Source organism: Streptomyces sp. NPDC046716, assembly GCF_040645755.1.
Lineage (GTDB): Bacteria > Actinomycetota > Actinomycetes > Streptomycetales > Streptomycetaceae > Streptomyces.
On sequence record NZ_JBEYYU010000062.1, the window covers coordinates 1 to 51048 of the forward strand.

The 51048-nt window shown below is 72.1% G+C and carries 48 protein-coding genes; 26 read left to right on the forward strand and 22 right to left on the reverse strand.

All coding sequences use genetic code 11. The features are described 5' to 3' along the window. Positions 1–229: 229 nt before the first annotated feature. Together ABZ930_RS33485 and ABZ930_RS33490 are read left to right on the forward strand one after the other, a co-directional pair. On the forward strand, positions 230–1555 hold the full coding sequence (locus ABZ930_RS33485) for a sensor histidine kinase (protein WP_361556442.1): 1326 nt from the start codon (positions 230–232) through the stop codon (positions 1553–1555). After that, positions 1555–2268 carry a response regulator transcription factor gene (locus ABZ930_RS33490; RefSeq protein ID WP_361556445.1) on the forward strand — a complete coding sequence of 238 codons (714 nt, stop codon included), beginning with the start codon at positions 1555–1557 and terminating at the stop codon, positions 2266–2268. The genes ABZ930_RS33485 and ABZ930_RS33490 overlap by 1 nt, the downstream gene beginning before the upstream one ends. Positions 2269–2287: 19 nt before the next feature. On the opposite strand, the gene ABZ930_RS33495 is transcribed toward ABZ930_RS33490, so the two are convergent. Then, positions 2288–3631, reverse strand: a complete 1344-nt coding sequence (locus ABZ930_RS33495; protein WP_361556448.1) for a hypothetical protein — start codon at positions 3629–3631, stop codon at positions 2288–2290. 109 nt (positions 3632–3740) lie between these two features. Between ABZ930_RS33495 and ABZ930_RS33500 the strand changes: the two genes are divergently transcribed. From ABZ930_RS33500 to ABZ930_RS33510, 3 genes are all read left to right on the forward strand, one after another. Further along, positions 3741–5060: a histidine kinase gene (locus ABZ930_RS33500; RefSeq protein WP_361556451.1), complete on the forward strand. Its 1320-nt coding sequence runs from the start codon at positions 3741–3743 to the stop codon at positions 5058–5060. Next, entirely contained in the window at positions 5057–5722 is a 666-nt protein-coding gene (locus ABZ930_RS33505; protein ID WP_361556454.1) for a response regulator transcription factor, read from the forward strand. The genes ABZ930_RS33500 and ABZ930_RS33505 overlap by 4 nt, the downstream gene beginning before the upstream one ends. Before the next feature lie 277 nt (positions 5723–5999). After that, a complete protein-coding gene (locus tag ABZ930_RS33510) occupies positions 6000–7211 on the forward strand; it encodes a cytochrome P450 (protein WP_361556456.1) in 1212 nt (403 codons plus the stop codon). On the opposite strand, the gene ABZ930_RS33515 is transcribed toward ABZ930_RS33510, so the two are convergent. The 3 genes from ABZ930_RS33515 to ABZ930_RS33525 all read right to left on the reverse strand — a co-directional run bounded on the left by ABZ930_RS33515 (position 7174) and on the right by ABZ930_RS33525 (position 9979). After that, a complete protein-coding gene (locus tag ABZ930_RS33515; protein ID WP_361556459.1) occupies positions 7174–7434 on the reverse strand; it encodes a hypothetical protein in 261 nt (86 codons plus the stop codon). The genes ABZ930_RS33510 and ABZ930_RS33515 overlap by 38 nt on opposite strands. Before the next feature lie 71 nt (positions 7435–7505). Then, on the reverse strand, positions 7506–9086 hold the full coding sequence (locus ABZ930_RS33520) for an ABC transporter permease (RefSeq protein ID WP_361556462.1): 1581 nt from the start codon (positions 9084–9086) through the stop codon (positions 7506–7508). After that, a complete protein-coding gene (locus ABZ930_RS33525; RefSeq protein WP_361556465.1) occupies positions 9083–9979 on the reverse strand; it encodes an ABC transporter ATP-binding protein in 897 nt (298 codons plus the stop codon). The genes ABZ930_RS33520 and ABZ930_RS33525 overlap by 4 nt, the downstream gene beginning before the upstream one ends. 102 nt (positions 9980–10081) lie before the next feature. On the opposite strand from ABZ930_RS33525, the gene ABZ930_RS33530 reads away from it, so the two are divergent. Beyond that, positions 10082–10570, forward strand: a complete 489-nt coding sequence (locus ABZ930_RS33530) for a MarR family transcriptional regulator (RefSeq protein WP_361556468.1) — start codon at positions 10082–10084, stop codon at positions 10568–10570. Between the two features lie 10 nt (positions 10571–10580). Here ABZ930_RS33530 and ABZ930_RS33535 read toward each other — a convergent pair whose 3' ends face one another. Together ABZ930_RS33535 and ABZ930_RS33540 are read right to left on the reverse strand one after the other, a co-directional pair. After that, entirely contained in the window at positions 10581–11339 is a 759-nt protein-coding gene (locus tag ABZ930_RS33535; RefSeq protein ID WP_361556471.1) for an SDR family NAD(P)-dependent oxidoreductase, read from the reverse strand. Between the two features lie 54 nt (positions 11340–11393). Continuing rightward, positions 11394–12851: an MFS transporter gene (locus tag ABZ930_RS33540; RefSeq protein WP_361556474.1), complete on the reverse strand. Its 1458-nt coding sequence runs from the start codon at positions 12849–12851 to the stop codon at positions 11394–11396. Positions 12852–13067: 216 nt separating this feature from the next. On the opposite strand from ABZ930_RS33540, the gene ABZ930_RS33545 reads away from it, so the two are divergent. Together ABZ930_RS33545 and ABZ930_RS33550 are read left to right on the forward strand one after the other, a co-directional pair. After that, positions 13068–13487 carry a MarR family transcriptional regulator gene (locus ABZ930_RS33545; RefSeq protein ID WP_361556579.1) on the forward strand — a complete coding sequence of 140 codons (420 nt, stop codon included), beginning with the start codon at positions 13068–13070 and terminating at the stop codon, positions 13485–13487. Positions 13488–13899: 412 nt separating this feature from the next. Further along, positions 13900–16290 (forward strand): DUF5979 domain-containing protein, encoded by a 2391-nt coding sequence (locus ABZ930_RS33550; protein ID WP_361556477.1) that lies wholly within the window; start codon positions 13900–13902, stop codon positions 16288–16290. Between the two features lie 36 nt (positions 16291–16326). Here ABZ930_RS33550 and ABZ930_RS33555 read toward each other — a convergent pair whose 3' ends face one another. Next, entirely contained in the window at positions 16327–17166 is an 840-nt protein-coding gene (locus tag ABZ930_RS33555) for a diacylglycerol kinase family protein (protein WP_361556480.1), read from the reverse strand. A 181-nt stretch (positions 17167–17347) separates the two neighbouring features. On the opposite strand from ABZ930_RS33555, the gene ABZ930_RS33560 reads away from it, so the two are divergent. Further along, the gene (locus ABZ930_RS33560; protein WP_361556483.1) at positions 17348–18631 is read left to right on the forward strand and encodes an adenylosuccinate synthase; all 1284 of its coding nucleotides are present in this window, start codon (positions 17348–17350) and stop codon (positions 18629–18631) included. 60 nt (positions 18632–18691) lie between these two features. Here the strand turns inward: ABZ930_RS33560 and ABZ930_RS33565 are convergent, their stop codons facing one another. After that, entirely contained in the window at positions 18692–20527 is a 1836-nt protein-coding gene (locus ABZ930_RS33565; protein ID WP_361556486.1) for a serine/threonine-protein kinase, read from the reverse strand. 223 nt (positions 20528–20750) lie between these two features. On the opposite strand from ABZ930_RS33565, the gene ABZ930_RS33570 reads away from it, so the two are divergent. Continuing rightward, positions 20751–22106: an aspartate aminotransferase family protein gene (locus ABZ930_RS33570; protein ID WP_361556489.1), complete on the forward strand. Its 1356-nt coding sequence runs from the start codon at positions 20751–20753 to the stop codon at positions 22104–22106. A gap of 45 nt (positions 22107–22151) precedes the next feature. On the opposite strand, the gene ABZ930_RS33575 is transcribed toward ABZ930_RS33570, so the two are convergent. From ABZ930_RS33575 to ABZ930_RS33585, 3 genes are all read right to left on the reverse strand, one after another. Next, entirely contained in the window at positions 22152–22802 is a 651-nt protein-coding gene (locus tag ABZ930_RS33575; RefSeq protein WP_361556492.1) for a hypothetical protein, read from the reverse strand. An 84-nt stretch (positions 22803–22886) separates the two neighbouring features. Continuing rightward, positions 22887–23576 (reverse strand): GntR family transcriptional regulator, encoded by a 690-nt coding sequence (locus ABZ930_RS33580; RefSeq protein WP_361556495.1) that lies wholly within the window; start codon positions 23574–23576, stop codon positions 22887–22889. 121 nt (positions 23577–23697) lie between these two features. Next, positions 23698–24417 carry an SLATT domain-containing protein gene (locus ABZ930_RS33585; RefSeq protein ID WP_361556498.1) on the reverse strand — a complete coding sequence of 240 codons (720 nt, stop codon included), beginning with the start codon at positions 24415–24417 and terminating at the stop codon, positions 23698–23700. A gap of 238 nt (positions 24418–24655) precedes the next feature. Between ABZ930_RS33585 and ABZ930_RS33590 the strand changes: the two genes are divergently transcribed. The 7 genes from ABZ930_RS33590 to ABZ930_RS33620 all read left to right on the forward strand — a co-directional run bounded on the left by ABZ930_RS33590 (position 24656) and on the right by ABZ930_RS33620 (position 31081). Continuing rightward, a complete protein-coding gene (locus tag ABZ930_RS33590) occupies positions 24656–25000 on the forward strand; it encodes a YbaB/EbfC family nucleoid-associated protein (RefSeq protein WP_361556501.1) in 345 nt (114 codons plus the stop codon). Between the two features lie 56 nt (positions 25001–25056). Next, positions 25057–25656 carry a recombination mediator RecR gene (gene recR / locus ABZ930_RS33595; protein WP_018529216.1) on the forward strand — a complete coding sequence of 200 codons (600 nt, stop codon included), beginning with the start codon at positions 25057–25059 and terminating at the stop codon, positions 25654–25656. After that, positions 25649–26314 carry a DUF5063 domain-containing protein gene (locus ABZ930_RS33600; protein WP_361556504.1) on the forward strand — a complete coding sequence of 222 codons (666 nt, stop codon included), beginning with the start codon at positions 25649–25651 and terminating at the stop codon, positions 26312–26314. Before recR ends, ABZ930_RS33600 begins: the two co-directional genes overlap by 8 nt. A 243-nt stretch (positions 26315–26557) precedes the next feature. Continuing rightward, on the forward strand, positions 26558–27841 hold the full coding sequence (locus ABZ930_RS33605; RefSeq protein WP_361556507.1) for an aspartate kinase: 1284 nt from the start codon (positions 26558–26560) through the stop codon (positions 27839–27841). Beyond that, a complete protein-coding gene (locus ABZ930_RS33610; RefSeq protein WP_361556510.1) occupies positions 27841–28929 on the forward strand; it encodes an aspartate-semialdehyde dehydrogenase in 1089 nt (362 codons plus the stop codon). The genes ABZ930_RS33605 and ABZ930_RS33610 overlap by 1 nt, the downstream gene beginning before the upstream one ends. Before the next feature lie 347 nt (positions 28930–29276). Then, positions 29277–29951 (forward strand): SigE family RNA polymerase sigma factor, encoded by a 675-nt coding sequence (locus tag ABZ930_RS33615; protein WP_361556513.1) that lies wholly within the window; start codon positions 29277–29279, stop codon positions 29949–29951. 101 nt (positions 29952–30052) lie between these two features. Further along, positions 30053–31081, forward strand: coding sequence for a hypothetical protein (locus ABZ930_RS33620; protein WP_361556516.1), 1029 nt, complete (start codon positions 30053–30055; stop codon positions 31079–31081). A 4-nt stretch (positions 31082–31085) separates the two neighbouring features. Here ABZ930_RS33620 and ABZ930_RS33625 read toward each other — a convergent pair whose 3' ends face one another. Further along, positions 31086–31877, reverse strand: coding sequence for an SURF1 family protein (locus tag ABZ930_RS33625; RefSeq protein WP_361556519.1), 792 nt, complete (start codon positions 31875–31877; stop codon positions 31086–31088). A 68-nt stretch (positions 31878–31945) separates the two neighbouring features. Continuing rightward, positions 31946–33742: a prolyl oligopeptidase family serine peptidase gene (locus ABZ930_RS33630; RefSeq protein ID WP_361556522.1), complete on the reverse strand. Its 1797-nt coding sequence runs from the start codon at positions 33740–33742 to the stop codon at positions 31946–31948. Between the two features lie 463 nt (positions 33743–34205). On the opposite strand from ABZ930_RS33630, the gene ABZ930_RS33635 reads away from it, so the two are divergent. Continuing rightward, positions 34206–36311: an MMPL family transporter gene (locus ABZ930_RS33635; protein WP_361556525.1), complete on the forward strand. Its 2106-nt coding sequence runs from the start codon at positions 34206–34208 to the stop codon at positions 36309–36311. A gap of 372 nt (positions 36312–36683) precedes the next feature. On the opposite strand, the gene ABZ930_RS33640 is transcribed toward ABZ930_RS33635, so the two are convergent. Together ABZ930_RS33640 and ctaD are read right to left on the reverse strand one after the other, a co-directional pair. Beyond that, complete coding sequence (locus ABZ930_RS33640; RefSeq protein WP_361556528.1) at positions 36684–36980, reverse strand: hypothetical protein; 297 nt, start codon at positions 36978–36980, stop codon at positions 36684–36686. 23 nt (positions 36981–37003) lie between these two features. Further along, a complete protein-coding gene (gene ctaD / locus ABZ930_RS33645) occupies positions 37004–38635 on the reverse strand; it encodes a cytochrome c oxidase subunit I (RefSeq protein WP_361556531.1) in 1632 nt (543 codons plus the stop codon). Between the two features lie 135 nt (positions 38636–38770). Between ctaD and ABZ930_RS33650 the strand changes: the two genes are divergently transcribed. Both ABZ930_RS33650 and ABZ930_RS33655 read left to right on the forward strand, forming a co-directional pair. Then, a complete protein-coding gene (locus ABZ930_RS33650) occupies positions 38771–39322 on the forward strand; it encodes a sigma-70 family RNA polymerase sigma factor (protein WP_361556534.1) in 552 nt (183 codons plus the stop codon). Continuing rightward, a complete protein-coding gene (locus ABZ930_RS33655; protein WP_361556537.1) occupies positions 39312–39533 on the forward strand; it encodes a hypothetical protein in 222 nt (73 codons plus the stop codon). Before ABZ930_RS33650 ends, ABZ930_RS33655 begins: the two co-directional genes overlap by 11 nt. A gap of 204 nt (positions 39534–39737) precedes the next feature. Here the strand turns inward: ABZ930_RS33655 and ABZ930_RS33660 are convergent, their stop codons facing one another. The 5 genes from ABZ930_RS33660 to ABZ930_RS33680 all read right to left on the reverse strand — a co-directional run bounded on the left by ABZ930_RS33660 (position 39738) and on the right by ABZ930_RS33680 (position 44141). After that, a complete protein-coding gene (locus ABZ930_RS33660) occupies positions 39738–40532 on the reverse strand; it encodes an SDR family oxidoreductase (RefSeq protein ID WP_361556540.1) in 795 nt (264 codons plus the stop codon). Next, positions 40529–42202 (reverse strand): FAD-binding dehydrogenase, encoded by a 1674-nt coding sequence (locus ABZ930_RS33665; protein ID WP_361556543.1) that lies wholly within the window; start codon positions 42200–42202, stop codon positions 40529–40531. Before ABZ930_RS33665 ends, ABZ930_RS33660 begins: the two co-directional genes overlap by 4 nt. Next, positions 42199–42813 carry a TetR/AcrR family transcriptional regulator gene (locus tag ABZ930_RS33670; protein WP_361556546.1) on the reverse strand — a complete coding sequence of 205 codons (615 nt, stop codon included), beginning with the start codon at positions 42811–42813 and terminating at the stop codon, positions 42199–42201. The genes ABZ930_RS33665 and ABZ930_RS33670 overlap by 4 nt, the downstream gene beginning before the upstream one ends. A 127-nt stretch (positions 42814–42940) precedes the next feature. After that, positions 42941–43525 (reverse strand): TMEM165/GDT1 family protein, encoded by a 585-nt coding sequence (locus ABZ930_RS33675; protein ID WP_361556549.1) that lies wholly within the window; start codon positions 43523–43525, stop codon positions 42941–42943. 259 nt (positions 43526–43784) lie between these two features. Continuing rightward, a complete protein-coding gene (locus tag ABZ930_RS33680) occupies positions 43785–44141 on the reverse strand; it encodes a VOC family protein (protein ID WP_361556552.1) in 357 nt (118 codons plus the stop codon). Positions 44142–44296: 155 nt separating this feature from the next. On the opposite strand from ABZ930_RS33680, the gene ABZ930_RS33685 reads away from it, so the two are divergent. Together ABZ930_RS33685 and ABZ930_RS33690 are read left to right on the forward strand one after the other, a co-directional pair. Then, on the forward strand, positions 44297–44860 hold the full coding sequence (locus ABZ930_RS33685; protein ID WP_361556555.1) for a LemA family protein: 564 nt from the start codon (positions 44297–44299) through the stop codon (positions 44858–44860). Next, positions 44860–46455, forward strand: a complete 1596-nt coding sequence (locus ABZ930_RS33690) for a hypothetical protein (RefSeq protein WP_361556558.1) — start codon at positions 44860–44862, stop codon at positions 46453–46455. The genes ABZ930_RS33685 and ABZ930_RS33690 overlap by 1 nt, the downstream gene beginning before the upstream one ends. 66 nt (positions 46456–46521) lie before the next feature. Here the strand turns inward: ABZ930_RS33690 and rpsR are convergent, their stop codons facing one another. Together rpsR and ABZ930_RS33700 are read right to left on the reverse strand one after the other, a co-directional pair. Further along, positions 46522–46806 carry a 30S ribosomal protein S18 gene (gene rpsR / locus ABZ930_RS33695; RefSeq protein ID WP_361556561.1) on the reverse strand — a complete coding sequence of 95 codons (285 nt, stop codon included), beginning with the start codon at positions 46804–46806 and terminating at the stop codon, positions 46522–46524. Positions 46807–46850: 44 nt separating this feature from the next. Beyond that, the gene (locus ABZ930_RS33700; protein ID WP_361556564.1) at positions 46851–47999 is read right to left on the reverse strand and encodes a GTP-binding protein; all 1149 of its coding nucleotides are present in this window, start codon (positions 47997–47999) and stop codon (positions 46851–46853) included. 67 nt (positions 48000–48066) lie between these two features. On the opposite strand from ABZ930_RS33700, the gene rpmB reads away from it, so the two are divergent. From rpmB to ABZ930_RS33720, 4 genes are all read left to right on the forward strand, one after another. Next, positions 48067–48303: a 50S ribosomal protein L28 gene (gene rpmB / locus ABZ930_RS33705; RefSeq protein ID WP_361556567.1), complete on the forward strand. Its 237-nt coding sequence runs from the start codon at positions 48067–48069 to the stop codon at positions 48301–48303. Then, positions 48303–48608, forward strand: coding sequence for a 30S ribosomal protein S14 (gene rpsN / locus ABZ930_RS33710; protein WP_361556570.1), 306 nt, complete (start codon positions 48303–48305; stop codon positions 48606–48608). Before rpmB ends, rpsN begins: the two co-directional genes overlap by 1 nt. Positions 48609–48707: 99 nt before the next feature. Then, a complete protein-coding gene (locus ABZ930_RS33715; RefSeq protein ID WP_361556573.1) occupies positions 48708–49418 on the forward strand; it encodes a hypothetical protein in 711 nt (236 codons plus the stop codon). A gap of 186 nt (positions 49419–49604) precedes the next feature. Next, on the forward strand, positions 49605–51048 hold a 1444-nt coding region (locus ABZ930_RS33720; RefSeq protein WP_361556576.1), incomplete at its 3' end, for a molybdopterin-dependent oxidoreductase.

Sequence of the window (51048 nt, forward strand, 5' to 3'; positions counted from 1 at the left end):
ACGTTGCCGAACTCGTCGGACTGCTCCATGGCGCCCCTGAAGGCATGCGCTGCGCGCAGCCTTCCCCGAGGAGATGGCGCACGAAGTGCGCATCTCAGGGGCGCGGGGAACTGCGCGACCAGCCACGACGAAAGCCGCACCCGGCAGCGGAACGGATACTGCCCCGGCGAACGGCCGGATCCCGATGAAGCGCCCACGGAAGATCTCGGCCGAGCATAGGCTCGGCGCCATGAGCGGCGGCGACACGGAGGACTTCGGGGTCGCCCTGCGGGCCCTGGGCCGCACCCTGCGCCGCGATCTGGTCACCCTCGCCCCGATGCCGCTCCCGCCCCTGACCCGACCGCGCCGGCTGCGCTGGGCACCCCACCTGCTGGTCTTCTGGATCACGCTCGGCACGACGCTGTCGAACATCGACCAGATCGGCATCCGCTACGACGCGGGCGTCGCGCTCGGCACCTTCCTCGCCGTGGTGCAGGGCGCCGCGATGCTGCTCGCGCTGTGGCGGCCGGTTCCGGCGTTCTGGCTGTCGCTGCTCGACATGGTGCTCGTCGCCCGGCTCGCCGAGCACCGGCTGACCCAGCAGACGGCGTCGCCCGACACCGAGTGGCCCTGGGCCGGCCCCGCGCTCGTCGCGCACGCCACGGTGCTGATGCTCCTCGCGCTGCGCGCGCCGGCCCGGGCCGTGGTCGTCGCGGCGGGCCTGAGCGCCCTGGCCGGGCCACTGCTCCAGCGCACGGTGTCCGACGTGGCCACGTACTCCTCGACGACCTTGCTCTCGGCGGTCGTGTTCGCGGTGATCGCCCTGCTCGGCATCGCGATACGCGGCCGCAGCGAGGCCCGCACCCGGCTCGTCGCGCAGGAGGAGATCACCGCGGAGGAGCGGTCCCGGCGCACGGCGCTCGAGGAGCGCGGCCGCATCGCCCGCGAGCTGCACGACGTGGTCGCCCACCACATGTCCGTCATCTCCATCCAGGCGCAGGTCGCCCCGCACCTGGTCGAGGACCCGTCGGCCGAGCTGACGGAGAACCTGGAGAGCATCAGACAGAACGCGGTGGAGGCGCTCGCCGAGCTGCGCCGGGTCCTCGGCGTGCTCCGCGCGGACCCGGCCGAGGGCCCCGCCGACGAGACCGACCCGGGCACCGCCGCCGCGCCCCAGCTCCCGCAGCCCACCCTGGACCGCCTCGACGGCCTCGTCGCGGGCACCCGGGCCGCCGGGCTCACCGTGACCACCCTGGAGACGGGGCGGCGGCGGCCCCTGCCGCCCGGCGTCGAGCTGTCGGCGTACCGGATCGTGCAGGAGGCGTTGAGCAACGCGCTGCGGCACGCGCCCGGTTCCCGGGTGGAGGTGGCGCTCGACCACGGCCCGGACGGGCTGCGGGTCCGCGTCACGAACACGGCGCCCGAGGGCCCGGTGCCGGACTCGCCCGGCGCGGGCCACGGCCTGCTCGGCATGCGGGAGCGCGCCGCGATGCTCGGCGGCACCCTGGAGTCGGGCCCGGTGCCGGAGACCGGCGGCTTCGAGATCCGCGTCTTTCTTCCCGCAGGAGGCAGCTGATGGCCACCCCGCCCACCCCGCTCACCCAGTCCACCGCACCACCGATCCGGGTGCTGATCGCCGACGACCAGATGATGGTCCGCCAGGGCTTCTCGGTGCTGCTGAACACCCAGCCCGACATCGAGGTCGTCGGGCAGGCCGTCGACGGACTCGACGCCCTCTCCCAGATCGCCGAACTCCGCCCCGACGTGGTCCTGATGGACATCCGCATGCCGGAGCTGAGCGGCATCGAGGCCACCCGGCGGGCCACGGCGTCCGACGCGGCGGTGCGGGTGCTCGTCCTGACCACGTTCGACCTCGACGAGTACGTGTACGAGGCGCTGCGCGCGGGCGCGTCCGGGTTCCTGCTCAAGGACGCCTCGGCCGACCAACTGGCCGAGGCGGTACGGGTCGTGGCGTCCGGCGAGGCCCTCCTCGCGCCGACCGTCACCCGCCGCCTGATCGCCGAGTACGCGCGCCTTGCGGACGGCTCTGGCGGGCCGGCCCCGACCGGAGCGCGGCCCCCGGAGCTGACCGAGCGGGAGACGGAGGTGCTGATCCTCATCGCCCAGGGCCGGTCGAACGCGGAGATCGCGGGGGAGTTGGTGGTGGCCGAGCAGACGGTGAAGACCCATGTGGGCCGGATCCTGGTGAAGCTGGGCCTGCGCGACCGCACGCAGGCGGCGGTGTTCGCGTACGAATCGGGACTGGTCCGGCCCAGATCCGCTTCCTAGCGGGGCCGGATCCGCGACCTCACAGGACGAACACGAACGTCGTCACCGCGAACAGCAGCAGACAGGTCACCGGCCAGTACAGCAGCCGGGCCGCGCTGTTCCCGCGCCAGTCGACGAGCCGGATCCGCTTGTCCGACGTGTGCTCGACCGCGTTCAGCGCCACCAGGCCGATGACCAGGTACAGGATGAAGTAGAAGTACTCGGCGTAGACGATGCCGCCGGAGCCGGTGTCGGACCGCAGCGAACTGTGCTGCACCGACACCACCAGCATCATCGATCCGCAGAAGCCGATCACGGCCCAGGTGCTGAACCCGGACAGCGAGCGCCGGTCGGAGTCCTTCGTGACCACGAACAGCGACGCGAACACCAGCATCGCGATCACGACCAGCGGCACGAGCCGGTTCAGCAGCGGGCTGAGGAAGGCCCGGTTCAGGCCGATCGAGTACGTGAGCTGGGGGATCTGGTTGCCGACGGAGAGGCCGGGGCGCCCGTAGTTGGTGTGGGCGGTGCCGTGGCCGACGCTGAAGGTCGAGAACTGCCGCGACCAGTCGCCGCTGACCAGATCGTGGTAGACGCCGTACCCGTCGTGCGTCTTCCACGGCGGGTACGCGGCGAAGTCCGGCACCAGCGTGTTCTCGGCGGAGTGCTTGGGCCACAGGGTCAGCCACACGACCTGCCGGTCGAGCGGGTAGTGGCTGTAGTCGAAGTACTCGCGGACCGTGGTGTTCAGCTTCCAGCCGACGACCTCCCGGCCGCCCGGCGCCGGGTCCCGGTAGATCTCGTCGCCGATGCCGCCCTCGACGGCGTTCGGGAGATCGATCTCGGCGGTCTCGGTGCCCTTGGGCAGCCGCTGCCAGAGGTAGCCGGTGAGCTTCACGTTGTTGCTGCTGGTGTACTGCATCGTCTCGATCATCACGCCCGTGGGGATCGCCGCGCGGCCGCTCGCGAGGCCCTGCTTCTCCAGGGCCTGCCGGGCCTGTGCCGGAGTGGAGACGGCGGAGCCGGGGATCGAGTGCAGCTGGTCGTCGACGGACACGCACACCCAGATGAACACGGTGGCCGCCACGCACAGCACGCTCACGGCGCCGCTGAACAGGGCCAGCGAGCGGGGTTTCGCGGTCGAGGGCCACAGCAGCGCGGCGGCCAGCAGCGACAGACCGAGGACGCCGCACACGAGGGTGAGCGTGGAGCGCAGGCCGGGACCTTGCAGGTCCTGCACCGGATCGTCCATGGTGACGGCCGCGACGAGAGCGACCGCGAGGAGGACGACCGCGAGCACCGCCACGCCGATCCGGGTCCGCCCCCAGCCGGTCCGGGCTGGGGTCTCGGGGTCCTTCGCCGACGTGTTCACCTCGACCAGCATCCGACGGTCCCGGGAGGCCCGCATGTCGGCGGGTAGTACTCAAGGCGGACCACAGTGACCCGTCTCCCTGGGGACGACCGGCGCCCCGGCCGCCCCGTACGGTCGTGGCATGACCGAGACGACCACCTCCACGGCTCCCCGCGAGCACAGCCCGGAGTTCGCTTCCGCGCAGGCGGCGCTGCGGGGGCTGCGCACGGACCTGTTCCAGAATGTGCGGGACTACCGCCCGCTGCCGCGGATGGCCACGGACGGGCCGATCGCCCAGCTGTTCGGGGAGCGGACCCGGCGGCAGCTGGAGCTCCTGCCGCACGCCGTCGTCCTGAGCCTGGCGCTGATCAGCCTGGCGATCGGCGTGATGTCCCCCGTCGGCGAGTTCACCGCGCTGCTGACGGGGCCGCTCGCCGCGATCTCCGTGGCGCTCACGCTGGTGCGCCCGGTGCTCGCCTGGTGGGTCTCGCTCGCCGCGGCCCCCATACTCGCCGCGGCGAGCGGCGACCTCTACCCGTGGGCGGGCGCGAGCATCGTGGCGCACACGGCGGTGATGGCGGTCGTCGCGGCCCGCACCCGGCCGCGTACGGCGGCGTGGATGTGGGCGATCAGCGGGGTGTACGGGGTGTTGGGCGGCGGGGTGCTCGGCGGCTGGTACGACAGCGACGCGGTGCCGATGGCGCTGTTCTCCGGCATCGTGCTGGCCCTCGTCGTCCTGATCCAGGCCAACCGCACCAGCAGGCGCCAGGTCGTCGCCGAGCGCACCGTCACCGCCGTCGAGCGCGACAAGCGGACCCTCCTCGAAGAGCGCACGACCATCGCCCGCGAACTGCACGACGTCGTCGCCCACCACATGTCGGTGGTGGCGATCCAGGCGGAGGCGGCGCCCTACCGCGTGGAGAACCCGCCGCCCGAGCTGGAGCAGGCCTTCGTCACCATCCGGGAGAACGCGGTGGCGGCCCTCACCGAGCTGCGCCGGGTCCTGGGCGTCGTACGGGTGGACTCCGCCGCGTACCCGACCGCGCCGGACGCGCCGCAGCCCACGCTCGCCGACCTCGACCGGCTCCTGGAGAACGTGCGGGAGGCGGGCCTGACCGTCACCAGGACCGTCACCGGCGCCGTCCGCGACCTGCCGCCCGGCGTCGAGCTGTCGGCGTACCGGATCGTGCAGGAGGCGCTGAGCAACGCCCTGCGCCACGCGCCCGGCGCCGAGGCCGCCGTCGAGGTCAGCTACGTCCTGGGCGGGCTCGGCCTGCGCGTCGTCAACGGCCCGGCCACCGGCCTGCTCAAGCCCTCGCCCGGCGCCGGCCACGGCATCACCGGGATGCGCGAGCGGGTCTCCATGCTCAGCGGCGAGATGACGGCGGGCGGAACCGCCGACGGCGGCTACGAGATCACGGTCTTCGTGCCCGTCGCCTCCGCGCCGGAGGCCGACGCATGATCAAGGTACTGATCGCCGACGACCAGATGATGGTCCGCGAGGGTTTCTCGGTGCTGCTGGGCGCGATGCCCGACATCGAGGTCGTCGGCGAGGCGGTCAACGGCATCGAGGCGGTAGCCCGGGTCCGCGACCTGAGCCCCGACGTGGTCCTGATGGACATCCGCATGCCCGAGATGAACGGCATCGACGCCACCCGCGAGATCGTCGCCGCCTCGACGGCGACGAAGGTGCTCGTCCTGACCACCTTCGATCTCGACGAGTACGTGTACGAGGCGCTGCGGGCCGGGGCCTCCGGGTTCCTCCTCAAGGACGCCTCCGCGCGCCAACTCGCCGACGGTGTACGGGTGGTGGCGTCCGGCGAGGCGCTGCTCGCGCCGTCCGTGACCCGCCGTCTGATCACCGAGTTCTCGAAGCTGTCCGACACCCCGAAGCTGCCGGCGGCGCAGAACCCGGGCGCGTACGGCGAACTCACCGACCGCGAGACCGAGGTCCTGGTCCTCATCGCGCAGGGCCTGTCGAACGCGGAGATCGCCGAGCGGCTGGTCGTCGCCGAGTCGACGATCAAGACCCACGTCAGCCGCATCCTGGTGAAACTGGGCCTGCGCGACCGCACCCAGGCAGCGGTCTTCGCCTACGAGGCCCGCCTGGTCACCCCGGGCTGACCGGACGGCCCGTGCGGCTTTCGTCGTGGCTGGTCGCGCAGTTCCCCGCGCCCCTGGGTTGTACGTCGTCCGCGGGCCGGTGGCCGCTTCTCGCGCAGTTCCCCGCGCCCCTGAGGCATGCGCTTCGCGCAGCCTCCCCTGGGCGAGCGGAGCTCGCTTCAGGGGCGCGGGGAACTGCGCGACCGGCCACGACGAAAGCCGCACCCGCCCACCCCCGGAAACCCGGCAGACGAACAGCCCCTACCCGCACCCCGCCCCCCGGCACTAACGTCACGCCATGAACGACACCGCCCCCTTCGACCCCTGGTCCCCGGCCTTCCTGACCGACCCGTACCCCGCATACGCGGAACTCCGCGCAAAGGGCCGCGTCCACCGGTTCGAGCCCACGAACCAGTACCTGATCCCGCACCACGCCGACGTCTCGGCGCTGCTCAGAGACCGCAGGCTCGGCCGCACCTACCAGCACCGCTTCGCCCACGAGGAGTTCGGCCGGACGGCACCCCCGCCGGAGCACGAGCCGTTCCACACCCTCAACGACCACGGCATGCTCGACCTGGAGCCGCCGGACCACACCCGGATCCGCCGCCTGGTCTCGAAGGCGTTCACCCCGCGCACGGTCCAGCGGCTCCAGCCGTACGTGGAGAAGCTGGCGTCCGAGCTGGTGGCCGGGCTCGTCGCGGACGGCGGCGGCGATCTGCTCACGCAGGTCGCCGAGCCGCTCCCCGTCGCGGTCATCGCCGAGATGCTCGGCGTCCCCGAGGCCGACCGGGCCCCGCTGCGGCCCTGGTCGGCGGCGATCTGCGGCATGTACGAGCTGAACCCGCCGGAGGAGGTCGCCCGGGCCGCGGTGACGGCGTCGGTCGAATTCACGGAGTATCTGCGGGAGTTGATCGCACAGCGGCGCACGGACCCGGGCGACGACCTCGTCTCCGGACTGATCGCCGCCCACGACGACGGCGACCGGCTCACCGAGCAGGAGATGATCTCGACCTGCGTGCTGCTCCTCAACGCGGGCCACGAGGCCACGGTCAACTCGACGGTGAACGGCTGGGCGGCCCTCTTCCGCCACCCCGCGCAGCTCGCCGCCCTGCGCGCCGACCACGCGCTCGTGCCGTCCGCCGTCGAGGAGCTGATGCGCTACGACACCCCGCTCCAGCTCTTCGAGCGCTGGGTCCTGGAGGACATCGAGATCGCGGGAACCACCATCCCGCGCGGCTCGGAGGTGGCCCTCCTCTTCGGCTCGGCCAACCACGACCCGGCGGTCTTCGCCGACCCGGACCGGCTCGACCTGACGCGCGCCGACAACCCGCACATCTCCTTCTCGGCGGGCATCCACTACTGCATCGGCGCCCCGCTGGCCCGGCTCGAACTCGCCGCCTCCATGCGGGCGTTGCTCACCCAGGCGCCCGCGCTGCGGCTCGCCGCCGAACCGGTGCGCAAGCCGAACTTCGTCATCCGGGGTCTTGCGGGCCTTGCCGTCGCGATCTGAGGCGAGGCCCGAGCAGCCGGTGCAGGAGGAGCCCGGCGAAGGTGCCGACGAGGACGCCCCCGGCGAGGCAGGCGGGCAGCGCGAGATACACGAGCCGCCAGTCGGGGCCCGTCTCGAACCGGTGGACCCGTCCCTCGGTCAGCTCGATCCACACGGCGAGTCCGAGACCGAGCCCGGCGAGCGCGGAGAGGCAGCCGGCGGTGGCTTGTGTGCGTTGGCCCATGCCCCTCACGGACGCTGAAACCTTTCTGCAAGGTTCCCGGGGCAGGACCTCCGGGGTGGGCTCCGCCGGGCTCAGGCGGACAGATCGCGCCGCCCGAGCCCGGTGAGCCCGGCCGCGACCAGCGCCACCGCGAGCGCGCTCAGCACCAGCACCGGACCCCACGCCATCTCCCCGCCCGGCAGCTTCGGCAGATGCCCGAAGGGGGACAGGTTCAGCACGGTCCGCGGCAGGTCGAGCGCCGGGCCGATCCAGCCGAGCAGCAGCGCCGCGCCCGCGACGCCCCAGCCGCCGCCGACGGCGGCCCGCGGGGCGAGGCCGTAGAGGAGGACCGCCACCGCGCCGAGCGTCCAGATCGCGGGGAGCTGGACCAGGCAGGCACCCAGGATCGGCCCGAGATCCCGCCCGTACCCGGCCGCCAGACCGAGCCCGCCGAGCAGCATGACGAGCACCGCCCCGCCGAACGCGACGGTCAGATGGCCCGCGGCCCAGCGCAGCCGGCCCACCGCGCCGGAGAGCACCGGCTCGGCGCGCTGCGAGGTCTCCTCGGCGTGCATCCGCAGGACCGCCTGGACGACGTAGAGCGCGGCGACCATCCCGAGCAGGCCGGTCATCCCGGCGAGGAACGCGTCGGTGAGCCCGGTCTGCCCGCCCATCCGCTCGATGATCTCGCGGGTGTTCGCGCTGCCGCCGACCAGATCCGCCGCCCCGTCGGTGACCCCGCCGAGCACCGCGCCCGACGCGAGGAAGGCCAGCGACCAGCCGAGGACGCTGCCGCGCTGGAGGCGCCAGGAGAGCGCGCCCGCCGAGCCGAGGCGCCCCTGGGCGGGCCCCGGCCGCGAGGGCCAGAAGCTCATGCCGAGGTCGCGCCGCCCGGCCAGTACGTACGCGACCGCGCCCTGGGCGAGCACGGCGGCGGCGAAGAGCAGCAGCACCCACCAGCGTTCCCCGGCGTAGGCGCGGGTGTTCTCCAGCCAGCCGATGGGGGAGAGCCAGGTCAGCGCGGACGAGCCGGTCGCGCTGCCCGCGTCCCCGGCCGCCCGCAGCACGAACGCGGCGCCCAGCAGGCCCGCGCTCAGCCCCCGGGCGAGCCGCGCGCTCTCGGTGAACTGGGCGACGATCGCCGCCAGCGTCGCGAACACCATCCCCGTGCCGCCGGTCGCGAGGCCGAGGGCGAGCGCGCCCGCGAGCCCCGAACCGGCGGTCAGCGCCAGGCCCGCCGCGATCAGCACGGCCACCGCGCCATTGGCGACGAGCGCGGTGAGCAGCGCGGAGGTGAGCGGCGCCCGGCGGCCCACCGCGGCGGCGGACACCATCTCCTGCCGCCCGCTCTCCTCCTCGTCCCGCGTGTGCCGTACGACGATCAGCAGGCTCATCGCCGCCGCGAACAGCCCCGCGTACGCGCCGACCCGCCAGACGGTCAGCCCGCCGAGGGAGTCGTCGAGCGCCGGGCCGTACAGGGCGCGCAGCGAGCCGTCGGCCCGCATCGTCGTCAGCACTCCGGCGCGCTCGGCGGCCGTGCCGTACAGGCCGTTCAGCGTCCTCGGCATGGAGATCACGGTCAGCGCGACGACGTAGACCCACAGCGGGAGCATCAGCCGGTCGCGGCGCAGCGCGAGCCTCAGCAGCGTCCCGGTGCCCGCCACGGCGGTCATCGCGCGGCCTCCTGGTAGTGCCGCAGGAACAGCTCCTCCAGGGTCGGCGGGGTGCTGGTCAGCGACCGGACGCCGGCCCCGGTGAGCGAGCGCAGTACGGCGTCGAGCTTGTCGGTGTCGACCTGGAGCCTGACCCGCCGGCCCTGCACGTCGAGATCGTGGACACCCGGGAGCGAGGCCAACTCCGTTGGTGCGCCCGCCAGTTCCGCGGTGATGCTGGTCCGGGTCAGATGCCGCAGCTCGGCGAGGGTGCCGCTCTCGACGGTCTGCCCGTTCCTGATGATCGAGACCCGGTCGCACAACTCCTCGACCTCGCTGAGGATGTGGGACGACAGCAGCACCGTCCGGCCGTGCTCGCGGGCGGCCTCCTCCACGTACGACTGGAAGACCTCCTCCATCAGCGGGTCGAGCCCGGAGGTGGGTTCGTCGAGGATCAGCAGGTCGGCGCCGGCCGCGGCGAAGGCGGCGACGAGCGCGACCTTCTGCCGGTTCCCCTTGGAGTACGTGCGGCCCTTCTTGGTGGGGTCCAGCTCGAACCGCTCGATGAGCTCGGCCCGGCGCTTCTGGTCGAGCCCGCCCCTCAACCGCCCGTACAGGTCGATGACTTCACCGCCGCTGAGGTTGCGCCACAGCGTCACGTCGCCGGGGACGTACGCGACCTTGCGGTGCAGTTCGACGGCGTCCGCCCACGGGTCGCGGCCGAGCAGCTGCACGGCTCCGGAGTCGGCGCGCAGCAGGCCGAGCAGGACGCGCAGGGTGGTCGACTTCCCCGCCCCGTTCGGCCCGAGGAAGCCGTGCACCTCGCCGGCCTCGACGTCCAGGTCGAGTCCGTCGAGCGCGCGCGTCCTGCCGAACGACTTGTGCAGCCCGGAGACCGTGATTGCCTTCGTCATGATTCTGAAATTACGCGCACTTCACAAATTTGTGAAGTTAAGGAAGCGTATAAACTCAGGGGCGCGGAACAGGACACGTCGGACAGGGGAGATGATCGGGACATGGACGCGGCAGAGGTGGCGGCGCAGGCACGGGCCCGCTTCGTCGAGAGCTTCGCGGCACAGCTCACCGAGGCCGGCATGACCCGGATGCCCGCGCGGATCTTCGCGGCGCTGCTCGCCTCCGACTCCGGCGCGCTGACCTCGGCCGAGCTGGGGGAGCGGCTCCGGGTGAGCCCGGCCGCCGTCTCGGGGGCCGTGCGCTATCTGACCCAGCAGCACATGGTCACCCGGGAGCGCGAGCCGGGGACGCGGCGGGACCTGTTCCGGGTGCACGGCAACCAGTGGTACGAGGCGCTCACCAACCGCGACAGCGTGCTCAAGCGCTGGGAGGACGCCCTGCGCGAAGGAGTCGACGCCATCGGCGCCGACTCCCCGGCGGGCCGGCGGCTCTCCGAGACGCTGGCCTTCTTCGAGTTCGTCCAGGCCGAGCTGACCGGAATGACGGAGCGCTGGCGGGAGCACCGCAAGACGCTCGGCCTGGACGGGTAGCGCGCCGTGGTCAGACGGCGGACCAGCCGCCGTCCACCGGGAGGACGGCCCCGCTGATGTTGCTCGCCGCGTCCGAGGCCAGGAACACGATGGCCGCGGCCTGGGTCTCGGCCCCGGCCGGGGTGCCGACGTTGCCCATGTAGGCGCCGAGCGCCTGCGGTCCCGCGGCCTCCGGGTCGACGGTCAGCCGGATGTTGGTGATCGTGCCGCCGGGCGCGATGGCGTTGGCCCGGATCCCCCGGCCCCGGTACATCACGGCTATCGACTTGGTCAGGCCCACGATGCCGTGCTTGGCGGCGGTGTAGGCGGCCCCGGCGGCCGATCCGCGCAGCGCGGCCTCCGACGCCGTGAAGACGATCGAACCCCGCCCGGCGTCGAGCATGTGCGGCACCACGGCCCGGGACAGCAGGAACGGCGCCGTCAGATTGATCCGCAGCAGCCGCTCCCACTCGGCGTCGGTGACATCGGCGACGGCCGACATCGAGTCCATGATCCCGGCGTTGTTGACGAGCACGTCGATCGCGCCGAACCGGGCCAGCGCCGTCGCGACGACCTCGTCGACGACCTTCTGGTCGCTCAGGTCGCCGACGACGGCGACGGCGGCGCCGCCCGCGCCCTCGATCTCGGCGACGACCGCGGTGGCCGCCTCCGCGTTCAGATCGGCGACGACCACCCGGTCGCCCTGCCCGGCGAAGGCGAGCGCGGCGGCCCGCCCGATGCCGGAACCGGCTCCGGTGACGACGACGGCGCGGTGGTTCTCGGTGCTCACGTGGTGCTCCTCGGTGGTGCTCGGTGCTCGGTGTTTCTGGGTGCGGGCGGTCGGTCAGGACTGCGGGGAGGGCGCGAGGCCGGCCGGGGCCGGCTCGGCCGCGGTGACGGCCTGCGCCTTGCGGTACGGGATCGTCAGCGTGATCAGGGCGGCGACGACCGCGACACCGCAGCCGAGGAGCATTCCGGTGCGGAACGCGTTCTCCGACGGCAGGGTGACGGGGCCGAGCTGCGTGGTCATGTGGGCGAGGACGAGACCGATCACGGCCGCCGACACGGAGGTGCCGATGGAGCGCATCAGCGTGTTGAAGCTGTTGGCCGCCGCGGTCTCCGACTGCGGCACACCGCCCATGATCAGCGCGGGCATGGCCCCGTACGCGAGCCCGACCCCCGCGGTGATGACGCACATCGCGACCATCAACTGCCAGGCGGCGCCCATCAGGAAGACCGAGATGCCGTAGCCGGCCGCGATCACGATCGTGCCGAGCAGCAGCGTCAGCTTCGGCCCGTGCTTGCCGGTGAGCTTTCCGCCCAGCGGTGCGACGACCATCATCATCAGGCCGCCCGGCATCATCCACAGGCCCATCGCCATCATCGACTGGCCGAGTCCGTAGCCGGTCGCCTTCGGCAGCTGGAGCAGCTGCGGCACGAGCAGCGACGAGGCGTACATCGCGAAGCCGACGACGACCGAGGCCGCGTTGGTCAGCAGCACCTGCGGGCGGGCCGTGGTGCGCAGGTCCACCATCGGCTCGGCGGTGCGCAGCTCCCACAGGCCCCAGCCGCCGAGGACGACGACCGCGACGGCGAAGAGGCCCAGCGTGGTTCCGCTGCCCCAGCCCCAGTCGGCGCCCTTGGACACGGCGAGCAGCAGGGCCACGAGTCCGGCGCCCAGGCCGGCGGCGCCCGCGTAGTCGAAGCCGCCCGCGGTCTCCCGGCGCTGTTCGTTGTCGGGCACGACGACCTTGTAGAGCACGGCGATGACCGCGCTGAGCGCGGCCGACACCCAGAACAGCACCCGCCAGCTGCCGTAGTCCGCGATGGCGGAGGCGAAGGGCAGACCGAGGGCGCCGCCGATGCCGAGCGAGGCGCTCATCAGGGCGATGGAGGTGCCGAGCTTCTCCGGCGGTACGAGGTCGCGCAGGAGGCTGATGCCGAGCGGGACCAGGCCGACGCCGAGGCCCTGGAGGGCGCGACCGGCGATCATCGTCGCCAGGTTCGTGGAGAGCGCCGCGACGACCGAGCCCAGGATCAGCGGCACGGTCGAGACGAGCAGCATCCGTCGCTTGCCGTAGAGGTCGCCGAGGCGGCCCATGATGGGCGTGGCCACGGCGGCGGCGAGCAGGGTGACGGTGGCCACCCAGGTCGCGTTCGACGCGGAGGTGTCGAGGATCGTCGGCAGTTCGCCGAGCAGTGGCACGACCAGCGTCTGCATGATCGAGGCCACGATGCCGCCGAACGCGAGGACGGCGACGATGCGCCCGGAGCCCTCGGCCTCGGGCTTGCTTGCTTCCATGACTGACGGTGCTCCTTGTCGGTGGGTCCCCTCCGCGTTCCTGCGTGCGGGGCATGTGCACCGTACAGCCAATATGCATGATGCACAACGTATGTATGACACACATCTCGCGTGATATACCTGCTGAGCAGGGGCAGTGCGAGAAAGGTGAAGGTGGACGCGGTGGGCAAGGGCACGGGCAAGGACAAGACCACGCGCCAGGTCGAGTTCGAGACCATGCTGCTCGGTCGGCACGGCTACCTGTTCGGTCCGCGCGCCAGGGGTGCCGACTGGCATCTCGACCGCAGTGCCTACATCCTGCTCACCCGGATCCAGATGGTCGGGCCGATGTCGATCGGTCAGCTCAGCGAGGCGACGGGGCTCGACGCGTCCACGCTCAACCGGCAGACGGCGGCGATGATGCGGGCCGGGCTCGTCGAGCGCATCCCGGATCCGGACGGGGGGATCGCCCGCAAGTTCCGGATCACCGTGGAGGGCGCGAAGTTCCTCGATGACGACCGGGCGCGGTATCTCGGGGTGCTCGAGGGGCTCATGGAGGACTGGAGCGAGGACGAGGTCGCCGATTTCGCCGCCAGCCTGCAGCGGTTGAACCGGGCGATCGAGCGGCTGGACGGGCGGCCTTGGCCCCGGCCGTGAGTTGTCCCCCGACTGCGGGCCGGTGGGACTTCTCGCGCAGTTCCCCGCGCCCCTGAAGCGTGCGCTGCGCGCTGCTTTTCCGTTGTCGTGTGCGGCTCTCGTCGTGGCTGGTCGCGCAGTTCCCCGCGCCCCTGAGGCATGCGCTCCGCGCAGCCTCCCACCTGGGGCGGGCGCCCGATGAGATGCCGCACGAAGTGCGCATCTCAGGGGCGCGGGGAACTGCGCGACCAGCCACGGCGCGACCCGCGCTCGGATGACGACCCCCGCCCGCCTCCGTCCGGGCGAACCTCGCCCCCCGTCACGGCCCGGCCCCTAGGTGCCACCCCCGGTCAACCGCTATGCCCTATATGTCGGTAGTCATAGGAACGTACTGCTAGGGCGGTGGATCCGGATGCGTGGGGCGACCCGGTCAGTGATCGTGCGATGGGCGGGCCCCGCGCTGGGGACGCTGATGGCCCTGGCCTGCGTCCTCGCGGGCCTGGGCCACACAGGAGCCCAGGCGGCCGCGGCAGCGGCGGCGCAGAACCCGCTGTCGGTCACCTTCGTGGCCCGCAAGTGCCCCCAGTACACCGACGTGATGGCCAACAAGGCCCGCAACAACATCCAGGAGTCGCTGCGCGACCTCGGCCCCGACTCCAACTACTCGTCCGGAGAGGCGGTCTCGGCCGCCAAGGAGGCGTCCGGCACCCCGCTGCCGCCGTGCGAGGCCCTGCCGGACTGGACGTTCTCCACCGGCACCGGCATCACCGGCAAGACCTCCGCCTCGCTCAACCTGTCGACCGTCACCAGCCCGGTCCGGCAGAACCTCACCACCAGGGCGAGCACCCCCGAGCTCGACGCCCAGGGCAACGACACCGGCCGCACCCTCGACGGCGCCGTCACCGTCGACCTCAACAGCCGGGAACTCGCGGCCGGTTCGGGCCTGGTCGTGCAGGGCGGCACCAAGTCCCAGCCGCTCAACGGCCTCCAGGAACAGTACGGATTCGCCGCGCTGCGCTGCGCGCAGGACTCCGTCAACGGCGACAACGTCGAGTACGTGACGTTCCCCTCCGGCACCCGGCACGTCTTCTGCTACTACTACGCGATCACGCCTCCGCCGGACGCCGGCACCATCAAGGTGATCAAGAAGGCCGTCCCGGAGACGGCGGGCGAGGGCGACTTCCGCTTCGACGGCAACGTCTCCTACGCCGACACCAACGGCGACGGCACCAACGACTTCGTCCTGCACGCCTCGGCCCAGAAGCAGGACGAGATCACGTTCATCCGCGGCGCGGGCGGCGCCCCGTGGACGTTCAAGGAGGTCGTGCCCGCCGACAGCGGCTGGACCCCGCCGACCCAGCCCAGTTGCACCGTCGTCGCCGCCGACGGCAGTCCGGGCACGAGCGCGGTGCGGACGGACTCCGCCGGCGCCACCTCCGTGGAACTGGCCGCGGGCGACACCGTCACCTGCACGTACACCAACACCAGAGCCAGCGGTAAGGCCCTGCTGGAGAAGGAGTCGATCGGCGGCACCGGCACCTTCGACATCGACCTCGGGACGCCGCCCGGCGCACCGCCCGTGAACGTCGCCCCGGTGACCACCCGCCGCGAGGGCGTGCCCGTCACCGTGGCGGAGGCCCCGGCGGGAGCGACCCCCGGCACGTACACGATCGACGAGGCGATCCCGGCCCCCGACGGCACCGGCACCTGGGAGCTGACCGGCCTGAACTGCGACGGCACGGACGTGCCGATCACCAAGGGGCCCGCGACGGACGACGCCCCGCGCGGCACCTGGCACGCCACCTACGACCTGGCCTCCGTCGACGACGCGAACTGCCTGCTCACCAACAAGTTCACGCCCGGCGGCGCCATCAACATCGAGAAGGTCACCGAGGGCGGCACCGGCTCCTTCGCCTACGACGTCATCGCCCACCCGCTCGCCCGGCTCAGGGACGCCACGACCTACCGCTCCACCGCCACCACCGAGACCGAGGGCGTCCCCGTCACCGCCCACCCGGAGGACGGCACCGGCCCCGCCGCCGACGAGCTGGCCGTGAACGACAGCACTCACTACACCGTCCAGGAGTACCTGCCGCCGCCCACGGCCGAGGGGCACTGGGAGATGACCGACGCCGACTGCGGCACGGCCGGGTCGGGGCTGAACACCGCGCAGGGCACGGTGCAGGTCCGGCTCACCTCCGACAACCCGCGCCCCACCTGCCGGTTCACCAACCGCTTCGTCAAGGTGGGCACCCTCGACGTCACCAAGCGCACCAGCGGCGACACCGGCCTGCGTCCCGGCACCGCGCACCTCACCCTCAGCTGCGCCGACGGCACCGAGGACGCCCTGGACGTCGAGGCCGGCGCCACCTCGGGCGCCCTCACCCGGCACCGGTTCCCGAACGACACGACCTGCACCCTGGAGGAGACCGCCACCGGCGCCGCCGACCAGGCCGACGTCGACACCTCGGCCGTGCTCACCGTGACGGGCGAGGAGCCGAGGACGATCACGCTGGGCCAGAGCTTCCCGGTGCGGACGAACGAGGAGGCGACCGTCGTCGTGACCAACACGTTCAAGACGTCCCCGCCGCCGACGTCCCCGCCGCCCACCTCGCCCACGCCCACCCCGTCGACGACTTCCCCCTCGACACCCTCGACACCCTCGACGCCGAGCGTCCCGGGCACGCCGTCCCCCGGCCCCTCGCACCCCGGCCACCACCTGGCCGAGACCGGCACCTCCACGACGGCCCTGTGGCTGGCCTTCGCCGCCTCCCTGGCGGTGGCCCTCGGCACCCTCACGGTGACCGCGGTCAGGCGCCGCTAGGCCGTTCCCGCACCGGGACACGGGGGCCGGTACCGCTCACGGCAGTGCCAGCCCCCACGCCCCCACCCGGACCGTCCAGGTCCGGCGGCGCACCGGCCCGCCGATGGACACGGAGTCCGACCGGTAGCGGAAGTCCTCGCCGGACACCGTGACCGTGTGCGCCCGGGTCGTCAGGCCCGGCGTCCGCGCGCACCGCACCTCCACCCGCGCGAGCCCCGTCCCGGTCGCGGGCCCCACGCGGACGCCCTCCACCGGCTGGTCCAGGTCGACCAGGGTCACCCCGTCCGCCTCCACCCGCAGCCGCGCGGGCGCACCGGAGTCCGCCGGAAGCGGCCGGACGGGCCGCGCGGCCAGCGAGCGCACCAGCGAACGGCACGTCCGCAGCCACGGCCGCCCGGCACCGGGGCCCGCCGGGGCCTCGGCCAGCGGCGGGATGCGCAGATCGCCGAGCACCACCCCGTCGCTGTCGTCGACCAGCAGATCGAGCCGCCGCTCCGTGCCGTAGAGCGCGGCCCGCGCCGCGGCGACCGCCCCGGAGGGCACCCCCAGCGAGCGCGCCAGCGAGACGCCGGCCCCCACCGGCACCATCGAGAGCACCGCGCCGGACAGCTCGCGCTCCCGGTGCAGCAGCGACACCGCGCGCAGCAGCGCGCGGTCGTCACCGACCACCACGGGCCGCCGCGCACCCCGCTTGGCCAGCGCTTTCGCGAAATCCTCCGGGCCCTCGGGGAGACACACCTTGGCCGTCGCGCCCGCGCACAGCACATCCTTGGCGATCCGCACGGACTCCCCGTCCGTGCGCCGGGCGAACGGGTCGACGATCACCAGCAACTGCCGGGACAGCTCCTCGCCCGTACGGTCAGATGGAAGGTCCAACGCCGCCACCTCGGCCTTGCCTCGCTTCCTCGGGTAGCATCTTTGTGCAAGAGCCCCTTGCGCTATTGCGCCAGGGGCTTGGTCTATTCCGGGGCACCCCAAGGCTCACGCAGGCCCGCCGCACCGACGCGGCGCCGGCCCCTGACCTTGGACATGCCCCGCCCGGAAGGGGTGTACGCCTGTGCCCGCACTTGTGCTGCTCGGTGCTCAGTGGGGTGACGAAGGCAAGGGAAAGGCCACCGACCTGCTCGGTGGATCCGTGGACTATGTGGTGCGCTACCAGGGCGGCAACAACGCCGGTCACACGGTCGTCGTAGGCGACCAGAAGTATGCGCTCCACCTCCTCCCTTCCGGGATCCTCTCGCCGGAGTGCACACCGGTCATCGGAAACGGTGTCGTCGTCGACCCGTCGGTCCTGCTCTCCGAGCTGAGCGGTCTGAACGAGCGCGGCGTCGACACCTCCAAACTGCTGCTCAGCGGCAACGCGCACATCATCACGCCGTACAACGTGACGGTCGACAAGGTGACGGAGCGCTTCCTCGGCAAGCGGAAGATCGGCACCACCGGCCGCGGTATCGGCCCGACCTACGCGGACAAGATCAACCGCGTCGGCATCCGCGTCCAGGACCTCTACGACGAGTCGATCCTCACCCAGAAGGTCGAAGCGGCCCTCGAGGTCAAGAACCAGCTGCTCACCAAGCTCTACAACCGCCGCGCCATCGAGGCGCAGCAGGTCGTCGAGGAGCTGCTCGGCTACGCGGACCAGATCAAGGGCTACGTCGCCGACACCACCCTGATCCTCAACAACGCGCTGGACGAGGACAAGGTCGTGCTCTTCGAGGGCGGCCAGGGCACGCTCCTCGACATCGACCACGGCACGTACCCCTTCGTCACCTCGTCGAACCCGACCGCGGGCGGCGCCTGCACGGGTACGGGCGTCGGCCCGACGAAGATCAGCCGCGTCATCGGCATCCTGAAGGCGTACACCACGCGTGTCGGCGCGGGCCCGTTCCCGACCGAGCTCTTCGACCAGGACGGCGAGGACCTGCGCCGCATCGGCGGCGAGCGCGGCGTCACCACCGGCCGTGACCGCCGCTGCGGCTGGTTCGACGCCCCGATCGCCCGCTACGCGACCCGGGTGAACGGCCTGACGGACTTCTTCCTCACGAAGCTGGACGTCCTGACGGGCTGGGAGCAGATCCCGGTCTGCGTGGCGTACGAGATCGACGGCGAGCGCGTCGAGGAACTCCCGTACAACCAGACCGACTTCCACCACGCGAAGCCGGTGTACGAGAACCTGCCCGGCTGGTCGGAGGACATCACGAAGGCCAAGACCTTCGCGGACCTCCCGAAGAACGCGCAGGCGTACGTGAAGGCGCTGGAGGACATGTCCGGCGCCCCGATCTCGGCCATCGGCGTCGGCCCCGGCCGCGACGAGACGATCGAGATCAACTCGTTCCTCTAGGCACCCCGCGCGGTGTCCTCCGTGCCCCGGTCCGCTGCGGCGGGCCGGGGCACGGGCCGTTCAGCCCTTCGAGTACGTCAGGTCCTGCCGGTTGCCCGTCGCGTCGATCAGGACACGGCGCAGCTCGCCCGACGACGTCATCGTCACCGTGCTCGGCGTGCCCGCCCTGCAGTAGCCGGCCGGGCCCCCCGACACCACCTGCGTGCCGGCGAAGTGCAGCTCGGAGCCGCTCGCGGACGCCAGCCGGCCCTGGAAGACGCACTCGTAGGCGACGCCCTTGATCGTGCCCTCCTGGGTCATCTGCAGGGTCGTGTCGCCCGGATCGCCCTGCTGGATGACGAGGGTGCGGGTGTGGTGCCCGTTCGCGTTGTCCTGTTCGTTCGACCAGGTGCCGATGAAGCCCTCCGGGATCGCTCCCGCTCCGGCCCCCGACTGCGGAGCCGTCGACTCGGGCAGCGTCGACTGCGGCGACGTCGGCGTGTCCTGTCCGCCCTCGCCGGAGGGCGCGGTGGAGGCCGGGGCCGACGCGGAGGACTGCGTGGCGTCCGCCCGCGTCGACGGGTCCTTGCCGTCGCCCGTCATCAACGCGTACACCGAGCCGCCCGCGCCGAGCGCCACGATCAGGGCCACCGCGACCAGCGCCGCCGTGGAGCGGCGGCGCTGCGGCTCGTGCGGCAGCGGAGCCGGTCCGTAGGGCGGGGTCTGACCGTACGGCGGGGTCTGGCCGTAGGGCGAGGGCCCGTGCCAGGCGTGCGGCTGCGGGTAGCCGTAGCCGGGCTGCTGGTGCGGATAGCCGTACGCGGGCGGGTTCGGCGTCTGCGCGGGGGCGGCCGGCGGGGCCGGGGCGTCCGCGCCCACCACCACGGTCGGCAGGTGGTTCACCGGAGCGCTCGCGCCGGGCTTGCCGGGCGGCGGCGGCGCGCCTGCCGGACCGGCCGCCGGGGCGGCGGCGTCCGCCGCGCCCTCGGGATCCTCCGAGTCGAGCAACTGCACGGCGTGCCGCCCCAGTTGGGCCACCAGCGCGCCGGGCAGCCACGGGTCGCGGGTGCGGCCGCCGTCGCCCAGGGTGTCCTCGGCGCCGGTGCGCTCCAGGATCTCGTCGGGCGTCGGACGCCGGCCGGGCTCCTTGTGCAGGCAGTCCCGGACCAGCTCGTGCAGCCCCTCCGGGAGGTTCGCCAGATCCGGCTCCTCCTGGGCTATTCGGAACATCAGGGCGTGCACCCCGCTGTTGGACGTGCCGAACGGCAGCGCGCCGGTCGCCGCGTACGCCAGCACCGAACCCAGGCAGAACACGTCGCAGGCCGGGGTGATCCGGTCGCCGCGCACCTGCTCGGGCGCCATGAAGCCGGGCGAGCCGACCAGCGCGCCGGTCCGCGTCAGCCCGCCGTCGGTGATCGTCTCCAGCGCACGGGCGATGCCGAAGTCGATGACGCGCGGGCCGTCGATCGTCACCAGCACGTTCGACGGCTTCAGGTCGCGGTGGACGATCCCCGCCGCGTGCACGTCCTTGATCGCGTGCGCGAGGCCGGCCGCCAGGATGCGTACCGAACGCTCCGGCAGCGCGCCGTAGTCGTGCGAGACGACCTGCTGGAGCGAGGGCCCCGCCACATACGCGGTCGCCACCCACGGGACCTGCGCCCCGGTGTCCGCGTCGAGCACGCTCGCCGTCCAGGCGCCGCCGACCTGCCGGGCCGCCTGCACCTCCTGCCGGAACCGGTTCCGGAACTCCTCCTGCTCCGCCAGCTCCTCGCGCACCAGCTTCACGGCGACCGTGCGCCCGCGCTCCGAGCGCGCCAGATACACCTGCCCCATGCCGCCCGCGCCGAGCCGGCCGAGCAGCCGGTACGCCCCGATGCGCTGCGGGTCCCCCGGCCCCAGAGCCTCAAGTCTGTCCATGTCGCGCCACCCTCCCCCGGTATGTGTGCAACAAACCGAGAATAGTGCCGACCTACGACAGAGGGACCCTTAGTGGCTTCTACGGTTCCGTAACGGACCTGTCCTGATAAGGGACCCGCTCAGGGACCTACCGGCGCCGGGCGACAGACTGTCGTGTTCCCCGGCGTCCCGCAGACAGGACGCCGATGGCACCCGGGGGCAGCGCCCCTTTACCCTCGGCCCCATGACCCCTCAGCCGAATCCCCAGGTCGGCGCCGCCGTCAAGGCCGCGGACCGCGCACACGTGTTCCACTCCTGGTCCGCGCAGGAGCTCATCGACCCGCTCGCCGTCGCCGGTGCCGAAGGCTCGTACTTCTGGGACTACGACGGCAACCGCTACCTCGACTTCACCTCCGGGCTCGTCTACACGAACATCGGGTACCAGCACCCGAAGGTCGTCGCCGCGATCCAGGAGCAGGCGGCGACGATGACGACCTTCGCGCCCGCGTTCGCCATCGAGTCGCGCTCCGAGGCCGCACGCCTCATCGCCGAGCGCACCCCCGGCGACCTGGACAAGATCTTCTTCACCAACGGCGGCGCGGACGCCGTCGAGCACGCCCTGCGGATGGCCCGCCTGCACACGGGCCGCCCGAAGGTGCTCTCCGCCTACCGCTCGTACCACGGCGGCACCCAGCAGGCGATCAACGTCACGGGGGACCCGCGACGCTGGGCCAACGACAGCGGCTCGGCCGGTGTTGTCCGCTTCTGGGCGCCGTTCCTGTACCGCTCGCGCTTCTACGCCGAGACGGAGGAGCAGGAGTGCGCCCGCGCCCTGGAGCACCTGGAGTCGACGATCCAGTTCGAGGGTCCGGCCACCATCGCCGCGATCATCCTGGAGACCGTCCCGGGCACGGCCGGCATCATGCTGCCGCCCGCCGGTTACCTGGCCGGTGTCCGTGAGCTGTGCGACCGGTACGGCATCGTCTTCGTCCTCGACGAGGTCATGGCGGGCTTCGGCCGCACCGGCGAGTGGTTCGCCGCCGACCTGTACGACGTCGTGCCGGACCTGATGACCTTCGCCAAGGGCGTGAACTCCGGGTACGTGCCGCTGGGCGGTGTCGCGATCTCCGGCGCGATCGCGGAGACCTTCGCCAAGCGCCCGTACCCCGGCGGTCTCACCTACTCGGGGCACCCGCTGGCCTGCGCCGCCGCCGTCGCCACCCTCAACGTGATGGCGGAGGAGGGCATCGTCGAGCAGGCCGCGAGGACCGGCGCGGAGATCATCGAGCCGGCCCTGCGCGAGCTCGCCGAGCGGCACCCGTCGGTCGGCGAGGTGCGCGGCACCGGCATGTTCTGGGCGCTCGACCTCGTACGGGACAAGGAGACGCGCGAGCCGCTGGTGCCGTACAACGCGACCGGCGCGGACAACGCGCCGATGGCCGCGTTCGGCGCCGCCGCCAAGAAGAACGGCCTGTGGCCCTTCATCAACATGAACCGTACGCACGTCGTGCCGCCGCTGAACATCACCGAGGCGGAGGCCAAGGAGGGCCTCGCCGCCCTGGACGCGGCACTGTCCGTCGCGGACGAGCACACGGCCTAGAGCCGCCTGTTCCGGTGGGCCGGAGGACCGGCCCACCGGAACGGTTCAGCTGAAGATGATCATCGAGCCCTGGGCCAGGCTGCGGGTCGCCGCCTGGTGCAGGCCCAGCCACACATGGCGCTCCCGCGCGAACGGGCTGTCGTCGAGCGGCACCGCGGCCGCCGGCTCCTCGAGCGCGGTGGGACCGGCGGGCGGCGCGGGCGCCACCGGCGGGTTCGACGGGTCGATGCCGATCGCCTGGGCCACGTACTCCAGTTCGCGCAGCAGTGCGTGCGACGAGCCGAGCGGGCCGCCCCCGGCGAGCAGTTCGTCGTTGGACAGCGGGGTCGGGAAGTCCACGGGCACGTACGCGCCCGCGTGGTCGTAGTGCCACACCAGGTGCGAGCTCTGCGCCGTCGACTCGAACATCTCCAGCAACTGCTCGTAGTCCCCGCCGAGTTCGTCGACCGGCGTCACCGCGAGTCCGCACAGCTGGAGCAGGTACGCGCGGCGCAGGAAGTGCAGCGCGTCGTAGTCGAACCCCGCGACCGGGGCCACGTCGCCCGAGAGGCCCGGCATGTACGCGTAGACCGGCACCGGCGGCAGTCCTGCCTCGTGCAACGCCTTGTCGTAGAGCGCGAGTTCGTCGGCGAAGGGATTGTCGGGGCTGTGGCACAGCACGTCGACGAGGGGGACGAGCCACAGGTCACAGGCCAAGGGGGCTCCTTAGAGTCGGACGTCCTGCGTAGCGCAAGGGTAGTGCGCGGCGGGCTGCGGCAGACCTGTCTTGCAGGTAAGCGTTCAGCGGGGCCGCTCGCCGGTGAGGCGCTCGACCAGCGCGAGTGAGTCGGCGTTGTACGCGGCGATGATCGCGTGCGCGCTCCGGGCGTCCCGGTCGGCGAGGGCGTCGACCAGCTCGCAGTGCCCGGCCCACAGCCTGCCCCGCAGATCCCCGGCCCGGCGCAGGTGCGGCACCGTGTACATCCAGGACTGGACGCGCAGCCGGTGGAAGAAGTCGGAGAGGTAGGGGTTGCCGAACAGCGCCGAGAGCTCCCGCCAGAACCGCAGGTCGTAGCCGATCAGCACGTTCAGGTCGCCGGCGCTCGCGGCGCGGGCCGCCTCCTCGCCGCGGCGGCGCACTCCGGCCAGGGCCTCGGCGGCGGCCGGGCCCTGCGGGGCGTTCTCCGCGAGCCCGCGGAAGATGCCGTCGGCGACCAGGCTGCGGGCCTCGATCATGGCGCGGTGGTCGGCCAGGGAGTACTCGTGGACGCGGAAGCCGCGGTGCTGGGCGGAGTCGAGGAGGCCCTGGGCCGTGAGGTCGACCAGGGCCTCGCGCACCGGGGTCGCCGAGACGCCGTAGCCGTCGGCGATCTCCTTGACGGTGAATTCCTGGCCGGGGGTGAGCCGTCCGCTCAGGATCTCGTCACGCAGGGCGTCCGCGATCTGCTGGCGCAGGGTGGAGCGGGTGACGGTGGGGCCGTCGGGTGCCACGGGTCCCCTCCGGGGGCAGCTGGGTGTTGTGTTCCGGTCAGCCTAGTCGCGGAGGGGTCGTTCCTCGGGTGCCGGTCCCGTCGTGGCCGGTCGCACAGTTCCCCGCGCCCCTGGCGGGGCGCTACCTCGGCTCCGGGGGGCGTTGGCGGGGCATGTTGGGGCGGGTGCCCGGGGGGAGGGGGAAGCGGGGGATGCCGTTCGTCTCCGGGGAGCGGGGGGTCGCGCTCGGGATCGAGGACTGCATCACCAGCGGCGCGGGCCCCGACCGGAACTCGACCATCCAGTCCGCCGTCTCGGCCCGCATCAGCTCCGTCACGTCGTCGGAGAACCGCCGCAGCACCCCCAGACACCGCTCGGCGGCCTCGCTCGCCGTCCCCTCGGCGGGACCCAGCACCTCACGCACGCTCTCCGACGCCCAGTCGAACTGCAGCGCCAGCAGTCGCCGCTGCACCGCCTGTGCCGTGGCGACATCCCTTATCCAGCCCGAGGTCAGCCCGAAGTACCGGTCGCCCCCGACGCACGCCACGGCCAGCAGCAGGGCGACGTACCCCCACGGCGCCGCGCCCGACACGGCGGCCGTCAGCTCGAGCAGCGGCAGCGCCCCGGCGCACACGGCCCCGAGCACGGCCCCCGCCCGCAGCGCCCGCGCGCCCCGGCGCTTCCAGACCCGGTCGGCGAGATAGCGGTCCGCGGTCCGCAGGGCGCCCCGCTCGACCCACCGGTACAGCTCGTCGAGCCGCTCGGCGGGCTCGCCCCAGTCGCCGAGCGGGAACGCCCGCCCGGTGAGGTCGCCGGTGCCCTCCTGGGGCGGTCCTTCGGGCTGCATCTCCGGCTGACTCACCCGGCACTCCCTCGACTGGTCACGGCTGGGGCTCGATGTGCAGCATCTTCCTACCGCCCAATGGGTGGCCAAGGTCCCGTTTTCGCGGGTTTTACGCCTAGAAGTGGGCCTTCATCAGGTATAGGGCCGCAGGCGTTCTCACCCGAAAGAGTGCAGTCAAAGGTGCCAGGGCGGTGGCCCCCGGGACCACGTAGGCTCGGTACCCAGACCGCACGCACCCGGACCCCAGGAGCTGATCGTGATCCCCGGTGGTGGCCAGCCCAACATGCAGCAGCTGCTTCAGCAGGCCCAGAAGATGCAGCAGGACCTCGCGAAGGCGCAGGAAGAGCTGGCGCAGACAGAGGTCGAGGGCCAGGCGGGCGGCGGCCTCGTCAAGGCGAAGGTGACGGGCTCGGGCGAGCTGCGGGCCTTGACGATCGACCCGAAGGCGGTCGACCCCGAGGACACCGAGACCCTCGCCGACCTCGTCATCGCGGCGGTCGCGGCGGCCAACGAGAACGCGCAGACGCTGCAGCAGCAGAAGCTGGGCCCGCTGGCCCAGGGCCTCGGCGGCGGCAGCGGCATCCCGGGCCTCCCCTTCTAGGCCCGGCGCCGACTACCGTACGTACCGAGCGACACCCACCGGAAGGCGACTGATCCGTGTACGAAGGCGTGGTCCAGGACCTCATCGACGAGTTGGGCAGGCTGCCCGGCGTCGGTCCCAAGAGCGCGCAGCGGATCGCCTTCCACATCCTCCAGGCGGAGCCCACCGACGTACGACGGCTCGCGCAGGCGCTGATGGAGGTCAAGGCGAAGGTCCGCTTCTGCGCCACGTGCGGAAACGTGGCGCAGGAGGAGCTGTGCAACATCTGCCGGGACCCGCGCCGCGACCTTTCCGTCATCTGCGTGGTCGAGGAGCCCAAGGACGTCGTCGCGATCGAGCGGACCCGTGAGTTCCGCGGGAAGTACCACGTCCTCGGCGGCGCCATCAGCCCGATCGAAGGCGTGGGCCCCGACGATCTGCGTATACGAGAACTTCTCGCGCGGTTGGCCGACGGGACGGTCACGGAGCTGATCCTGGCCACTGATCCCAACCTGGAGGGCGAGGCCACGGCGACGTACCTCGCCCGCATGATCAAGCCCATGGGCCTGAAGGTCACCCGCCTGGCCAGCGGCCTCCCCGTCGGGGGCGACCTGGAGTATGCGGACGAGGTCACCCTCGGCCGTGCCTTCGAGGGGAGACGACTCCTAGATGTCTGATGCCAGCCTGCACGCCACCAGCCAGGACCCGAACGACTTCGCGGTCCAGATCTCCGACCAGATCGAGTCGTTCATCGTCGCGGTCACCGAGATCGCCAAGGGCGACGAGCCGGACTCCGCCGTGCCGTTCCTCCTCCTGGAGGTCTCCCAGCTGATGCTGGCGGGCGGCCGGCTCGGCGCGCACGAGGACATCGTCCCGGACGAGCGCTACGAGCCGGACCTCGGCCCGGAGGCCGATGTCGACGAGCTGCGCGAGCGGCTGGCCAGAATGCTCGACCCGATCGACGTCTACTCCGAGGTCTTCGACCCGTACGAGCCCCGCAAGGCGCCCGTCGCGGCCCGGATCTCCGACGACCTGGCCGATGTCGTCACCGATCTGCGGCACGGCATGGCCCACTACCGCGCGGGCCGGGTCACCGAAGCCCTGTGGTGGTGGCAGTTCTCGTACTTCTCCAACTGGGGCTCGACCGCCTCGGCCACCCTGCGCGCCCTGCAGTCCCTGGTCGCGCACGTCCGGCTGAACCAGCCGCTGGCCGAGCTCGACGGCCTCGACACCGACGAGGACCTCTCCAGCGCCGAGGACGCCCTGGAGGAGGAGGCGGGCCGCGTCATGGCCGAGGAGATCGCCGCCCCCCTGGGTCTTCGCACGGTCAAGTAGAAGGCTCTGCGAGCAGGCGCCCCGATGTGACCCGTCCCACGATTCCGGTTGACCCCGGAGGGCCTGGGCATGTGCTTGTCCGGAGCGGCCGGACGCCGGTGGCCAGTTGGCCCGGTGATCACTTCGTGGGCGGGACATCTCACGATGCGATATAGCCGGGGCGGAATTCGGCCGCTCGTTAAACTGAGCCGACCGCCATGCACGCGCATGCGCGGTGACAGACGGACTGAGCGAGGAGCGCACGTGGGCCTTGTCGTGCAGAAGTACGGAGGCTCCTCCGTAGCCGATGCCGAGGGCATCAAGCGGGTCGCCAAGCGCATTGTGGACGCCAAGAAGAACGGCAACCAGGTGGTTGTCGTGGTGTCCGCGATGGGCGACACGACGGATGAGTTGATCGATCTCGCCGAGCAGGTATCCCCGATCCCTGCCGGACGAGAGTTCGACATGCTGCTGACCGCCGGGGAGCGGATCTCCATGGCCCTGCTGGCCATGGCGATCAAAAACCTGGGCCACGAGGCCCAGTCGTTCACGGGCAGTCAGGCCGGTGTCATCACCGACTCGGTCCACAACAAAGCCCGGATCATCGACGTCACGCCGGGCCGCATCAAGGAGTCCCTGGACGACGGCAACATCGCCATCGTCGCGGGCTTCCAGGGTGTCTCGCAGGACAAGAAGGACATCACCACGCTGGGCCGCGGTGGCTCCGACACGACCGCGGTCGCCCTTGCCGCCGCGCTCGACGCGGAGGTCTGCGAGATCTACACGGACGTCGACGGTGTGTTCACCGCCGACCCGCGCGTCGTGAAGAAGGCGCGGAAGATCGACTGGATCTCCTTCGAGGACATGCTGGAGCTCGCCAGCTCCGGCTCGAAGGTGCTGCTCCACCGCTGCGTGGAGTACGCCCGGCGCTACAACATCCCGATCCACGTGCGGTCCAGCTTCAGCGGACTGCAGGGCACGTGGGTCAGCAACGAACCGCTCGTGAAGAAGCAAGGGGCAGAGGCCGTGGAGCAGGCGATCATCTCCGGTGTCGCGCACGACACCTCCGAGGCGAAGGTCACCGTCGTCGGCGTTCCGGACAAGCCGGGCGAGGCCGCGAAGATCTTCCGGGCCATCGCGAACGCCGAGATCAACCTGGACATGATCGTCCAGAACGTCTCGGCGGCGTCGACCGGTCTGACCGACATCTCCTTCACGCTGCCCAAGACCGAGGGCCGCAAGGCCATCGACGCCCTGGAGAAGCAGCGGGCCACCGTCGGCTTCGACTCCCTGCGCTACGACGACCAGATCGCCAAGATCTCCCTCGTGGGCGCCGGCATGAAGACGAACCCGGGTGTCACGGCCGGCTTCTTCGAGGCGCTGACCGACGCGGGCGTCAACATCGAGCTGATCTCGACCTCCGAGATCCGCATCTCGGTGGTGACGCGGGCCGACGACGTGAACGAGGCCGTGCGCGCCGTGCACTCCGCCTTCGGGCTCGACTCGGACTCCGACGAGGCCGTGGTCTACGGAGGCACCGGCCGCTGATGGCCGAAAACGCCGGGAACACCGGTAAAGCGGTGCGGCGTCCGACGCTCGCGGTCGTGGGTGCGACCGGGAGCGTCGGCGCCGTTCTGCTGCAGATCCTGTCGCAGCACGCGGACATCTGGGGCGAGATCCGGCTCGTCGCCTCTCCCCGCTCGGCCGGGCGCAAGCTCACCGTGCGCGGCGAGGAGGTCGAGGTCGTCGCCCTGGAGGAGTCGGTCTTCGACGGGATCGACGTCGCCATGTTCGACGTACCCGACGACGTGGCCGCGCAGTGGGCGCCGATCGCCGCCGCCAAGGGCGTGGTCGTCGTCGACAACTCCGCCGCCTTCCGGATGGACGCCGACGTGCCGCTCGTCGTCCCCGAGGTCAATCCGCACGCCGCGCGCGTGCGGCCGCGCGGCATCATCGCCAACCCGAACTGCACGACCCTGTCGATGATCGTCGCCGTCGGCGCGCTGCACGCCGAGTTCGGCCTGCGCGAGCTGGTCGTCTCCTCGTACCAGGCGGTGAGCGGTGCCGGGCGCTCCGGCGTCGAGACGCTGCGCGCCCAGCTGTCGCTCGTCGCCGGCACGGAGCTGGGGACCAGCCCGGGCGACGTGCGCCGGGCCGTCGGCGACGCCACGGGCCCCTTCCCGGAGCCGGTCGCGCTGAACGTCGTGCCGTGGGCGGGCTCGCTCGCCGAGGACGGCTTCTCCTCCGAGGAGATGAAGGTGCGGGACGAGTCCCGCAAGATCCTCGGCCTGCCGGAGCTGAAGGTCGCCGTGACGTGCGTACGGGTGCCGGTCGTCACGACGCACTCCCTCACCGTCCACGCCCGCTTCCAGAGCGAGGTCACCGCCGGCAAGGCGCGCGAGATCATCGCGACCGCGCCCGGTGTCGTGCTCTTCGACAACCCGGCCGCGGGCGAGTTCCCCACGCCCGCCGACGCGGTGGGCACCGACCCGACCTGGGTGGGCCGCGTGCGGCGCTCGCTCGACGATCCGACCGGGCTCGAACTCTTCGTGTGCGGGGACAATCTGCGCAAGGGCGCCGCGCTGAACACCGCACAGATCGCCGAACTGGTGGCGGCGGAAATCAGCCTCGCCTGATCCCCGCCCCTATGTCGGGATATAGGGGCCCGCACGCTGTCCGACCTGCGGGCCGCCCCTTCCCATATGCGGATTCGAACATAAAATCTGTGTAGGTTCTGTGTGTGAGATTGGTCCATACCACTTGCAGCGGGACTGTTGACCGTTCGAAGATTTCCTCCCCACCCCGCAACCGCACGCGGGGTGGGGAGCGTCTTTAGCGGGCGCCCTCGGAGGTGTCGTCCCCGAGGCGTAACAGGGGCATAGGGGAAGAGCAGGTAGGTACGCATGCTGACGGTGGCGAAGTCTGTCGCAAATGGGGCGCCGTACGCGTACAACCCTGACGGGGGGAAGCGTGTCCAACAGGCGTGGCAGAGGTTCTCGACTTCACAGCGGTACAGGCGAGAGGCGCGGCGGTGCTCCGTCCGCCCCTCGCACCCATCGGCGTGCGCAAGGCCCGGGGGCGGGCGCCCGGCGGCATGCCGGTGATCGCGCCCATGCCCGCGCGCATTCCGACGCAACTGCAGGGCGCTGACGAGACGATGGCGGCCGGCACCACAGTCGATCACCTCACCGAGACCTACCGCGCCCACTACCGCTCCCTGCTCGGGCTCGCGGCGCTGCTCCTCGACGACACCGCCTCCTGCGAGGACGTCGTCCAGGAGGCGTTCATCCGGGTCCACTCGGCGCGCAAGCGGGTGCGCGACCCCGAGAAGACGCTCGCGTACCTGCGCCAGACCGTGGTCAACCTGTCGCGGTCCACGCTGCGCCGGCGCATCCTCGGCCTGAAGCTGCTCACCAAGCCGATGCCCGACATGGCGAGCGCGGAGGAGGGGGCGTACGACCTCCTGGAGCGCGACGCGCTGAAGAAGGCGCTCAAGGGGCTGCAGCGGCGCCAGCGCGAGGTCCTCGTGCTGCGCTACTTCGCGGACATGACCGAGGCGCAGGTCGCCGAGGCGCTCGGGATATCCCTGGGCTCGGTGAAGGCCTACGGCTCCCGGGGCATCGCGGCCCTGCGCGTCGCCATGGAGGCGCCGGTATGAGCACCCCGGGACGAGGCCCCGAGGACGCGTCCGGGGAGCACGACGAGCATGACGAGCACGACAAGCGCGACCAGCACGACCGACACCCTGGGAACTCAACTGTGAACGACGCACCCCGTCGTCCGGCCGATGCGGCGGCCGACGACGAGCTGGCGCTGCGGCGCATGATGCGACAGGTCGTCGAGGACATCGAGCCGTCGGACGCGGCTCTGGAGAAGCTGCGCCGCGCGGTGCCGGCGCGCCGGGCCCGCAAGCGGCAGGCCACGGTCGGCGCGGTCGCCGCCGGGGTCTTCGTCGCGATGGCGATCCCCGCGGTGCTGCACGTGACCAACACGGGCTCGACCGACCACCCCTCCATCGCGGGCAACAGCACGGCCACGCACAAGGGAAAATCCGAGGGCGCCGGCGACAAGGAGTCGGGCGGCTCGGCCGGCCGCTCCGAGGAGCGCGGCGCGGGCGGGAAGAAGGGCGAGAAGGGCGACGGTGACAAGAGCTCGGGCGGCGGTGCCACCGCCGGTACCGATCCCGCGTCGACGGCCGCCGCGTCCTCCCCGGCCTGCGACGCGACGGAGCTGAGCACTCCGGTGCCGACGGTCGGCCAGCCCGACGCCGGCGGCGCGGTCTACGGCTCCTTCCGTGTCACCAACACCTCCGCCGCGAACTGCACGGTCGACAGCCCCGGCAGCATCGTCACCATCGCGCAGGGCGCGGCCAACCCCTCCGCGGTGAACGTGGTGGACCACACCACGGGCGACCGGGCGTCCGGCCTGCCCGACCCGGCGAGCCAGCCGGCCCAGCTGGTCCTGGAGCCCGGCAAGGCGTACGAGGTGCGGTTCGCCTGGGTGCCGTCCACGCCGTGCTCCCCCGGGGGCGACGGGGGCGGGACCGGCGGCACCGGCGGGGGCGGGGAGCCTTCCCCGTCGCCGTCGACGAGCGGGGACACGACGCCCACCACGGGTGACAGCTCCGCCTCCGCGCAGCTCGCCCCCCAGCTGGGCTCGGACGGCTCGGGCGACGGGAGCGTGGTCGTGTCGCACACCGCGGAGCCCGGGGCGCCCACGGCCGCCACGACGATCCCGGACGCCTGCGCCGGGACGGTGTACAAGACCGGGCTGCTGCCCGCGTCCTAGCCGCCTACGAAGCCTGAGCGGCGCCCTGCTCCTCGGGGGCGCCCAGGCCCAGCTCCGCGTCCCTGATGGTCTCGGCCTCGCGGCGGACCAGGCGGAACCACATGAAGACGACGAAGCCCGCGAAGACGAACCACTCGCCGGTGTAGCCCAGGTTCTGGAACGCCTTCAGGTCCAGGCCGCTGCCCTGCGGGGCGGTGGCCGGAACCGCCGTCATCGACCCGTCGGCCTTGTCGAGCGTGACCCAGGCGTCGTACACGTCGTACGGCACCAGGTTCACCAGCGACGCGGCGCTGATCATGCCGAGCTGACCGGTGGGCAGACCGCCGGCGGCCGTCACCCCGTTCGACCCCTGGGACTCGGAGGCCTGGAGCGCGCCGGTCACCGTGACCTCGCCGGTGGGCGGGGCGGGGGCCTTGGCGGCGGAGGCCGTGCCGGGCAGCCAGCCGCGGACCACCGGGAGCGCCTTGCCGGTGCCGTCGACCTCGAGCAGCGTCACGACGTAGAAGCCGTCCCGCCCGTCGAGGTCGCGGTTCGGCACGAGCAGCTGCTTGCCGTAGCGGCCGGTCGCGGTGGCCCGCTCGCCGGAGGTGTCGGTGGAGACCGGCAGCAGCGAGGCGAGCGGCCGGGCCGCCGCCGTCCTGTTCGTCTCGGTCCGCTCCGTGGCCGTCCGGTGGTTGTCCATCCGGCCCTCGAAGCGGCCGAGCTGCCACGAGCCCATGTACAGGCAGAACGGGATGGCGAGCAGCACGAAGAGGTGGATGCCCAGCCAGCGGGGGGTCAGCAGGAACCGGTACACGCCTTCTACGGTACGGGTCCGATATAAAGCCACATCCCGCGCCCCCCGCTCCCGCCCCGCCGGGCGGCTCAGGCCGGCAAGTGGCGCCTCGCGAAGTCCAGTTCGAGCGCGACCTGCTTGATGCGCTCGTCGACGACGAGGGAGCCGTGCCCGGCCTCGTACCGGTACACCTCGTGCACCGCGTCGCGCGCGGCGAGCCGGTCCACGTAGTTGTCGATCTGGCGGATGGGGCAGCGCGGGTCGTTGAGCCCCGCCGAGACGTAGACCGGGGCCTTCACGTCGTCGACGTACGTGATCGGGGACGACGCCGTGAACCGGTCCGGGACCTCGTCGGGCGCCCCGCCGAAGAGGGTCCGGTCGAGGGCCTTGAGGGCCTCCATCTCGTCCTCGTACGCCGTGACGTAGTCGGCGACCGGGACGGCGGCGAGGCCGACCGCCCAGGCGCCGGGCCGGGTGCCGATGCCGAGCAGGGTGAGATAGCCGCCCCAGGAGCCGCCGGCCAGGACGAGCCGGTCGGGGTCGGCGAGCCCGGAGTCGACCGCCCACTCGCGGACCGCCGCGATGTCCTCCAGCTCGATCAGGCCGACCCGGTGCTTGAGGGCGTCGGTCCACTCCCGGCCGTAGCCGGTCGAGCCCCGGTAGTTGACCCGGACCACAGCGTACCCGTGGTCGACCCAGGCCGCCGGGCCCGCCGCGAAGGAGTCCGAGTCGTGCCAGGTGGGGCCGCCGTGGATCTCGAAGACGGTGGGCAGCGGACCGCTCGCCCCGGCCGGCTTCTGCACGAGGGCGTGGATGCGGCCCGCGGGCCCCTCCACCCAGACGTCCTCGACGGGGACGGACCGGGGGGCCTTCATGCCGGGCGGGTCGAGGACCACGCCGCCCGTCGTCGAGCGCACCACGGGCGGCTCGGCGGCCGACGACCACAGGTACTCGACGCTGCCGTCGGGGCGGACGGTGGCGCCGGAGACGGTGCCGGGCGGGGTGTCGACCTTCGTCAGCGCGCCCGTGCCGAACTCGTACCGCCACAGGTCGCCGCGGGCCTCGAATTCATGGGCGATCAGCAGCGCCGAGCCGTCCGGGTACCACTCCGCCGAGACGTCGCCCGGCAGGTCGAGGGCGAGGTCGGTCTGGGTGCCGGAGGCGATGTCCCACACCATCGGCTCCCAGCGGCCGCGCCGCTGATGGCCGACGAGCAGCCGGGTGTCGCCCGCCACGGGCGCGAAGCCGAGCACTTCGAGGCCCAGCTCCTTCTCGCCGCCCTCGGTGTCGTCCAGCTCGGTGACCGTCGAGCCGTCGAGCCGGACCACGCGCAGCGCCGAGTGCATCGCGTCGCCGTGCTCGGTGTGCTCGATCGCGATCAGGGTGCCGTCGTGGCTCAGGTCGCCGACGCCCGCCGACTCGCGGTGCCGGTAGATCTCGGCCGGGGCGTGGGCGCCCGGCCGGACGACGTGGATCGTCGTGCCGTCCTCGTCCGTGGAGCGGCCGACCACCGCGGTGCCGCCGTCCCGGCCGATCGCGAGGCCCGCCGGATAGGAGGGGGCGAGGCCCGGTACGGCCTCGATGTCCGTGCCGCCGCCGAAGGGCTGGCGCAGCCAGACGCCGAACTCGTCGCCGTCCTTGTCGCTGAACCACCAGATCCACGCGCCGTCGGGGGAGAGCACCCCGTCCGTCGTCCCGTTCGCCCGGTCCGTCGCCTGGCGCTGGGTGCCCGTGGCTCTGTCCCAGGCGTACAGCTCGTACGTCCCCGTCGCGTTCGACACGAACAAGGAGCGGTGCGGGGCGTCCTCGGCCCAGTCGGGCAGGGACACGCGCGGCGCCCGGAAGCGCTTCTCCCAGTCGGGCATGGACCCGTTGCTGTCACTCATGGCCCCATAGTGCCCGCCCCCGCCGACACTTCGCCGGTGAGCCCCCACAGCCTGTGGACAACTTTTGTCGGTACGCACTCAGAGACGGGCGATGACCACCGGCTCGGTGGAGCGTCTTCGCGCGACGCGCGACGCGCGACAGGGGCGGCGAGACCCGGCCGGATGGTGCGTCCGAGGGGAGCGGCCGGGTCCGCCTCGCAGGTGGCCCCCTGTGCTGCACGCCTGCCGTCCGTCGGCCGTGACACAGGAGGGGGGAGAGGATGAACAGCGCCGACGCAGTTCATCCGCATGTCCCATGTACAGCGACGGTGAGGGGAATCTACGCCTTTGCGCCGCGTCCCGGAATACCTCGCGCATATATCTGTTCGGCGACGCCTGATCCACGGTCCCGAGTGGCAGGCCGGGCCGGTCCGGGTGAGGCTGGCGGGGAACCCGGGGGCGGCGTGACGGGAGACGGTGAGCGATGTTCGCAGCTCTGGGACGGTTCGTCGTCCGCAGGCCCTGGTGGGTGATCCTCGGCTGGGTGGTGGTCGCGGTGGCGGTGATCTCGCTGGCGCCGAAACTGACCTCCAGCTCGGACGAGGCGAGCTTCCTGCCCGACAACTACGAGTCGATCAAGGCGGCCGACGTCCAGGAGACGGAGTTCCCGAAACAGCAGAACATCGGCGCCGTCATCGTCTTCCAGCGCTCCGACGGCGAGAAGCTGACCGCCGCCGACTCCGCCGAGATCGTCCGCGTATCCAGGGACCTCACCGCCAAGGACATTCCGAAGGTCGACGCGGTCGTCCCCGGGAAGGCCTCCCCGAACGGGCTCGTGCAGACCTCCATGGTCGCCATGCCGAAGATCACCGACCCGTCGGACACCTCCGAGCAGGACGCGGTGAAGACCCTGCGCGGCGACCTCCAGCAGGAGATCGAGGGCACCGATCTGCACGCCGGGATCACCGGATCCGCCGCCACCGCCCTCGACGAGTCCGAGGCGTCCGAGCGCGCGGGCCTGCTGGTCGGCGTCGGCACGATCGTCATCATCGTCGTGCTGCTCCTGCTGATCTTCCGCAGCCCGATCATCGCGCTGCTCCCGGTCGTCCTGATCGGTCTCATCTCGCCGCTCGCGACCGGCCTGATCGCCTCCGCCAACAAGGCGTTCGACATGAAGGCCGACTCCTCGATCCAGGAGCTGCTCACCGTCGTCCTGTTCGGCGTCGGCACCGACTACATCCTGTTCCTGCTGTTCCGCTACCGCGAGGCGCTGCGCGACGGGGAGGATCCGAAGTCCGGCATGGTGCACGCCGTGGAGCGGGTCGGCGAGGCCATCACCTCGGCGGCCGGCGCGGTCATCGTCGCGTTCGCGGCCCTCGCGCTCTCCACCCTCGGCATGCTCAAGTCGATGGGCCCCGCGCTCGCCATCGCCGTCTTCGTGACGCTGTGCGCGGGCCTGACGCTGGTCCCGGCCGTCGTCTCGCTGCTCGGTACGAAGGTGTTCTGGCCGTCCAAGTCCTGGCAGCGGGAGCCGACCGGTACGGGCTTCGCCAAGCTGGGCGGGGCGATCGGGCGCCGGCCCGCCGTGTGGGCGCTGGTCTCCGCGCTCGTCATGGGTGTCCTGGCGCTGGGCGCCCTCGGCTACAAGGCCAACTTCGACCTCTCCACGTCGTCGCTGCCCAAGACCAAGGAGTCCATGGTCGCGCTGGACGACCTGGAGAAGGGCTTCCCGGCGGGCACCACCGACCCGACCAGCGTGTATCTGACGTCGGACTCGGACGCCCCGCTCACCGTGGCGCAGACCGCCGCGTTCCGGAAGTCGCTGTCCGAGGTCGACGGGGTCGGCACGGTCGGCGCCGCCACCCGCAGCACCGACGGCACCGCCGCGGCCTACAGCGTGATCCTGGACGATCCGCCGGCCTCGGACGCCGCCATGTCCACCGTCCGGGACGAGCTGCGGCCCGCCGCGCGGGCCGATGCGCCGGACGGCACCCGGGCGCTGGTCGGCGGCATCACCGCCGTCTACGTCGACATCAACAAGGCCGTCGACCGGGACTACTCCGTGGTCTTCCCCGTCGCCGCGCTCTGCATCATGGTCATCCTCGGACTGCTGCTGCGCAGTCTGGTCGCGCCCTGGTACCTGATGGCGTCGGTGGCGCTCGGGTTCGGCGCGACGCTGGGGGCCACGTCGTTCCTGTTCACGCAGATCGGCAGTCAGCCCGGGCTGATGTTCATGCTCCCCGTGATCATGTACTTGTTCGTGGTCGCGCTCGGCACCGACTACAACATCCTGATGGTGTCGCGGCTGCGCGAGGAGGCCCGGGCCGGGCGCAGTCCGCACGACGCGGCCGGGACCGCCGTGCGGCATTCCGGGCCGACGATCGCTTCGGCGGGCGTGATCCTCGCCGGTACCTTCGCGACCCTGATGCTCGCCGGGAACTCGACGCTCTCCCAGATGGGGTTCGCGCTGTCGTTCGGGATCGTGATCGCGGCGTTCGTGATGGCGATGGTGTTCACACCGGCTCTGACGGCGCTGATCGGCCACGCGGCGTGGTGGCCGGGGCACGGGGACCGTCGCCGGGGCGAGTAGGCGGGCCTGTCGGTCGAGCGCGGCTCACGTCGTGGCTGGTCGCGCAGTTCCCCGCGCCCCTGAGGCATGCGCTGCGCGCAGCCTCCCCTGAGTCTGCGGCTCCGCCGCGCCTCTCCGACGAGGACGGCACGGGGCGCCCCTCTTCGGCAAGGTGCGGTACGGGGGCGCCTCTCTTGATGAGATGGCGCACGAAGTGCGCATCTCAGGGGCGCGGGGAACTGCGCGAGAAGCGGCCGCCGGGCCGCGCGTGAGAGACGGCCCAGGGGCGCGGGGAACTGCGCGACCGGCCACGATGAGAGCCGCGCACGGAGAACTACCTAGGGGCGCGGGGAACTGCGCGACCGGCCACGACGGGAGTCGCGCGCGACCGGGCTACCCGGTGCTGCCCAGCATCTTCACCACGATCCCCGTCACCCCGGCGACCCCGACCCCGATGAACCACGCCCCGGCCAGAACCCGCCCCCGCACCACCCGATACCGCTCCTCGTACTCGTCCCGCAAAACCCCGGCCCGCCCCACGGCATCCCGCCACAGCTCCCGCCGCAACCCCAAGTACGCCTCGACATAAGCCCGCTGGACATCCTCGGCCTGCGTCTCCGTCAACCACGGCACCCGGTCCACGAAGCGCCGCGCGGCGACCCGTCCCTCGGCCCGCGCGGCCTCCACCATCAAGAACCCCTCGATCTCCCGGATCACACTCCACCCCGCACCAACTCGGCCCGCGCACCACCGGCCGCGTCGAACGCCGGCGACTCCGAGCGGATCCGGGGCAGCGCCACGAAGTTGTGCCGCGGCGGCGGACACGACGTGGCCCACTCCAGCGAACGCCCGTACCCCCACGGATCGTCGACCCCGACCGGCTCCCCGTACTGCGCGGTCCGCCACACGTTGTAGAGGAACGGCAGGAACGACATGCCCAGCACGAACGAGAAGATCGTCGAGACGGTGTTCAGCCCGGTCAGCCCCTCCACCGCCAGATAGTCCGCCACCCGCCGCAGCATGCCCTCCGTCCCCAGCCAGTGCTGCACGAGGAACGTGCCGTGGAAGCCGATGAACAGCGTCCAGAAGGTCACCTTCCCGAGCCGTTCGTCGAGCATCTTCCCCGTGAACTTCGGCCACCAGAAGTGGAATCCGGCGAACATCGCGAAGACGACGGTGCCGAAGATGACGTAGTGGAAGTGGGCGACGACGAAGTACGTCTCGCCGACGTGGAAGTCGAGCGGCGGCGCCGCCAGGATCACCCCGGTCAGGCCGCCGAACGCGAAGGTGATCAGGAACCCGACCGCGTAGAGCATCGGCGTCTCGAACGACAGCGAGCCCTGCCACATCGTGCCGATCCAGTTGAAGAACTTCACGCCCGTCGGCACGGCGATCAGGAACGTCATGAAGGAGAAGAAGGGGAGCAGCACCCCGCCCGTGACGTACATGTGGTGCGCCCACACCGTCACCGACAGGCCCGCGATCGCGATGGTGGCGCCCACCAGCCCCTGGTAGCCGAACATCGGCTTGCGGCTGAACACCGGGATCACCTCCGAGATGATCCCGAAGAACGGCAGCGCGATGATGTAGACCTCCGGATGCCCGAAGAACCAGAACAGGTGCTGCCAGAGCAGCGCGCCGCCGTTCGCCGCGTCGAAGACGTGCCCGCCGAACTTCCGGTCGGCCTCCAGGGCGAACAGCGCGGCCGCGAGGACCGGGAAGGCCAGCAGGACCAGGACGCCGGTCAGCAGCACGTTCCACGTGAAGATCGGCAGCCGGAACATCGTCATGCCGGGCGCGCGCATGCACACGATCGTCGTGATGAAGTTGACCGAGCCGAGGATCGTGCCGAACCCGGAGAAGGCGAGCCCCATGATCCACATGTCGGCGCCGACGCCCGGCGAATGCACCGCGTCGGACAGCGGCGCGTACGCGAACCACCCGAAGTCCGCCGCCCCCTGAGGCGTCAGGAACCCGCCCACCGCGATCAGCGACCCCAGCAGGTACAGCCAGTACGCGAACATGTTCAGCCGGGGGAACGCCACATCGGGCGCCCCGATCTGCAACGGCATGATCCAGTTCGCGAACCCGGCGAACAGCGGCGTCGCGAACATCAGCAGCATGATCGTGCCGTGCATCGTGAACGCCTGGTTGAACTGCTCGTTCGACATGATCTGGGTCCCGGGCCGGGCCAGTTCCGCCCGCATGAACAGCGCGAGCACCCCGGCCAGGCAGAAGAACCCGAACGACGTGACGAGATACAGCGTGCCGATGGTCTTGTGATCGGTGGTGGTCAGCCACCGCACGGCCTTGAAGCCCCTCTTGAAGTCCTTCGTTCCTCTCATGCCCGGTACGTGTCCGGGCCCGGCCCGCACGTCACCGCGCACCCCCGCCCGAAAGATCACACACCGCGCCTGTGAACATCGGGGCGGAGCCGGACACCTACGGTTCATGAGCACGGACGCACCACGGGCACAGGCATGAGCGACAGCACGACGGACGACGCCTTCGCGGCGGCCTACCGCGCCCACTACTGGGCGGTCAGCCGCTTCGTCGCGCGCCGCCTGGACCCCGGGGCCGCCCACGACGTCGAGGAGGTCGTCGCCGACGTCTTCTCCATAGCGTGGCGGCGCCGTGCGGAACTCCCGCCCGGGACGCCGCTGCCCTGGCTGTACGCCGTCGCCCGCAACTGCCTCGCCAACACCGTGCGGGGCCTGGGCCGCAGACGCCGTCTCCTCGACCGCATCGGCCACCACGAACGGGCCCACCGCCGGCAGATCGTGGCCGGCCCCGACGCCGACGAGCCCGGCGCCTGGATCCACGAGGCGCTGGCCCGGCTCAACCCCGCCGACCAGGAGGCCCTGCGCCTGACGACCTGGGAGGAACTGGGCGTCGACGAGCTGGCCGTCGCCCTGGAGTGCAGCCGGAGCGCCGCCGCGATGCGGTTGCACCGGGCCCGGCGCCGGCTGCGCGCCGAGATCGACCGGATGAACATGACCGTGACCGCAGGAGACCACGACCGTGACCGATGACCTGGCCCTGCTCCGCGCCGCCAACCCGGTGCCGGCCGACGACCCGCGCTACGCCGACGAGCGCCCGCTGCACCACGGCGCCGAACGCGCCCTGAACCAACTGCTGCACCATCGCGGCCGACGCGCCCTCGTACTGCGCGCCGAGGCCGCCGTCTGCGCGGTCGCCGCGCTGCTGGCCCTGGCCTGCGCAGGCCTGCCCGGCGCGGGTTGATTCCGGCCGGTCGAGCAGTTCCCCGCGCCTCTGGGCTTGTCCGTCACGTGCGGCTCTCGTCGTGGTTGCTCGCGCAGTTCCCCGCGCCCCTGAGATGCGCACTTCGTGCGCCATCTCATCGGGGAGGCTGCGCGCAGCGCATGCCTCAGGGGCGCGGGGAACTGCGCGACCGGCCACGACGCGAGCCGCACCCGGCCGACGACGTCACCGCAACCCGTGTCTCCGGGCCACCATCCGCTCGGAAACCCCCCGCGGCAGCACCCGCCGCAGAGCGAAAGCGACCGGCGCGTTGCTCCCCACCGCGTACAACGGCCGAGGCCGCCCGGCCTCCACGGCGGTGACGACCTTGGCCGCGACCTTCTCGGCCGAGATCCCGTTCGCCTCATTGCGGTTGAGCGCGGCGAGCATGGTGTCGTAGGCGGCGCGGAACGGCGAGTCCTCCGCCACGTACTGGGTGCGCCGCTCGCTGATCCCGGTGGCGATCGCCCCGGGCTCGACGGCCGTGACCCCGACCCCGTACGGCGCGTACTCCCGCCGCGCGGCCAGCGCGAACCCCTTGATCGCGGCCTTCGACGCGACGTACGACGACCGGTACGCGAGCGGGAAGCTGGCCAGCATCGAACCGACCATCACCACCCGCCCGTACCCCCGCTCCCGCATCCCGGGCAGCAGCAGCTGACTGAGCCGCACGGCCCCGAACACGTTCAGCTGGAACAGCCGCCGCACGGCGTCCATCGGCAGCTCCTCGAAGGGGCCGCTCTGCGATTCACCGGCGTTGTTGACGAGGACGTCCACCTCCCCGGCGGCGGCCGCGCACGCCTCGACGCTCGCCTCGTCGGAGAGGTCGAGCGGAAGATAAGTCACCCCGGCCAGCGGAGAGTTGACCTTCTCGGGGTTCCGGCTCGTGCCGTACACCCGGTACCCGCGCGCGACCAGCGCCGCCGCGACGGCCGCCCCGATCCCCGACGAAGCGCCCGTCACGAGCGCCGTGCGCGTCACGCCAGGCTCCGGGCCAGCGCCCGCCCGGCGGCCCGCCCGGAGAAGATGCAGCCGCCGAGGAAGGTGCCCTCCAGGGCGTTGTAGCCGTGCACGCCGCCGCCGCCGAACCCGGCGACCTCCCCGGCCGCGTACAGCCCCTCGAAGACGGAGCCGTCCCCGCGCACGACCTGCGAGTCGAGGTTGGTCTCCAGGCCGCCCAGCGTCTTGCGGGTCAGCACGTGCAGGCGTACGGCGATCAGCGGGCCCTGCGCCGGGTCGAGCAGCCGGTGCGGCTTGGCGACGCGCGTGATGCGGTCGGGCAGGTACGAGCGGGCGTTGCGGACGGCCATGAGCTGGAGGTCCTTGCTGTACCCGTTCTGGATCTCGCGGTCGCGGGCGACGATCTCCCGCTCGACCTGCTCGTAGTCGACGGGGGTGTCCGGCGTCAGCTCGTTCATGCCCGCGACCAGGTCCTTCAGGTTCCTGCGGACGACGAAGTCCTCGCCCTTGTCCAGGAACGCCTGGACCGGGCCCGGCGCGCCCTTCTTCACCCGCTGGAGCACCAGCTTCATGTCCTTGCCGGTGATGTCGGGGTTCTGCTCGCTGCCGGAGAGCGCGAACTCCTTCTCGACGATGGCCCGGGTGAGGACGAACCACGTGTGGTCGTGGCCGCTCGCGGTGATGTGCTTCAGCGTGGCGAGCGTGTCGTGCCCGGGGAACAGCGGTGCGGGCAGCCGCTTGCCGGTGGCGTCCAGCCACAGCGACGACGGGCCCGGAATGATCCGGATGCCGTGGCCGGGCCAGATCGGGTCCCAGTTCTTCAGGCCCTCGGTGTAGTGCCACATGCGGTCACGGTTGACGACGGAGGCCCCGGCGTCCTCGGTGATCCCGATCATCCGCCCGTCGACGTACGCGGGTACGCCCGTCACCATCGACGCGGGCGCCGGGCCGACCCGGTCGGACGGCCAGTTCTTGCGGACCAGGTCGTGGTTGCCGCCGATGCCGCCGGAGGTGACGACGACCGCCTTGGCGCGCAGTTCGAAGTCGCCGACGGTCTCGCGGGACGAGGCGACGCCGCGCGGCTCGTCCGAGGGGGCGAGCAGGGAACCGCGGACGCCGACGGCCGCGCCGTCCTCGACGATCAACTCGTCCACCCGGTGGCGGTAGTTGAAGGTGACGAGGCCGCGCTCGGCCGCCTCCAGGACCGGCTCCCGGAACACCCGCACCACCTCGGGGCCCGTGCCCCAGGTGAGGTGGAAGCGGGGCACCGAGTTGCCGTGCCCGGTCGCGGTGCCGGAGCCGCGCTCGGCCCAGCCGACGTTCGGGGTGACCTTCAGGCCGAGCCCGTAGAGGTAGTCGCGCTTCTCCCCGGCCGCGAACCGCACGTACGCCTCGGCCCACTTGCGCGGCCACCGGTCCTCGGTCTCCCGGTCGAAGCCGGCCGATCCCATCCAGTCGGCGAGGGCCAGTTCGTAGGAGTCCTTGATGCCCATCCGCCGCTGCTCGGGGCTGTCGACGAGGAAGAGACCGCCGAGCGACCAGAAGGCCTGGCCGCCCAGATTGGCGGCGTTCTCCTGGTCGACGAGCACGACGCGCTTGCCGGCGCGGGTCAGTTCGTACGTGGCGACGAGCCCGGCGAGCCCGGCTCCCACCACGATGACGTCGGCGACATCGGCGTTGGTGTCACTCATGCGCTCTCCAAGGGGGTGCTGTAGGCGGTCAGTACGTTCATGAACAGGGCGTGCCTGCGGTCCCGTACGGCTGCGTCGTCGGGCTGCAGCAGCACCTGCACGGCGGTTCCGTCGTGCACGGCGACCAGCGCGTCCCCCAGGGCCCGCCGGTCGGTGACCCGCCGTCCCAGCTGCTCCAGGGCGGCCACGAGCACCGGCAGCACGGCCTCCCGGATGGCCTCCTCGCGGGCGGCCATCACGCGCCGCAGGCCGGGATTGCGCAGCGCGTGCGCCGTGAACTCGGCGGTGATCCGGTACCAGGCGTCGTCCACGGGGGTCGCGTCGACGGCCGCGCGGACGGCCGCCTCGGGGTCGTCCGGGTCGGTCTCCAGGCGGCCGAGCGCGGCCCGCACATCGTCGAGCATCCGCGCCGACCGCTCCTCCCACAAGGCGAGGAACAGCTCATCGAGGGACGAGAAATTGGAGTAGAACGCGCCGCGTGTGAACCCGGCCCGCTCACAGACCTGTTCGACCGTGGAGCGGCCGAAGCCCTCTTCGGCGAACACGTCGAACGCGGCCTCCAGCAGCCGCTGCCGCGTGCGCGCACGCCGCTTCGTCACTGTGCCGGGCACGGGCACCTCGCCACCTCGCTCGGAGCGCTCGACCCGTGGACGGGTCGCGAACCACAAATGGATACAGGAACGTATTCGATACGTTCCTGTATCCACAAGGGTCGGCCGCCCGCGAGGGCCGTCACCGTCAGGCGAAGATCTCCACGAACGACCACACGGCGAGCCCGAGCATGCAGATGCCGCCCACGCGCTGCACGGTCTTCAGCGGCACGCGCTTGGCGATGAACCGGCCCGCGATCAGCGCGAGTCCGGAGACCGAGATCAGCGCGACGAACGAGCCGATGGCGGTCGACCACGTGCCGTTGGTGGCGGCCAGGTTGGCGGTGGTGATCTGGGTCAGGTCGCCCCACTCACCGATGAACACGGCCATGAAGGCGGTGCCGAACACCGGCCAGAACCCGGTGACGGTCTTCGGGCCGGTCTCGTCGCCGTCCTCTTCGTCGTCCCCGCCGCGCAGCAGCATGAAGGCGCCGAACAGGAACATCAGGCCGGAGACCAGCTTCACGATCCAGCCGGGGAGCAGACCGAGCAGCGAACCGGCGCCGACCGCGATGGCGACGTGCACGGCGAACGCCGCGGAGGTGCCGAACCACACGTAGATCGGCTTCATCCGGGTGCCCATGGCCAGGGAGGCGAACATGGTCTTGTCCGGGAGTTCGGCGAGGAAGATCAGACCGAAGGCGGTGATGATCGCCACGGGATCGAGATGCATCGGGGGTCTCTCTGTACGAGCCGCAGCCGGACCCGTGAACCCACCCGCTGCGGGGGACCACTCGACCCGGCGACGGCGTAAACGGATTCGGATACGCGTCAGCCTGGTCGAAGGTCTCGCCCACCCGGCCGTGTCGGCGCGGGCCCGGCCACCGGGAACCCGGGGGTTCCAGTGTGTCGACGACCGGTTCGCGGGGCTACTCCCCTTCGCTTGCTCCCACCAGGGTACATGCGGCCGCAGGGCCTCGCAGTGCCCCGGATCACTCCCCGCCGCGCGCGGCCAGCACGCAGAACTCGTTGCCGTCGGGGTCGGCGAGCACCACCCAGGGCTGCTCGCCCTGCCCGATGTCGACCCGCCGCGCGCCGAGCGCCTCCAGGCGGGCCACCTCGGCGGCCTGGTCCACGGGCCGGAAGTCGAGGTGCAGCCGGCCCCGGTGCCGGGTGACCTCGTCGGCGCGGACGAAGTCGATGCCCGGGGTCCGGTCCGCCTCCGGACGGATCTCGAACTCGTCGTCGGACGTGTACGCCACGACCCAGCCGAGCGCCTCGGCCCACCACCGGCCCAGCGTCGCCGGGTCCGCCGCGTGCACGACCACTTGTTCCCAGTTCAAGGTCATTCGCGGAGTGTAGGACCGGCCCGCTCGACCGGCCCGGCGAACCGGCCCGTCGGACCGCCCCATTAAAAGGAACTGGCATTCGGGCTTTCGGTCTAGGATCTCGTCGGTCGGCCAGGGGGGCCGAATTCTTTCAGGGGCTTTGGGGGGACACACCCATGGGTGTCATCGCAGGTGCTGTCGTGGTGGTGCTGGTCGTGGTGCTGGTGTGGTGGGTCGTACGGACCTACAACCGGCTCGTCCGGCTGCGCAACCAGACACAGGCGTCGTGGGCGCAGATCGATGTGCAGCTGAAGCGGCGGCACGAGCTGATCCCGAATCTGGTCGAGGGCGCGCGTGGGTACGCCGCCCACGAGAAGGCCACCTTCGAGGCGGTCACCGCCGCGCGCGGGGCGGCCGTCAGCGGTGACCTCGGGGTCACCGACAAGGCCGCCGCCGAGGACGCGCTCACCGCGACGCTCGGCAGGCTCTTCGCGCTCGGCGAGAGCTACCCCGAGCTGAAGGCGGACCACCACTTCGCCACCGTGCAGGCCGAGTTGAGGTCGGCGGAGGACAAGATCGCGTACGCGCGGCAGTTCTACAACAGCGCCGTGCAGAGCTACCACACCGCCCTGGAGAGCTTCCCGGGCAACGTCGTGTCGGGCTTCGGCGGCGGGCACACGCGCCGTGAGTACTTCGAGGCCGCGGGGGCGCCGCAGGACGTGGTCCAGGTGCGCTTCTGATGAGTCACCTGAGTCACATGGAACAGCTCTACTGGGGCGGCGCCGCCCTGATCGTGCTCTGGCTGGCCCTCTTCGGCCTCTCGCTGTTCGCCACCCGCAACGGCACGGTCGTCCCGGGCCCCGCGACCCAGGAGTTCGGGCCCGACCCGGAGCCCCCGGCCGTGGTCAGCTTCCTCGGCGACAACTGGCGCGGCGTCGGGTCCGCCGCCGCGGCCACCCTGCTCGACCTGGCCGCCCGCGGCCTCATCGAGCTGCGCCAGCCCGGCGACGACCCGGTCGCCAGCACCGTGCACGTCACCGACGAGGGCCGGGCCGCGCAGGACCTGCTGCCCTACGAGCGGCGCGTCCTGGAGCGCGTGATCAGCCGCACCACCGAGGGCGGCGCCCCCATCGGGGCGATCGCCTTCCGCGACGCCAAGCGCGCCGCCGCCTTCAACGCCGAACTGCGCAAGGACATCGTCGCCGAGGCCCGGCTGCGCGGCCTGTCCCGCTCCCGGTTCGCGTCGTGGCTGGCCGGCGGGCTGATGCTGCTCGCCTGCGTGCCCGGCGTGCTGTTCGGCCTGGCCGCGCTGATGGGCCACCACGGCGTCCGCGCCGCGTTCGTCGTCTGCGTGCTCCCGGCGTCCGCGATGTTCTGGCTGCTCGCCAAGGTGCTGGGCGAGCGCGCGACCCCGCGCGGCCTGGAGCGCGCCGGACACTGGGCCGGGCTGCGCTCCTGGCTGGCCGCGCACGAGGACTTCGCCCGGCTGCCGCCCGCCGCCGTCGCCGTCTGGGACCGCTATCTCGCGTACGGGACCGCGCTCGGCGTCACCAGTCTGGCCGGCCGCCTCCTCGGCTTCGACGCCGGTGACCGGCGCCGCGTCTGGTCCAGTTACGGCGGCACCTGGCGCGCGGTGCGGATCCGCTACCCCCGGCTGCTGCCCGGCTTCGGCGCCTCGAAGGGCCGACTCCTCCAGCTGGCCGGCGCCGCCGCGCTGGTCGCCGCGGCCCTGATCGCCTTCGGAGTGCTCCGCCAGCCCGACTGGACGATCGCGGCCGACGCGCACGACGGCGGCACCCTGCGCCGCCCCGGCCTGATCCTCAGCGCGGGCTGGGTGGTCAGCCTGCTGCTCGGCGTCATCGCGGCCGGGAAGTTCAGCCGTTGGACGCTGCTCCTGGCGTTCCTCGCGACGATGCCCGGCAACTTCGCGAGCGGCACCCACGGCTGGTTCCACGACGCGGCGGCCCAGGACGGGCCGGTCGGCGTCGAGTGGGCGGCGATCGTGGTCTTCGGCGCGCTGGCCGCGTATTTCGTGGTCCTGGCCTGCCTGGAACTGCGCGCGCCCGACACGATCACCGGCGAGGTGCTGCGGGTCGAGTGGCGCAAGGACCGCAAGGCCGCGCGCTTCCTCGCGCTGGACGAGGGCACCACGGCCCTCACCACGGCCTGGGCCCTGCCCGCGACGTCCCGCGGCATCGCGACCGGCGCCCAGGTCCGCCTGACGGTCTCCCGCGGCACCCGGACCATCCGCTCGGCGGAACTGATCCGGGCCGCGCTGTGGGAGGGCGACCGGGCGGAGTCGTCCGCGCCTTCCCCTGCGCCGGCCGACTCCTAGCAGCCCGCCGACCGCCGCCCCCCAGGGCAGGCTGATGCCGGGCGGCCCGGCGGTCTGCGCCAGGGCTCAGCCGGCGGGACTCGACCTGACGGACTGACCGGCCGTCTGACCCGGCCGGCTGGAGTAGGGCAGGAGCGCCATCTCGCGGGCGTTCTTGACGGCGGCGGCGATCAGGCGCTGCTGCTGCGCGGTGACCCGGGTGATGCGGCGGCTGCGGATCTTGCCCCGGTCGGAGAGGAACCGCCGGAGCAGATCGGTGTCCTTGTAGTCGACGTACGTGACGTCGGGGGCGAGCAGCGGACGGGAGCGGGGCTTCGGGGACTTGCGGGCGGTGGCGGTCCGTCGGGACATGGGGCTTCCTTACGAGATGGGGGCGGGCGGCCGGGCGGTACGCCTCAGGCGTCGAGGAACGGCGCGAAGGACGCCGGGAGGTGCCGCCAGCCCTCCGGTCCCGCCGCGTACTCGGCGTCGGTGAGCAGGCAGGAGTCGAGGAGCCGCTCGATGCCGCCGGGGTCGAGGCCGGGGGAGGTGAAGACGAGGTGCTGGCAGCGGTCCCCGTGCTCGGGGTGCCAGTCGAGGGCGGCGGCCGCGCGCCGCACCGGCGGCATCAGCTCCCAGCCCGCGTCGGGCAGCGCGGCCATCCACGGTCCCGCGTTCTCCACGCACAGCGCGCCGCCCGCGCAGTCCCAGGCGAGCAGGCTGTCGGTCCGGTCGGCGAGCCAGAACCGGCCCCGGCTGCGCGCGGCGGCGCAGCAGAGGTCCTCGAGCGCCTCGAAGAGCCGTTCGGGATGGAAGGGCCGGGTCTGGTGCCAGACCAGCGTGGTCACGCCCGACTCGTCCGCCTCCTGGGGCAGCAGCGCGGAGGCCGGATGCTGGGCCGAGGCGGCCGCCTCCACGTCGAACCCGGCGAAGGCCAGCGCCGCGAGTTCGCCCGACGCCGCGTCGACCCGGCGGGCGGTGGGGTGCAGCTGGGTGAGCAGCGCGTGGTCCTGCTCGTCCGCCTCCGGGTCGTCGACCAGGGCGAGCACGGGCGCGTACTCCAGCTGCCGGGCGAAGGTGTCGGCGACCGTGCGCCGGTCCGTCGCGGCGGCGGCGAGTCCGGCCTCGGCGAGGTCGTCGCCGTTGCCGAGATAGGGCAGGACGAGGGCCGGGGAGACCGCGGTGATCACGTTGGTGAGCACCAGTTCGTCGCCGCTGTGGGCCGCGAGGATCTCGGCCATGGCCTTCGGTTCGACCGAGTCCCACAGCTCGACGACCGCGAGCCGGGTCGTGCCGTCGCCGGCCAGCCGGTCCAGCTCCGGTACGAGGTCCTCGCGCAGGGCGCAGCAGGCGCAGTCGTTGACGAGGGGCGCGTCACCCGTGGTCAGGACGCCGGAGGCGTCGGTGATGCGCCGGCGCACGGTCCCCTCCGCGGCGGTGGCGAGGTCGTGGTGCAGCGCGACGCTCCCGGGAACCGCCCTCAGCAGACGCCCGACGACGGATCGGCGGGCGTCGGCGTGCAGTCCGCCGACGATGACGACCGGCAGTGCTTCGTTGCGAGTCATGGGGCTACTATATGGGAATGGTTTCCATTATCAATAAGGGTGCGTCCCGAGAGAGGCAGGTCACTCCGTGTCCGCTCACTGCCAACTGACCGGCGCCCGGCCGGGATTCGGCAACAACATCTCCCACTCCCACCGGCGCACCTCCCGCCGCTTCGACCCGAACATCCAGCGCAAGCGCTACTGGCTGCCCGGTGAAGGGCGTTACGTACGCCTGACGTTGAGCGCCCGCGGCATCAAGACCGTCGACGTCATCGGTGTGGAGGCCGCCGTCGCCCGCATCCGCGCCCGGGGAGGAAAGGTCTGATGGCCAAGCAGAGCAAGATCGCGAAGAACGAGAAGCGCAAGGCCGTCGTCGCGCGGTACGCGTCCCGGCGCGCGGAGCTGAAGGAGATCGTCCGCCGCCCGTCCTCGACGCCCGCCGAACGCGCCGCGGCCCAGGCCGAACTGAGCCGCCAGCCCCGCGACGCGAGCCCCACCCGCGTCCGCAACCGCGACAGCGTGGACGGCCGCCCCCGAGGGCATCTGCGCAAGTTCGGGCTGTCCCGGGTGCGCGTGCGCGAACAGGCGCACGCGGGATTCCTGCCCGGGGTCACCAAGTCGTCCTGGTAGCAGGGGAGCGGGCGGCCCCTGCCTTCCCGCCACGGTGCGGAGACGGCCCGGCCGCGACCGCCCGCCGCCGGGGTCCTCGGGGGCGGGCATACTGCCGCTATGGGCACTGACTCCGTGGACGGACCGTCCGCTTCCGGCGACGGCGCACCGTCCGAGGACTCGCGCGGGCAGGCTGCCGACGCACGCGATCGGGCCGCCGACGAGCGGGAGCGCATCGCCGATGCCCGTGAGGCGGCGGCCGATGAGCGGGAGGCCGTCGCGGATGCCCGTGAAGCGGCGGCCGATGAGCGGGAGGCCGTCGCGAACGAGTGGCAGGACCGGCTCGCCGCCTGGGAGAAGCACTTGGACCTCCGGCGCCGACGAGCGGGAGAGCCGGCTCCGACCATGCGGGAGCGGGCCGACGAACAGATCGCCCGGTCCCACCGGCTGCTGGCCTCCAGCCAGGAGCGGCTGGAACGCAGCGAAGCGGCACTGCGCCGCTCGGAGCGGCTGGACCTGGGGGAGCAGGAGGCGATCAGCCGGGAGATCCGCGCCACCCTCGCACAGTCGGTGACGCGGGCCCCGGCGGCCCTCCAGGTCCTGCGCACACGCGCCGACCGGCTCCGGAAGCAGGCCACCCTGGCGGCCGAGGCGCTGGCACAGTCCGAGGACGCCCTGGCCCGCGAGCTCGAACGACGGGGCCGGGTCCAGCAGGCCACCACGCATCAGCACCGCGCCGACCGGGCCCGCGCCGCGGCCGTCGAGGTACGCGGCCCCGAGAAGGCCGAGAGTTCCGAGAACGGCAACGGGAACTCCGCGCGTTCCCACTGACCCGTACGGCATCGGCCGCCGACGCCCGACGTGCGGGTCGTACGTCCGATCGGCGGAATCCGTGCGGCCCGGCGGGGGAGTCGCGGCGGATCCACGTGCCGGATTGCTACTGCTTCAGCACCGCGTTCCCTGCCTCGTTGGCGTGAACGGACCAATCCGAACGGGTCGGCAGGACGGATTCACGGCATGGACCACGACGCACCACACCAGCCGCCGCGCGGCATCAAGCGCCTGTCGCTCGGCGCGCTGAGCGGACTGCTCGCCGGATATGCGGCGATCGCCGTGGCGGAACTGGTCTCGGCCGCGGTGCGGCCCGAGTCCGGTCCCGTCATCGCGGTCGGCGGCGCGGCGATCGACCGCACCCCGCCGGCCGTCAAGGACTGGGCGATCCGGAACTTCGGCACCAACGACAAACTCGTCCTGCAACTCGGCATCCTGGCCGTCCTCACCGTGCTCGCCCTCGTGCTCGGGGCGCTGGCCACGCGCTGGCGGCTGCCCGGTTCGCTGGGTGTGCTCGCGTTCGGCGTGGTCGGGGCGCTGGCCGCCACCGGCCGACCGGACTCCACCAGCGTCGCCGACGCCCTGCCCTCGGTGGCCGGCGCGGTCGTGGGCGCCGGGCTGCTGTACTGGCTGACCGGACGGCTCGGGCACCCGGAGCGGTCCCGGGAACCGGACGCCGCGCCCGCGGAGGCCGACCGTGCGGACACCGGGTGGGACCGGCGCGGGTTCATCCTCGCCGCGACCGCGGCGGCCGCCGCCTCCACCGGCGCCGGGCTCGCGGGCCGGGCGCTGAACAGCTCCCAGGGACAGGGCGCCGTCGCCTCCCGCAAGGGCATCGTGATCCCCGCCCCGTCGTCGGCCGCGGCCCCCGTGCCGAAGGGCGCCGCCCTGCGGATCAAGGGCATCAGCCCCTACATGACGCCCAACGGCGACTTCTACCGCGTCGACACCGCCCTGGTCGTGCCCAAGGTCGACGCCACCACCTGGAAGCTGCGCATCCACGGCAAGGGCGTCGACCGCGAACTGACCCTGTCCTTCGCCGACTTGCTGAAGATGCCGCTGATCGAGCGGAACATCACCCTCACCTGTGTCTCCAACGAGGTCGGCGGCCCCTACGTCGGCAACGCCCGCTGGATCGGCGTCCGCCTCGCCGACGTACTGAAGCGGTGCGGCGTGAAGCCCCCGTCGAAGGGCGGCCCCGCCGACCAGCTCGTAGCCCGTTCCGTCGACGGCATGACCATCGGCAGCCCGGTCGAGGACGTCATGGACGGCCGCGACGCGCTGCTCGCCCTCGGCATGAACGGCCAGCCCCTGCCCTTCGAGCACGGCTTCCCCGTCCGCATGGTCGTGCCCGGCCTCTACGGCTACGTATCGGCCTGCAAATGGATCCAGGACATCGAGCTGACCACCTTCGACTCCTACGACTCCTACTGGGTCAAGCGCGACTGGGCCCAGCAGGCCCCCATCAAGACCGAGTCGCGCATCGACACCCCCAAACCCTTCGGCCGCCCGAAATCCGGCACGGTCATGGTCGGCGGGGTGGCCTGGGCCCAGCACCGCGGCATCGACAAGGTCGAGATCCGCGTCGACGACGGCCCCTGGGAAGAAGCCCGGCTCGCCACCGAGGACA

Coding starts and splice junctions, on each gene's coding strand:
- ABZ930_RS33505 (WP_361556454.1), top strand. CDS start 5,057: ATGATCAAGGTACTGATCGCCGACGACCAGATGATGGTCCGCGAGGGT.
- ABZ930_RS33520 (WP_361556462.1), bottom strand. CDS start 9,086: ATGACCGCCGTGGCGGGCACCGGGACGCTGCTGAGGCTCGCGCTGCGC.
- ABZ930_RS33565 (WP_361556486.1), bottom strand. CDS start 20,527: ATGGACAGACTTGAGGCTCTGGGGCCGGGGGACCCGCAGCGCATCGGG.
- ctaD (WP_361556531.1), bottom strand. CDS start 38,635: ATGAGAGGAACGAAGGACTTCAAGAGGGGCTTCAAGGCCGTGCGGTGG.
- ABZ930_RS33485 (WP_361556442.1), top strand. CDS start 230: ATGAGCGGCGGCGACACGGAGGACTTCGGGGTCGCCCTGCGGGCCCTG.
- rpsN (WP_361556570.1), top strand. CDS start 48,303: ATGGCCAAGCAGAGCAAGATCGCGAAGAACGAGAAGCGCAAGGCCGTC.
- ABZ930_RS33495 (WP_361556448.1), bottom strand. CDS start 3,631: ATGCTGGTCGAGGTGAACACGTCGGCGAAGGACCCCGAGACCCCAGCC.
- ABZ930_RS33570 (WP_361556489.1), top strand. CDS start 20,751: ATGACCCCTCAGCCGAATCCCCAGGTCGGCGCCGCCGTCAAGGCCGCG.
- ABZ930_RS33540 (WP_361556474.1), bottom strand. CDS start 12,851: ATGGAAGCAAGCAAGCCCGAGGCCGAGGGCTCCGGGCGCATCGTCGCC.
- ABZ930_RS33635 (WP_361556525.1), top strand. CDS start 34,206: ATGTTCGCAGCTCTGGGACGGTTCGTCGTCCGCAGGCCCTGGTGGGTG.
- ABZ930_RS33665 (WP_361556543.1), bottom strand. CDS start 42,202: ATGAGTGACACCAACGCCGATGTCGCCGACGTCATCGTGGTGGGAGCC.
- ABZ930_RS33545 (WP_361556579.1), top strand. CDS start 13,068: ATGCTGCTCGGTCGGCACGGCTACCTGTTCGGTCCGCGCGCCAGGGGT.
- ABZ930_RS33525 (WP_361556465.1), bottom strand. CDS start 9,979: ATGACGAAGGCAATCACGGTCTCCGGGCTGCACAAGTCGTTCGGCAGG.
- ABZ930_RS33715 (WP_361556573.1), top strand. CDS start 48,708: ATGGGCACTGACTCCGTGGACGGACCGTCCGCTTCCGGCGACGGCGCA.
- ABZ930_RS33510 (WP_361556456.1), top strand. CDS start 6,000: ATGAACGACACCGCCCCCTTCGACCCCTGGTCCCCGGCCTTCCTGACC.
- ABZ930_RS33630 (WP_361556522.1), bottom strand. CDS start 33,742: ATGAGTGACAGCAACGGGTCCATGCCCGACTGGGAGAAGCGCTTCCGG.
- ABZ930_RS33600 (WP_361556504.1), top strand. CDS start 25,649: ATGTCTGATGCCAGCCTGCACGCCACCAGCCAGGACCCGAACGACTTC.
- ABZ930_RS33515 (WP_361556459.1), bottom strand. CDS start 7,434: ATGGGCCAACGCACACAAGCCACCGCCGGCTGCCTCTCCGCGCTCGCC.
- rpsR (WP_361556561.1), bottom strand. CDS start 46,806: ATGTCCCGACGGACCGCCACCGCCCGCAAGTCCCCGAAGCCCCGCTCC.
- ABZ930_RS33640 (WP_361556528.1), bottom strand. CDS start 36,980: ATGGTGGAGGCCGCGCGGGCCGAGGGACGGGTCGCCGCGCGGCGCTTC.
- ABZ930_RS33490 (WP_361556445.1), top strand. CDS start 1,555: ATGGCCACCCCGCCCACCCCGCTCACCCAGTCCACCGCACCACCGATC.
- ABZ930_RS33690 (WP_361556558.1), top strand. CDS start 44,860: ATGAGTCACCTGAGTCACATGGAACAGCTCTACTGGGGCGGCGCCGCC.
- ABZ930_RS33680 (WP_361556552.1), bottom strand. CDS start 44,141: ATGACCTTGAACTGGGAACAAGTGGTCGTGCACGCGGCGGACCCGGCG.
- ABZ930_RS33500 (WP_361556451.1), top strand. CDS start 3,741: ATGACCGAGACGACCACCTCCACGGCTCCCCGCGAGCACAGCCCGGAG.
- ABZ930_RS33650 (WP_361556534.1), top strand. CDS start 38,771: ATGAGCGACAGCACGACGGACGACGCCTTCGCGGCGGCCTACCGCGCC.
- ABZ930_RS33700 (WP_361556564.1), bottom strand. CDS start 47,999: ATGACTCGCAACGAAGCACTGCCGGTCGTCATCGTCGGCGGACTGCAC.
- ABZ930_RS33530 (WP_361556468.1), top strand. CDS start 10,082: ATGGACGCGGCAGAGGTGGCGGCGCAGGCACGGGCCCGCTTCGTCGAG.
- ABZ930_RS33675 (WP_361556549.1), bottom strand. CDS start 43,525: ATGCATCTCGATCCCGTGGCGATCATCACCGCCTTCGGTCTGATCTTC.
- ABZ930_RS33685 (WP_361556555.1), top strand. CDS start 44,297: ATGGGTGTCATCGCAGGTGCTGTCGTGGTGGTGCTGGTCGTGGTGCTG.
- ABZ930_RS33610 (WP_361556510.1), top strand. CDS start 27,841: ATGGCCGAAAACGCCGGGAACACCGGTAAAGCGGTGCGGCGTCCGACG.